We start from the raw sequence: 44498 nt of genomic DNA on the forward strand, positions 1-44498 counted from the left end.
GAAACTCACTTAGATATTCTAAGTGAGTTTTTTTATCAGCTAAACTAAATAGCTTTTTCGTCTTGTCCTAATTTACGTTGGATAAATTTAACAATTTCCGTTAACACTACCATCAATAAACTTCCGATAACTACAGTTAACCATTGTGTTGAACTTAAATGAGTTACATGGAAAAGTTTATTAAATCCAGGAACAACAATAGTCACCATCAAAAGAATGAAAGCTACTGGAATAGACCAGTTAAAGGTTCTATTTTTAAAAGCTCCAACTGTAAAGATTGATTGGTAAACTGATTTAACGTTAAATGCATGTACCAATTGGATTAAACCAAGCGTTGCAAAGGCCATCGTAAGGGCATCTGCGTGAATCATGCGATAACCAGCATGTTCTGGATACATCAATGCCCAACCATAGACACCAAGTACTAAGATAGTTTGTAAAATACCTTGATAGATAATAGCTCCCATAACACCACCATCAAAGAAGTTTGACTGGCGACCACGAGGTTTATGTGTCATAACTCCTGGTTCAGCTGGCTCAACTCCAAGAGCGATAGCTGGAAGAGTATCTGTTACCAAGTTAATCCAAAGAAGGTGAACCGGTGCAAGTACATCCCATCCTAATAAAGTTGCAAAGAAAATTGTAAATACCTCTGCCATGTTGGCTGAAAGAAGATATTGAATAGATTTTTGGATATTTGAGAAGACTTTACGTCCTTCCTCAACAGCCACAATAATAGTTGCAAAATTATCATCAGCAAGAACCATATCAGAAGCACCTTTGGAAACTTCTGTACCAGTTATTCCCATACCAATACCAATATCTGCTGTTTTTAGCGATGGAGCATCATTAACACCATCACCAGTCATGGCAACGACTTTGCCATCGTTTTGCCAAGCTTTCACGATACGCACTTTATGTTCAGGAGAAACACGTGCATAGACAGAATATTGTTTAAATACTTTTTGAAACTCTTCGTCACTTAATTCATTAAGTTCAGCACCCGTAAAGACATGATCTTCTGTGTCATTTGCATCAATAATACCTAGACGCTTTGCAATAGCTTCTGCAGTATCTTGATGGTCCCCGGTAATCATAATCGGACGAATTCCTGCTTCTTTAGCAACTCGAACAGCTTCTGCCGCTTCTGGACGCTCAGGGTCAATCATTCCCACTAAACCTGAGAATACTAAATCTGACTCAACAATATCAGTCTCTAAAGTTGGAATTTGTGTTTCATATTTATAAGCCATCATCAAGACACGAAGAGCTTGTTTTGCGAGTTCTTTATTGGTATTTAGGATAGCCTCTTTATCTTCAGCCGTGATATCACGAACCAAGCCATTATCTTCAATTTTAGTAACTCGTTTTAATAATTGATCAGGAGCACCCTTGACTGCGATAAAGTAGCGACCATCTGATTCTTTATGAATCGTAGACATTAACTTACGATCTGAATCAAATGGTAACTCAGCGACACGTGGTTCATTTTTCAAAACTTCACGGACATCAAAATTCTTATCTAAACCAAATTGTACCAGTGCAGTCTCTGTTGGGTCACCGATTAATTTTCCTGAAGGATCAATCTTAGTATCGTTGGAGAAATTCATAATACGTAAAGTGTTATTATCAACTGAAATTTCTTCCGAAGATGATTGGAGAACGCCATTAGTATACACTTTTTCGACAGTCATTTGATTCATTGTCAGAGTACCAGTCTTATCCGATGCAATGATTTCTGTAGAACCTAAAGTTTCAACTGCAGGGAGTTTACGAACGATAGAATTACGTTTAGCAAGAGTTTTTGTTCCCATTGATAAGACAATCGTAACAATTGCAGGAAGCCCTTCTGGAATAGCTGCAACTGCTAAAGCAACTGAAGTCATCAATCCTTCAATCCAACCTTCTTTACGGACAAATATCCCCACTAAGAAAGTAATAACCGCAATAATCACGATTAAGTAAGTCAATAATTTAGAAAGTTGAACTAAACTTTGTTTCAATGGTGTTTCAGATTCATCAGCATTTGCCAACATATCAGCAATTTTACCAACTTCAGTATACATCCCTGTGTTAGTAACAACACCATATCCTCGACCATACGTGACATTTGAATTTTGATACGCCATATTCACACGATCACCAATACCTGCATCCTCTGCTACTACTTGAGATATGTCTTTCTCAACAGGTACTGACTCACCAGTTAGAGCTGCTTCTTCAATTTTTAAAGACGCGGCTTCTAAAAGTCGTAAATCTGCGGGAACAACATCTCCTGCTTCTAACATAACGAGGTCACCAGGAACTAGTTCTTTAGAATCCACCTCAATAGTATGACCATCACGACGAACACGCGCAATTGGGCTTGACATATCTTTGAGGGCTTCAATAGCTGCTTCGGCTTGCCCCTCTTGATAAACACCAAAAGCTGCATTTAAGATAACAACTGCCAAGATAATCAATGCATCCGTTAAGCCATGCATACCTTCCGTAATAACAGAGAGAGCTGCAGCAACCAGTAAGATAATAATCATTAAATCTTTGAATTGGTCAAAAAACTTAGCTATTAGACTACGTTTTTTCCCTTCTTCAAGCTCATTGCGACCATACATCTCTAAGCGATTTTTCGCTTCTGTTGTTGATAATCCTTCACGAGAAGATTCTAAAGACGTTAGAACCTCTTCTTGACCTTGTGTGTAAAACAAGGATTTTTTCTGTTCTTTTAACAAAACCTTTCCTCCTTTGGTCTCTCCACAAACAAAAAGAGACCTGTTTTTATGAAAACAAGTCTCGCTGTTTAAGACAACGCCGGAAATTTCTTTCGTAATGACGACATTGCCACGGTAAACCGTCTGCTACTCCCTTGATATGTTAATCATTGTAACAGAAAAAAATCCATTTTTCAATTAATTATCCTTGCTATCACTAATAATCTCAAGGGAAAAAACGAAGTTCATCTAGTCGAAATAAACCATACTGCAGTTTATCAAATAAATGGCTCTCATAAAGAGATCCCAGCGTCTTCAGTAGACGAAATTCATAATGACTACTCTTTTGTTAATGGTAATTATCTCAATACCATTGAATCTTTAATTCATAATTTGCAAAACAGGCTCCTGTCTCCGTTTGCTTAAGGACATAATTGATGTGCAACCTTTGCTGTGACAAATCAAACTGATAGTGACTTGTCTCTGTAATCAAATGTTGAATACCAAGTGGAGTGGGGATATTAACCAAAGCAGGCGTTTCACGATGAAAACGCATTACAGACTTAGGATTTGAAAACCTCGTCATAAGCAATTCCTCATGATTTGCCTTAATAACTACTCTCTCGCCCTCAGCATTAATATAATTCAAATAAACGTAACTTCCTTTTTCAATAAATTGACAATCGTGAATCTCATGAATCATTTCGGTTTCGTTGTCAATTTGAATGTTATTGTTAATTTCTAGTTTCATGACTTCTCTCACTTCTTTTATCCTTCTATTCTACCAATTTCTGACTCAAGTTTCAATTTTTGCTATAATATATATATGAATGAAAAAGTATTTCGTGACCCCGTTCACACTTATATCCATGTAAATAATCAAGTCATATATGACTTGATTAACACTAAAGAATTTCAACGTTTACGACGCATTAAACAAACCTCAACGACTTCTTTTACCTTCCATGGTGCAGAGCATAGTCGTTTTTCACATTGTCTCGGAGTTTATGAACTGGCTCGTAAAGTTACAGAAATCTTTGATGAACATTATTCTGATCTTTGGAATAAAAATGAGTCCCTGCTAACGATGGCTGCCGCCCTACTACATGATATCGGACATGGCGCATATTCTCATACATTTGAGCGTCTCTTCAATACTGATCATGAAGCTTACACTCAGGAAATCATCACCAATCCTACCACAGAGATTAATGCTATTTTACGAAAGGTGGCTCCTGATTTTCCTGATAAAGTAGCTAGTGTTATTAATCATAGCTACCCCAATAAACAAGTTGTTCAATTAATTTCTAGTCAAATTGATTGTGATCGAATGGACTATCTTCTCAGAGATTCTTACTACACTGCTGCTAGCTATGGACAATTTGATTTAACACGAATTTTACGCGTTATTAGACCAACCGATTCTGGAATTGCTTTTGCTCGTAACGGGATGCACGCTGTGGAAGATTATATTGTTAGTCGCTTCCAAATGTATATGCAAGTTTATTTCCATCCAGCCAGTCGTGCTATGGAATTACTCTTACAAAATTTACTAAAACGTGCTCGCTTCTTATTTGATACCCATCGCGATTTTTTTGAACAAACTTCTCCAAATCTTATTCCTTTCTTCACGGATCAATATGATTTACAAGATTATTTAGCCCTAGATGATGGGGTAATGAATACTTACTTTCAATCTTGGATGCAAGCTGATGATAACATTTTGGCAGATTTAGCTAATCGTTTTATCAATCGAAAAGTCTTTAAATCAATTACCTTTGAAGAGGCTGACAAAGAAAATCTAGTTAAAATGAAAGAACTAGTCTCACAGGTTGGTTTTGATCCCGATTATTACACTGGTGTCCATGCTAATTTTGACTTACCTTACGATGTTTATCGGCCTGAACATTCAAATCCACGAACAGAAATTCAAATTATCCAAAAGAATGGACAACTTGCTGAATTATCAAGCTTATCACCGATTGTAAAAGCATTAACTGGATCTAATTATGGTGATCAACGTTTTTATTTTCCAAAAGAAATGTTGACATTAGATAGCTTATTTTCAAGTACAAAAGAAGAATTTCAATCTTACATCACAAATGAGCATTTGACACTCACGAAAGATGATAGCCATTCATGACAAACCCTTTATTTTTTAGTAAGATATAAGGTGAGTATTTTAGGATATTGAATAAAGAGTGGGAGATAAAATGACTTCAATTAAACTTGTTGCCGTAGATATTGACGGCACTCTATTAAATAGTAAGCGTGAAACTACACCTGAAGTGGCTAAAGCTGTTCAAGAAGCAAAATCAAAAGGCGTTAAAATTGTTATTGCTACAGGACGTCCAATCATCGGAGTCCAAGATCTTTTAGAAGAATTGAAACTCAATGAAGAGGGGGATTATGTTATCACCTTTAACGGCGGTCTAGTTCAAGACACAGCCACAGGAGATGACATCATCAAAGAAACCTTAACCTATGAAGACTATCTGGATTTCGAACTATTAGCGCGTAAATTAGGCATCCACATGCACGCCATTACAAAAGAAGGAATTTACACAGCAAATCGTGATATTGGTAAATATACAATACACGAAGCAACTTTAGTTAATATGCCGCTCTTCTATCGTACTCCTGAAGAAATGGGAGACAAAGAAATCATTAAACTAATGATGATTGATCAACCTGACATCTTAGATGCAGCAATTGCTAAAATTCCAAAAAAAGTTCTCGATAACTACACTATTGTAAAATCAACTCCTTTTTATTTAGAAATTTTACCCAAAAACGTTAATAAAGGCACTGCACTTCTCCACCTTGCAGAGAAAATGGGATTAACTGTAGATCAAACAATGGCTATTGGTGATGAAGAAAATGACCGTGCTATGCTTGAAGTTGTTGGAAATCCTGTTGTTATGCAAAACGGCAATCCTGAACTAAAAAAAATAGCAAAATATATCACCAAATCAAACGAGGAAAGTGGCGTAGCCTACGCACTACGTGAATGGGTAATAAACTGATGTATCATGTTACCGTTGGAATATCCGAAAAAGAATATGATGCCTTTGCTATTGCATCGTCTCAAACCAATCTCCTCCACTCTTCAAAGTGGGCACAAGTAAAATCAAATTGGCAAAATGAACGTTTAGGCTTTTATAAAGATGACCAATTAGTTGCTGTAGCTAGCATCTTAATTAAATCATTACCACTTGGTTTTACAATGCTTTATATTCCACGTGGACCTATTATGGACTACAGCAATAAAGAATTAGTTGGCTTTGTGTTAAAAACACTAAAAAACTTTGGACGAAAGAAAAGTGCTGTTTTTGCAAAATTCGATCCAGCACTTCTTCTACGTCAATATCACCTTAAAGAAGAGAATGTCGCCGAAGAGATAGATGAAAGTAGACAGGCAATTGATAATCTTAAGTCAGCAGGTGCCCAATGGATAGGTCCAACGAAAGCCATTTCCGAAACCATCCAACCTCGTTTTCAAGCGAACATCTATACCAAAGCAAATATAGAAGAAAACTTTCCAAAACACACTAAACGTCTGATAAAAGATGCAAAGCATCGCGGTGTTCAAATTTATCGTGCCAACATTGATGACTTACCTAAATTCGCCACGGTTGTAGCATTAACCGAGAATCGTAAAGGTGTAGCATTACGTAATGAAAACTATTTCCATCAACTAATGACAATTTATGGAGAAGATGCCTATCTCTATTTGGCTAAAGTCAATCTTCCTAAAAGATTAGCGCAATTTAAAGAACAACTTCTTCAAATCCAAAAAGATTTATCAGAGACTCCATCCCATCAAAAAAGTCGCCTGACAAGGCTAAATCAACAAGAAGCTTCTGTTAAACAATATATCCTTGAATTTCAGGAGTTTAGCAAGAAATATCCAGATGAGCCTGTCATTGCAGGAATTTTGTCCATTCGTTTTGGCAATGTCCTGGAGATGTTGTATGCTGGTATGGATGATAGCTTCCGTAAATTTTATCCACAGTATCTCTTGAATGCTAGGGTGTTCGAAGATGCTTTCAAAAATGGTATTGTATCTGCTAATCTAGGCGGTGTCGAGGGAAGTCTTAACGATGGTTTAACAAAATTTAAAAGTAACTTCAATCCAATGTTTGAAGAATATATTGGCGAGTTTAATCTAGCAATCAATCCATTATTATATAAATTGGCCAACCTAGCCTATACTATTCGAAAAAAACAAAGACACTCTCACTAAGAAAGGAAACTCATGTATAGAGAAATTACCGCTGTCGAACACGATCGCTTTGTGAGCGAATCCAACCAAACAAACCTACTTCAATCTTCTAATTGGCCCAAAGTAAAAGACAACTGGGGTAGTCAATTACTTGGCTTTTTTGACGGTGAAACCCAAATTGCCAGCGCTAGTATTCTCATCAAATCACTTCCTCTTGGCTTCTCCATGCTATATATTCCGCGTGGACCAATCATGGATTACTCCAATCTAGATATTGTAACTAAGGTCCTTAAGGACCTTAAAGCTTTTGGCAAAAAACAAAGAGCTCTCTTTATCAAGTGTGATCCTCTCATCTATTTAAAAATGGTCAATGCCAAAGATTTTGAAAATTCGCCCGATGAAAAAGAAGGGTTAATCGCCATTGATCATTTACAGCGTGCAGGTGCTGATTGGACTGGTCGGACAACAGATTTAGCTCATACTATCCAACCACGTTTTCAGGCAAACCTATATGCTAATCAATTTGGACTTGATAAAATGTCTAAAAAAACTCGTCAAGCTATTCGAACTTCCAAAAATAAGGGAGTAGATATACAATTTGGTAGCCATGAACTACTTGAAGATTTTGCAGAGTTAATGAAAAAAACGGAAGACCGTAAAGGGATAAATCTTAGAGGAATTGACTACTACCAAAAACTCCTTGATACGTATCCTAATAACTCATACATCACAATGGCTTCGCTAGATGTTGCAAAACGATTAGAAAAAATAGAAAAAGAATGTCAGATAGCTCAATCTGAAAGAATAAAATCACTTGAACTTAATCGTGAGAAAAAAGTTAAACAACACCAAGATACGATTGATCGATTAAATAAAGAAATTGATTTTCTCAAAGAAGCTCAAAAAGCCTATGACCGAGACAGTATTCCATTGGCTGCAACCCTCACTCTAGAATTTGGTAATACATCAGAAAATATTTATGCTGGTATGGACGATTACTTCAAATCTTATTCTGCTCCTATTTACACTTGGTTTGAAACAGCTCAAAGGGCTTTTGAACGTGGAAATATTTGGCAAAATATGGGGGGGATCGAGAATGACTTATCTGGTGGTTTATATCATTTTAAGTCTAAGTTCGAACCAATCATTGAGGAATTTATTGGAGAATTTAACATTCCAGTGAACAGATTGCTTTATAAAGCCTCTAATTATGTCTATGCCTTACGCAAAAAACGTAATAGCTAGTTAGGAAAGGATACTTTTATGGCGCTTAAAGAATTAACAGCTAAAGAGTTCGAAAGTTATTCAGGAAATTACGATTTACAATCGTTTATGCAAACCCCTGAGATGGCAAAGCTTCTAAAAAAACGTGGGTATGACATTACCTACATGGGCTACCAAATCGATGGGAAAATGGAAATCATCAGTATTGTTTATACCATCCCAATGACTGGTGGACTTCATATGGAAGTCAATTCTGGTCCAGCCCATTCCAATTCTAAATATCTGAAACATTTTTATAAAGAACTACAGAACTATGCCAAATCTCAGGGCACTTTAGAATTATTAATTAAACCTTATGATACCTACCAAGAGTTTACTGGTGAAGGTGAGCCTAAAGGTGCACCGAACACTTATCTTATTGATGACCTGACTAGTATAGGTTATCACCACGACGGGCTTCATATTGGTTATCCTGGCGGTGAACCTGATTGGCATTATGTTAAAAATCTAGAAGGTATCACTCCTCAAAATCTTCTTAAATCTTTCTCTAAAAAAGGACGCCCCTTGGTTAAGAAAGCCATGTCTTTTGGTATAAAAATACGTGTCCTCAAGCGGGAAGAACTACATATCTTTAAGGATATTACTTCTTCTACTTCTGATCGCCGGGACTATATGGATAAATCTCTAGATTATTATCAAGATTTTTATGATAGTTTCGGAGATAAGGCGGAATTTGTCATTGCAACTCTAAACTTTAGGGAATATGATCATAACCTACAATTAAATGCAAAGAAATTGGAAGAACAGATTACAGTCCTTGATAATCACCATCAAAATAATACAGATTCTGCCAAATACCATCGTCAACGTACTGAGCTTGTCAATCAACTAGCTAGTTTAGATAAACGTCGCAAAGAAGTCGAACCTTTTATTCAAAAATTTGGAAATCAAGATGTTGTTTTAGCTGGTAGCCTCTTTATTTATAGTCCTAAAGAAACTGTCTATCTTTTCTCTGGCTCATACACAAAATTTAATAAATTTTATGCGCCTGCAGTTCTTCAAGAATATGTTATGCAAGAGGCTTTAAAGCGTCAATCAACTTTCTATAATTTTTTAGGTATTCAAGGAAATTTTGATGGTTCAGATGGCGTACTTCGCTTTAAACAGAATTTTAATGGTTACATTGTTCGTAAAATGGGTACTTTCCGCTACTATCCAAATCCATTAAAATATAAGAGTATTCAATTACTAAAAAAAATCTTACACCGAACATAAAAAATAAGCTTACATAAGCTTATTTTTTATGCATTATAGAAAGCAACATTTATTTCTTTACTATTATTGTTTACACAAATAATAACGTTCGTTATTTAGCGAAATTTTATTACCAATATCATTATTTTCTTGCCGCTCTGTTAATCAAGTGATAAAATAGTAAAAATTTATCTTCAGGAGGATATTATGGTATCGCTAAAAACGGAAATTGCTGGTTTTAGTTTTGACAATTGTTTGATGAATGCAGCGGGTATTTATTGTATGACTATGGAAGAGTTATTAGCTATTGAAAATTCTGAAGCTGGTTCCTTTGTTACAAAAACAGGTACCCTTAAAGCTAGAGATGGAAACCCTCAACCACGTTATGCAGATACTGACTGGGGATCAATTAATTCTATGGGACTCCCTAATAAAGGCATTGACTATTATCTTGATTTCGTGACTGAATTACAAGATCAAGACAATAGCAAAAATCACGTTTTATCATTAGTAGGTTTATCACCAGAAGAGACACATATTATTCTTAAAAAGATTGAAAACAGTAGTTACAATGGCCTAATAGAGTTAAATTTATCGTGCCCAAATGTTCCTGGAAAACCTCAAATTGCTTATGATTTTGAAATGACTGACCTCATCCTTTCAGAAATCTTTAGCTATTATCAAAAGCCTTTGGGCATCAAATTACCACCTTACTTTGATATCGTTCACTTTGATCAAGCAGCTACAATTTTTAACAAATATCCTTTAGCTTTTATTAACTGTGTTAATTCTATCGGAAATGGACTTGTTATTGATGATGAAACTGTCGTTATAAAGCCTAAAAATGGCTTTGGAGGTATCGGTGGGGATTTTATCAAGCCTACCGCCTTAGCTAACGTCCATGCTTTCTACAAACGTTTAAATCCTTCAATTAAAATTATCGGAACAGGTGGTGTTAAAAACGGCCGTGATGCCTTTGAACACATTCTATGTGGAGCTAGTATGGTCCAAATCGGAACCGCTTTACAAAAAGAAGGACCAGAAATTTTTCAGCGTGTAAGCAGAGAGTTAAAAGAAATAATGGCTGATAAAGGCTATCAATCATTGGAGGATTTTCGAGGACAACTTAATTACCTTTAAAAATAATAAAAGAGCAAACCTTGTTTGCTCTTTTATATTGATTTTACCAATCTTTATCAAATTCACGTTCTTCACGTTCCTCGGGCGTTAAATCATCCTTTACAGGCTTTGTTATGATGTTTCCTTCATTATCTACTTTAGGTTTTATCGTATTCATATATAACTTTAACAGAGCTATCTTTATAATGGCAATAATAACAAAAGCAATAAGGATAATTAATATTATAGCTTTTTCTGACATTCTCTTTCGCAACCTCTCTTTTAACTTATCTTTTAGGAATTATAACATCACAATTAAGATAATTCAAGGGTATGCTCTAACACATTTGAAACTCTAAATTCCTTTGAGCTCTCTAGTCGTTTATTGAGTATTGGATATAAAAAAGAACCTTGTCGCTATCAATAAACATTGATATGACAAGGTTTTTCTAGACGAATTATTTAACAGCGTCTTTAAGAGCTTTACCAGCTTTAAATGCTGGAACTTTTGATGCTGCAATTTCGATTTCTGCACCAGTTTGTGGGTTACGACCTTTACGAGCTGCACGTTCACGAACTTCAAAGTTACCAAAACCGATTAATTGTACTTTTTCACCTTCAGCAAGGTAATCTGCTACAGCTGCAAAAACTGCATCTACTGCTGCTGCTGAATCTTTTTTAGTTAATTCTGTAGCTTCTGCTACTTTTGCAATTAAATCTTGTTTGTTAGCCATGTTAACAAATCCTCCAAATAAATTCTAAACTTATACAACATAAGTTTTAACAGATTATATGATATCTAAAAAAAGGCTTAAGGTCAAGTATTTAAAGTCATTTTAGGGCTTTTTCTTAAAAATATCGAAACTAAAATTATCGTTTACTAAATCAATTGCAGTCGCTTTCAAATAAATACCTTCTTTATTTTTTAAATCTTGCAAATTAATATTAATAACCGATTTTTTAGGTTTTATATCTACAAAGTTTGGCAATTTATAAGATGATTTTATATATTGTAACACATCTTTTTCTGGAAGCGGAAGAGTTCCTACTGAAAATGAGGTCACTTTAAGTTGAACAGCGCCATTTGTTAAACGATAAGGTTCAAAATAGATGTATAAAGGCACTTCATAACCTAATAATTGATAAGAGCCTTTAAATAGTATAGAAGATGAAGCAGCATAAATCTTATAATTCATCTTCTTAGTTTGATATTGTTTTAAATAAAGTGCAATTGTCTTATTCAGTTGCGACTTATTGGTCGTAAAAGTACCTACTTTTACTTTATCTTGTACCCCAGTCGAAATTTTTCCTGTATTAGGCTCACGTACTTGAATTAAGCGACTTGCAATCACTGCTGTGAAGGAAAGGTTAATTGCCAACAATAAGAGAAATGCCCATTTCCAGAAATTTAAATTACGGCCAGTTTTTTCTTGTTTCATTTATTTTCTCCATAACGGCGTTAGACATGATTTGATAGCCAATATTATTGGGATGAAAATGGTCTCCAGTAAAGAGAGCATCATTAGTGATGCTTGCCTGACTATTTGATGACTCTGTAATACCCTCTTTACCATTTATTCCCTTATAAAGGCGGTCATTAATTGGGACAAAATAAACATTTTCTGAAGCATCAACTACTTCTTTTGTAGCTTTATTCCAATTATCAATAACGGTTTGCATTTTAGTTAATTGTGGAAAGTTTAGGTAAAAAGGATTATAAATGCCTAAAACATAAATAGGCAATTTAGGATTATCTTGTCTTGCTTTTGCAAGGATTTCTTTCAAACGTTCCTTATATGCTTCTGCTGGTTTCTCAAAGGAATTTAGTGATAAATGACTGAGCTCTTTACGAATAACAGCCAAGACATCATTACCACCAACAGTTAGCGTCAATAAATCAGCTTTCTCTAAATCTTTTTCGATTTGAGGATCTGTCGTCATACGTTTTAAAATTTGTTGACTAGTATTCCCAGACACACCATAATTAACAGAAGTCACTTGGTAAGAGTATCGATTATGGAGTGATTCTGATAGCAGTGGGACAAAACCACCTTGAGAGGTTGTATCGCCCACACCTTCGGTCAGAGAATCTCCAAGAGCAACATAGTTAAGTGGGATAACTTTCTTTGTTAGGAAGTCTTTTTTTGTTAATTTAGGATTTGATTTTGGAATGATCAAGGAAAAAATCCCAAAAGATAAAAGAAGACTTACCAGAAAAAAAGAAAGTCCGGTAAGTATTTTTTTCTTATTCATAACGAACCATAACAGCAAATGCATCCTCACCAGTATGAGTTTGGATGATTGAGCCAGTTTCTAATACGGATATAGGAGCACCTAGAACAGCTAGTTTTTCTTTAAAGTTATTAGCCATATCAGCTTTACCACAGTAGGAGATGCCAATTTCAGCAATTTTTCGTGTTTGGGCACTTTCAACAAAATTATCTAACCATTTGCTGAAGGTCTTTAGACCACGACCTTTAACAATCGGTACTAATTCATGGTTTGTTAGCTCCATAATTACTTTTATGTTAAGCAATGAACTTAGGAGACCTGTTACACGTCCAATACGACCACCTTTTACTAAATTTTCAAGGGTCGATACGCCAATAAATAATTCTGACTTCTGGCGTACTTCTTCCACACGAGCCAAAATTGTATCTAAATCAGCTCCCTCTTTAGCTAATTTCGCGGCTTCTACAACCTGGAATTTTTGACACTGGTCTGTAAAAGTAGAATCAATAACTGTAACATCTGCACCAGCAATATTAGCTCCCTGGCGTGATGCTTCAATAGTTCCTGATAGTGTATGCGTTAAATGAATTGCAATGATATGTTCCGCACCTTCATTCATTAATTTTTCATAAATTTCTGCAAAAACACCTACAGGCGGTTGACTTGTTTTTGGCAATTCCTTACTTCCACGCATTAGGTTCAAGAATTCCCCTTGTGCTTTTAAGTCATTGTCTGAATACAAGGTACCATCTATCATAACTGACAAGGGAACAACTGTAATGTCAAGCTCTTTAATAAGTTCTGGTTCAATGGTAATGGAAGAATCCGTTACAATTTTGATTTTACTCATATCCTATCCTATTCTATACTATACTTTAATATTTCAATACCCTTATTATAACAAAATTTAAGTGTATCAACATTAATTTCTCCTAACAATGTTAGCTTTTTAAAGACGTTACCAAAGCTAACTACCAAGTAATTCTTTAGCTTGAGTACGTGCAGTGTCTGTTACATTGTTTCCTGCCAACATTTTAGCGATTTCTTCTACACGTTCTTCATAGCTTAAAAGCCTTACCGTTGAAACTGTTGAAGAGTCACTGGAAATTTTTTCAATAAAATATTGGTAATCCGCTATTGCAATAACCTGAGCTAAATGAGAAATTGCTAAAACTTGTCCATGACTACCAATCTTGTGAATTTTTTGAGCAATAGCCTGGGCCACGCGACCAGAAACTCCTGTATCCACCTCATCAAATACAATGGAAGTTTTATCTTCCTTACGTGAAAAAGTAGATTTAATAGCTAACATCAATCGAGATAACTCTCCTCCTGAAGCCACTTTTACCAATGGCTTAAAGCCCTCTCCGGGATTCGTTGAAATATAAAATTCAACGATTTCGTTCCCTTCTTTATTAAATTTTCCTTTTGTAAATTGAACTTGGAAATCAGCTTTCTCCATATAAAGCTCTGTTAATTCTTGTTTGATTTCATTTTCCAATTGTTTAGCTAGCTTATGACGCTCTAAACTTAATTGATTTGCTGATTCAATCAAATCGTGTTCTAAAATCTTTAATTCTTTTTCTAAAGCATCTGAGGACTCTTCACTACCTGTCAATAGACTATATTCTTTAGTAATGTTATCAAAATAGTCTAAAACATCATTCACATCACCGCCATATTTTCGCGTTATTGTGTTAATAACATCTAGTCTATTTTCAATTTCTTGTAGTAAACCAGCGTCAAAATCTAAATCATCGATAACGTCACCTAAACGTTTAGTAACTTCTTCAATAACGTAGTAAGCTTCTGAAAGATTGGTGGAAAGATCTTTATATTCTCGATCAAATTCTTCTAAAGCCATAAGGTCATTCATTGCAGAACGAACATTCAATAAACTTGAAAACTCTTCGTTATCTAACATAAGATATGCATTTGTCAAAGTATCTGCAATATTCTTATGATTCATTAATTTATCACGTTGCTTGAGTAGCGTTTGATCTTCATCTAATTTAAGGGCTACAGACTCAATTTCTGCTATTTGAAATTCTAGCATTTCAATACGTGATTTATTCTCTTGTTCATTTTTTTGCTTATCCAATACGCGTTTACGAAGCTGACGATAAGCATCAAAAAGACTTTGATAACGTTCTTTTATGACATTAAATTCTGTATTACCAAATTCATCTAACATCAGAATGTGCATGTTAGGTTTCATTAGTTCCTCTTGGTCATGTTGACCATGAATGTCTACCAAATAATGCCCCACAGCTTTTAGTGTTGACAAATTCACCATTTGCCCATTAATTCGACTAACGCTGCGCCCATTTTGAAAGATTTCTCGGCGAATAATTAATTCATCTGCTAATTCAATGCCATTTTCTTCCAATAATTGGACTAATGATTGATTTTTTTCAACAGAGAAAAATCCTTCAATTTCTGCTTTGTTAGCACCATGGCGAATCACTTCAACGCTAGCACGGGCTCCTAACATCATATTCATAGCATCAATAATGATAGATTTCCCTGCACCAGTCTCACCAGTTAAAACAGTCATTCCTGTTTCAAAATTAAGTGAAATTTCTTCGATAATAGCGAAATTCTTAATAGAAATTTCTAAAAGCATAAGGTCCTCTACTAATCTTTTTTCTCCAACATTGCAATCATTGATTGACGAATGTAATCAGCATCTGCTTCTGATTTTGCAATCAAAAGGAGACTATTATCGTCAGCTGTCAAACTAAAAATATGTTCTTGACAATGTGACATTATGAAGGTTTTAATTAATTGACTGTTACCTGGTATAACATTCATATTGATAAATTGCTCTAAACCTAGTAGCTTATCTGATATTGATAAAATACTTGTTTTAATAGGCTTTGCCACAGCAGTTGTAAAGATAGGGTCGTTTTCATTTGACAAACCGTAAATATAGCGACCTTTTGCTGATGGCACTTTTATAATGCCAATTTCATTCATATCACGTGAAATAGTTGCTTGAGTTAGAGTTACCCCATAAGCTTCCAATCTGCGTAACAACTCATGTTGTGTTTCAACAGCATGGTTAAGAACAATTTGCTTAATTAAATTTAAACGTTCACTCTTCTTCATTTTTCTTAAATTCCTTATGTGCTTTTTCTATAACATCTTGTATTTGGTCAAACACAAGATTTTGTGGATCTTGACACTTTTGCAAATGCATTAAAAACTCAATATTTCCATGTCCACCTTGAATGGGCGAAAAATCAAGATGTTTAACCGTATATCCATAATCTTTCGTGAAATTGGTCACTGTTGTCAAAACCTTTTCATGAACCAACTTGTCTTTGACAATACCATTTTTACCAATTTGCTCACGACCTGCTTCAAATTGTGGTTTAATTAATGCCACTACTTGTCCACCATCCACTAAAATTTCTTTTAGAGCTGGCAAAATCAAATTAAGAGAGATAAATGAGACATCTATCGATGCAAATTCAGGCAGTCCCTCCTTGAAATCTTCTTTTTGGGCATACCTAAAATTATATTGTTCCATAGAACGAACACGATGATCCTGACGTAACTTCCAAACTAATTGATTTGTTCCTACATCTACTGCGTAAACTAAACGCGCTCCTGATTGTAGCATAACATCAGTAAACCCACCCGTAGAGGCGCCAATATCTATAGTTAGCTTATCTGCAACTGAAATTTCAAAAACTTGTAAAGCTTTTTCTAATTTCAATCCACCTCTACTAACATATTTTAGTTTTTCACCTTTTAGTTTTAATTCAGTATCGTCTGCAACCTTTTCGCCTGGTTTATCATAACGTTCTCCATTGATAACGTTAATCACCAGTCCTGCCATAACACCACGTTTCGCTTGCTCTCGTGTATCAAAAAGTCCCTGTTTATAGGCAAGAACATCTACCCTCTCTTTAGCCATTCAACCGTAATCCCTCTATTATATCTATTATTTTTCTAGCATTAAAGTTAGCTTTTTTCTCTAGATTTTGAAAAATTGCCTGAGCTTTTTTCAAAGTATCGTCAAGTATTTCCTGTGACTTATCCAAACCCAATAAATTTGGATAAGTTGTCTTTTCTGCTACAATGTCTTTATTTGGTGTCTTACCCAATTCTTCAAAACTAGCAGTCACATCTAAAATATCATCACGTACTTGAAAAGCATGACCGATTAAAAGGCCAGCTTGATGCAGTTTTCCTTTTACTTCTTCCGACTTCTCAGCTAAAATACCTGCTGCAACAAAGGGATAAGCTAACAGGCGTCCCGTTTTATTAATATGAATCAAGCTTAAATCGTCAATAGATAAAACTTTGTTTTCTCCCTTCATATCTAACATTTGTCCACCAACCATGCCAAAACTACCCGCAGACATAGACAATAACTCTATTAACCTAACAGTAACATCAGCTTTAAAACCAGCTTTTACAACTAAATCAAATGGGTCTAAAAAAAGGGAATCTCCAGCTAAAACCGCTGTAGCTTCATCAAACTTTTTATGGTTTGTTAAGCGGCCACGACGAAAATCATCATTATCCATCGCCGGTAAATCATCATGAATTAAAGAGCCAGTGTGAATCATCTCCAAAGCAGCAGCCACATCATAATGACCATCTATTAGTTCAACTCCAAATCCCTCTAAAATTTCTAAAAGGATGCGTGGACGAATACGTTTCCCACCTCCATCAACTGAGTAGAGGATAGCCTTAATTAAATCAGGAGAAACGACACTATGTGTCTGTTTGTAATAACGATGAATAGCTTCATCAATTTTTTCAATAGTAACCATCAAGTATCCATTTCTACTTCCGTTCCGTCAGCTTGCATCACTTTTACAAGCGTCTCTTCAGCTTCTTTTAAAGTTTTTTGTAACTCTTTTGAAATAAGCATTCCTTTTTGAAATTCAGCAATGGCATCTTCTAAGGCAACATCACCTGTTTCTAAACGTGAGACAATTGTCTCTAATTCCTGCAAATTTTCTTCAAATGTTTTCTTGTCTGACATCCTTCACCTCAACTTCTAAAAGACCATCTTGCATCTTAACTTGCAAATGATCTCCTTCATTTATTCCATTAGTAGTAGATACTAAAGTATGGTTTTTTTCGATAATAGCGTAACCACGCGCTACAATTCTAGAACTATCCAATGATATAAGCGCATCTTGAGCCTTTTCAAAACGTGCTAGCTTGCTGTCATATTGACTAGTCATTGTACTTGATAATAGTCGTCTACTTTGCACAACACGCTCTTGGTAAGTATGAAGCCGCTGTTTTAAATCTATGCCTTGCAGTTTTTGATGAAGCAAACCTTGCTTTTGTCTTACTGTTTGTAGTTTATCACGCATAGAATATGTTAACTGCTGATTTAGGTTATCTAATTTTTGAAGGAAACCATCATATAGACGCTCTGGTTGCCTAAAAATAACTGATTGCTTTGATTTTTGCAACCTCTCCTCTTTTGTCCTGATAAGACGAAGGCTAGACTGATACATTCTATTTTCACGTTCAGTAATCCAAGACAAGATATCAATTTTAGTAACCGTTGTAGCAAGCTCAGCTGCTGCAGTTGGAGTTGCTGCTCTGCGATCGGCTACAAAATCTGCTAAAGTTGTATCAGTTTCATGTCCGACACTAGAAATAACGGGAAGACGAGATTCAAAAATAGCTTCTACAACACATTCTTCATTAAATGCCCATAAGTCCTCAATAGAACCTCCCCCACGGCCAACAATTAATAGATCCAAATCCTTTTTCTCGTTAGCTAAAGCAATAGTTTGTGCTATCTCCTGAGCTGCGCCCTCTCCTTGAACTTTTGTGGGGAAAAGTAATATTTCCACTCCTGGGAATCGACGAGATACTGTTGTAATAATATCCCGAATAACAGCTCCACTTGGACTAGTCACAACTCCTATTTTTCTAACAAATTGAGGAAGTAATTGCTTATGACGATCATCAAAGTAACCTGCTTGAGAGAGTTTCTTCTTTAGTTGTTCAAATTGGATAGCAAGAGCTCCTATACCATCCGGTTCTGCTTTTTCAACAATAATAGAGTAGGAGCCGCTTGGTTCATAAAGTTGAACACGGCCAACTACATTAACCTTCATCCCTTCCTCTAATTCAAAACCCAGTTTTTTGAATTGACCTGACCACATTGTCGCCTGAATGACTGATTTATCATCTTTTAAAGAGAAGTATTGATGGTTTGGGCGACGACGAAAATTAGACACTTGCCCAGTTAAATAAACCCTCTCTAAATAAGGGTCTTTGTCAAATTTTAATTTTAAATACTTAGTCAGTGTCGACACGGATAAATAGTCTGACATAGCACCTCCTCATGAGAGTTTTATTAACTTCATTATACCAAAAAAACTTAAAAAATACCTATTTGCTCTACAAATAGCTCGATAAAGCAAAAGAAGTGTCATGCTAACACCTCTCTACTTATTTTTTATTTAGATAGTCTAGCCATTTCTTTTGGAATCTCATCACTAATCGTTGTCGGTAGAACAACGTAGGCTTCTTTAGATAATTCTTGAGCAATTGCCGAATGTAGATAAACTCCCACTGATACCTTATCTAGAGGAGAGGCTTCTTTAAATTGCGCTAACATACCTGCAATCATACCACACAAAGTATCCCCCATCCCTCCAGTCGCCTGGTAAGGACCTCCTACTATAATTTCTTTTTCGTCTAAATCTTGAAAAATACGCGTATGCGAACTCTTAGCGACTAAGATCGTCCCTTTGGGAAAAGATTTAAGAGCGGTTTGGGTATTTTCTTTTGTCTGTTGCGATACAGCAATACCTGACAATCGCTCCCATTCTTTTTGATGAGGTGTCAACACTAAATTCTTAGCCTTTGTTTGCGGAAACGCACCTTCTGATAACAGAGTCAAGGCTGATCCGTCAATGATGACACTTTGATGTGATTGAATCTTCTCCATGGTCCGGTTCAAAATTTTTCGAGATGATTCTGATACTCCTAATCCAGGACCAATTACAATAACATCACTTTGAACAATTGATTTTTCCAACCATTTGTAATCATCACTATCAAACGCCATTACCTCTGGTAGTTGACTATGCAAAGAGGGGATATTGCAACTTTGGGTTGCTACAGTAACTAATCCTGCACCAGTTTTGACACAGGCCAAAGCTGCCATTATAATAGCACCTCCATAGGGATAAAAACCTCCTATCAGAAGAACACTACCATAATCACCTTTATGGCTTGATTTAGGGCGTGGCTTAATTAACGCCCTCGCTTCTTGTTCACCAACAATCATAGACTCACACTTCTAAGAGCTGCTTGATAAGTTTGTTCCAAAAGCATTGTAATCGTCATAGGTCCTACGCCCCCAGGAACAGGTGTTATCATACTAGCAACTTCTGCCACTTGTTCAAATACAACGTCTCCAATCAATTTACCATTTTCATCGCGATTCATACCAACATCAATCACAACAGCACCTTCTTTAACGAAGTCTTTTGTAACAAAGTGCCCCTGACCAATCGCAACAATAAGGATATCAGCCTCCTTTGTTACCTCAGAAAGGTTTCGAGTTCTTGAATGTGTCAAAGTAACTGTTGCGTTTTTATCAAGGAGAAGTTGTGCCATTGGCTTACCAACAATATTGGACCTTCCGATGATAACAGCATGTTTTCCCTCTAAATCCACATGGTACTCTCTAAACATCTCCATAATACCAGCTGGCGTACAAGGTACCATCATCGGTCGTCCTGACCAAAGATGACCCGTATTCATTGGGTGGAAACCATCAACATCTTTCTTAGGATCTATTGCTAAAATAATTTTTTTATCGTTAATATGTTGTGGTAACGGAAGTTGAACTAAAATACCATGGATACTTTTATCTTCATTGTATTGATGGATAATATCAATCAGTTCTTCTTGAGAAATGGATTCAGATAATCGTAAAGTCTCACTTTTAAAACCAGCTTCTAATGCAGAGCGTTCTTTATTTCGAACGTACACTTGGCTAGCTGGATTATCCCCAACAAGGATTACAGCTAAACCAGGTATGATACCATGCTGTTCCTTTAACCTTTCAACTTTTCGCCCTAACTCAGCCTGCATTTTTTGTGATAAGGCTTTACCATCTATTAATTCAGTCATTGATACTCCTTCTTCATCCGTTTTTTCTATATTATATCAAAAAATAGCGATTATGCTATTTTATATCGCTATTCATTTTGTATCAATTTTAATCAATAGAAAAGGCAATGAATCCCTCATCGCCTTTTTACATATGACTTATTTAGTACTATTCATTTTAGCACGACAAGCCGACTCAATTGCATTAAGTTTCGATAAACTATCTGCTTCTGTACAACCAATCGTATAAAGGTAACATTTTATCTTAGGTTCTGTCCCTGACGGCCTTAAAGCATACCATGAACCCTCATTAAAATAATATTTTAAACAATTTTGCTTTGGAAAATCCTTATAACCATCCTTGAAATCAATAGAATTCTCCAATGTCATCTCACCTACTTGTAATATTGGGTCCTGTCTAAAATCCTCCATAATACGACTAATACGTTCTTGCCCCTCAGCACCCTCTAACTCAAGAGAAAATTGGCGCTCGTTGTAATAGCCAAATTCATCGTAAATGGTTTGCAAAACGTCTAAAAGTGTTTGCCCTCGTTCTTTATAATAGGCAGTCATTTCTACTACCATCATTGAAGCACTCACAGCATCTTTATCACGTACAAAAGTGTCATAGCAAAAACCAATACTTTCTTCATAGCCAAAGAGATAAGTTTTATCCTTTGAGATATCATATTCATTAGCTTTTCCACAAATATTTTTAAATCCTGTTAAAGTTTCAACAGTTTCAATATTATATTTATCTGCAATAACTTTTGATAGATCACCAGTTACAATGGATTTTACCAATACAGGATGATGTGGCAAATTCCCTAAGGCACATCGTTGTGAAAAAATATAATAGGAAAGAAGTGCCCCTATCTTATTACCATTTAAGAAAATATATTCTCCCTTACTATCTTTGACTTCCAATGCTACTCGGTCACAATCTGGATCTGTGGCAAGTAAGACATCTGCATCAACTGACTTTCCTAGAGATTCTGAATAGGCAAATGCTTTAGGAACTTCAGGGTTTGGATAGCCAACTGTTGTAAAATCAGGATCGGGCATTTCCTGCTCAGGTACTACATAAATATTTTCAAAACCACGGCGTCTTAAAACTTCGCGCACAGGTAAATTTCCTACGCCATTTAAAGGAGTATAAACTACTCGGACTGACTTATCAATGTTAGTATCATTAATAGTTAAACCAAGCACTTCTTTTTTATATGCTTCTTCAATACTCTCATCAATATAACTTGCCAAACCACTTGCCAGAGCCTCTTCAAAGGGTATTTGCTTAATTTGCTGATAATCGGTTATAGCATCCATATGATTGGCAATTTGGTCAGCAATATCATCTAAAATCTGAGATCCTTCTTTCCAATATGCCTTATAACCATTATAAGCTTGAGGATTATGACTAGCAGTAACCATCACACCCGAAACACATCCTAGAGCACGAATAGCATATGAGCACATTGGTGTTGGGCGAATCCCTTTATAAATATAAGACTTAATACCATTTGCTGCCATAATGGAACAAGTTAATTCTGCAAATTCCTTAGATTGATAACGGACATCATAACTAACTGCAATTCCACGTGCAATAGCTTCAGGGCCATGATCAATAATCGTATTAGCTAATGCTTGTGCTGCTTTCCCCACCATATAAGTATTCATACGATTGGTTCCTGCTCCAAGTTTACCTCTCAATCCCGCCGTTCCAAATTCTAATGTTTTGTAAAAACGATCCTGAATTTCAGATTCATCTCCTTTAATAGCTTCTAAATCTGACTTAATATCTTTACCGAGTGAGTCGTTTTCTAACCACTCTTGATAAATCTCTTTATAATTCATATGAGACATCCTATTCTAAGACCAAAATGGTAAAAATCAGCTCCATGATAAGAGATTTTAGTTCTTCAGGAGCTAACTGAATAGTATCAAATTAACCTTATAAAGTCAACTTATTTTATAAATTAACTACACTTAATATATTTAAAGCATCTAAATTTTTTTCATCACCCTATCATTCTTAATCTACATTATATATAGACTTACCAACTTCCAAACAATACAGTAACAATTTACTCATAACAATGGAATAATAAAAGTCTAAAACAAGTTGTTTTAGACAATGAAATTATAATACTTTACTTAAGAAGTCTCTTGTGCGGATTTCTTTTGTCTGCTCAAATACTTTCTTAGGGGTCCCTTGCTCAACAATAATCCCTGCATCCATAAAAATGACACGATCCGCTACTTCACGTGCAAAACCCATTTCATGAGTGACAATAACCATCGTCATACCAGATTTAGCTAAATCTTGCATAACAGTCAAGACTTCACCTACCATTTCAGGATCAAGAGCTGAAGTAGGTTCATCAAAAAGAAGGACATCAGGATTCATTGCAAGACCTCTTGCAATAGCAATCCGTTGTTGTTGTCCTCCAGATAAGCTTGCTGGATAAGCATTAGCCTTCTCTTTGAGTCCAACTTTTTCAAGTAGCTCGTATGCTTTTGTCTGAGCATCAAGCTTAGAAAGTCCCTTTGTCTTAATAGGTGATAAAGTAATATTTTCTAGTACAGTCATATTGGGAAATAGATTGAACTGTTGAAAAACCATGCCCATTTTTTCGCGCATTTTAAAAATATCATTCTTTTTGTCTGTTATATCAATCCCTTCAAAAGTCACTGTTCCCTTTGTTGGTACTTCCAAGAGATTCATTGTTCTTAAAAATGTTGACTTACCAGAGCCAGAAGGGCCAATAATAACCACCACTTCTCCTTGATGAATATCCAAGTCAATGCCTTTTAAAACCTCATTTTTCCCAAAACTTTTATGAAGTCCTTGTATTGAAATAATTGGCTCAACCATCTATTTTTACCCCTTTCCCAAGATATTTCTCCATTTGTTTTAACAAAGCTGAGAGAATCGTTGTCAACATTAAATAGTAAAATGCTGCAAATAATAACGGTGCAACTGGTGAGTAAGTAGCCGTTACAACTGATTGTGCTCCGTTCCATAATTCCATGACACCAATAGTTTGAAGGAGAGCACTATCTTTAATAATTGTAATAAATTCATTCCCTAGAGCAGGTAAAATATTTTTAAAAGCTTGGGGTAAGATAACATAGCGAAGTGTATTTTTAGGTCGAATCCCCAACGAGTAAGCTGCTTCTATTTGTCCAGATGGTACAGCCTCAATCCCTGCACGTACAATTTCCGAAATATAGGCACCACTATTTAAGGAAATGATAATGATACCAGGTAAAAGTCGTGTAAAATCTAAATCTAAAACACCAAAGCTAATTGTTGGTAAATTGTTAAAATGCATCCATGCGAAAGCAATCATAATTTGAACTACCATCGGTGTCCCACGAAATACCCATACATAGAAATTAGCTAATATTGTGAGAAAATGTAAATTAGTACGCTTTACTAAAGCAATTAACACGCCTATAATAGTTCCAAAAAAAACAACACATGTTGAAATCATAATGGTTACCATCACACCATAATTAAAATAGGACCAATATTGTGGTAAAAATGAAAAATTCATTGACATCTCCTAAAAAAGTAATTGCCAATAGTCTATCACACAAAGAATAAAAATACAAGTTTAAATAAATATTTTTGTTTTTATTCTATTTTAATGTATATTTAGATATAAAAAAAGACCTTCAAGGTCTTTTATAATTATCAGTATAATAAATCGTAAATTTCCATTGCGATAAGGTCAATGCTGTCAAATGAATATGATTCACGCGCTTCTACATCACGTAATGTGAAAACAGGACCGTTTTCAGGGTCATTACTAAAAGATACTTCTGCTACAACAACACCTTCACGTTCAAAATTACGTTTTAAATTACCACCATCAGTCGCCATTAATTCGAGGCGATTGATGATTCTCACTAAATGTGATTCCATCTTACTTACTCCTATATATTTTCTAGTCTTTTCTATTTTAACACAAAAGTGACCAAAGCAACATGAAAAGCAACATTTTTACTAACTTTTTAACGATTTTATCGTCTAAAATCCGCAAATAACGATTTTTCTCAGTAGTCATCTATTTTTCAATTTAGCACTCTAATATATTCAGTGCTAAAAACAGAACTTTTTTCTTGATTTCTATGCTTTAGGTGCTATAATAAAAGCATAAAGTTTGACTATATTTGACTATATACACATCAATAGTTAAATGTCATAAGAAAGGGGTAGCCTATGCTCTGTCAAAACTGCAAACTAAACGAATCAACTATTCATTTGTATACAAATGTTAATGGAAAACAAAAGCAAGTTGATCTTTGTCAAAATTGCTACCAAATTATTAAAACTGACCCTAATAATCCACTTTTTTCAGGTTTAAATCATGTTTCACATGCGCCTGGTGGCATCAATCCTTTCTTTGATGATTTCTTTGGAGATTTAAATAATTTCAGAGCCTTTAATGGCCAAGATTTACCAAACACTCCTCCTACACAAGCAGGAGGAAACCGAGGTGGAGGAAACGGTAATGGACGAAATAATAATCGCAACCAAACTGCAACTCCTCCTCAAGCCAAAGGGATTCTAGAAGAATTTGGTATCAATGTCACTGAAATAGCCCGCCATGGTGATATTGACCCTGTTATTGGACGTGACTCAGAAATTATTCGTGTTATCGAAATCCTTAATCGTCGTACAAAAAATAATCCTGTACTTATTGGCGAACCCGGCGTAGGGAAAACTGCCGTTGTTGAAGGACTTGCTCAGAAAATTGTTGATGGTAATGTGCCTCATAAACTTCAAGGCAAACAAGTTATTCGTTTGGATGTTGTGAGTCTAGTACAAGGAACGGGCATTCGTGGTCAATTTGAAGAACGCATGCAAAAGTTGATGGAAGAAATTCGTCAACGTCAAGATGTTATTCTATTCATAGATGAAATTCACGAAATAGTTGGAGCTGGTACAGCTGGCGAAGGTAGTATGGATGCAGGTAATATTTTAAAACCTGCCCTTGCACGTGGAGAATTACAACTAGTAGGTGCCACTACTCTCAATGAATATCGTATTATCGAAAAGGACGCTGCCTTAGAACGCCGTATGCAACCTGTAAAAGTCGATGAACCTTCTGTTGAAGAAACCATTACTATTTTGAAAGGTATCCAAAAAAAATACGAAGATTATCATCACGTAAAATATAATAATGATGCCATAGAAGCAGCTGCAGTACTATCTAATCGTTATATCCAAGACCGCTTTTTACCTGATAAAGCAATAGACTTATTAGATGAAGCTGGTTCTAAAATGAACCTAACACTAAATTTTGTTGATCCAAAAGAAATTGATCAACGTCTCATTGAAGCAGAAAATTTAAAAGCGCAAGCGACTCGTGAAGAAGATTACGAACGTGCAGCTTACTTCCGTGACCAGATTGCAAAATATAAAGAAATGCAGCAACAAAAGGTCGACGATCAAGATACACCTATTATTACCGAAAAAACAATTGAGCACATCATTGAAGAAAAAACGAATATCCCTGTTGGTGATTTAAAAGAAAAAGAACAATCTCAATTAATTAATCTCGCAGATGACTTGAAACAGCATGTGATCGGCCAGGATGACGCTGTCATTAAGATTGCAAAAGCTATTCGTCGTAATCGAGTTGGTCTTGGTAGCCCAAACCGTCCTATTGGTTCCTTTTTATTTGTAGGACCAACCGGTGTTGGTAAAACTGAACTTTCTAAACAACTAGCAATTGAGCTCTTTGGTTCAGCTGATAGTATGATTCGTTTTGATATGTCAGAGTACATGGAAAAGCATGCTGTTGCTAAATTAGTCGGAGCGCCTCCAGGATACGTGGGATACGAGGAAGCTGGACAACTAACTGAAAAGGTTCGTCGAAATCCTTACTCGCTCATCCTTCTAGATGAAATTGAAAAAGCTCATCCCGATGTCATGCATATGTTCTTGCAGGTCCTTGATGACGGTCGATTAACAGATGGACAAGGAAGAACTGTTAGTTTTAAAGATACCATTATCATCATGACCTCAAATGCTGGTTCTGGTAAAACTGAAGCAAGTGTTGGCTTTGGTGCCTCACGAGAAGGTAGGACGAATTCCGTACTAGGTCAACTAGGTAACTTCTTCAGCCCTGAATTTATGAACCGCTTTGACGGTATTATTGAATTCAAGGCTTTAGATAAAGAGAATCTCCTCAATATCGTTGATATTATGTTATCTGACGTTAATGCACGTCTCGCCATCAATGGTATTCATCTAGATGTCACTGATAAAGTGAAAGAAAAATTGGTTGATTTAGGTTACGATCCCAAAATGGGAGCACGTCCATTACGTCGTACCATTCAAGAACATATTGAAGATGCTATCACAGATTACTATCTTGAGAATCCAAGCGAAAAAGAACTTCGTGCTATTATGACTAGCAATGGAAATATCATAATAAAATCTTCTAAAAAAACTGAGGAAAGTACAAAAGGTTGAGTAAGAAACTCAACCTTTTTTCACACTCTTCTCAAAAAATAATAGCCTCTATAAAGCTGTTTCTCTCCTATCTCGTCTTTAAATTTTAATACAATTATTAAGGAAATATTCCAAAAATTTTAGTATAATAAATAAAAAATAATTAAAGCTTTTAAAATCATAAAACACAATCAGGAGAGAGAACTATGACTAATCCTACTTTCGGTGAAAAAATAGATAATGTAGACTATAGGTCACGATTTGGTGTCTATGCTATTATTCCAAATCCAACTCATGATAAAATTATTTTAGTACAGGCACCTAATGGTGCTTGGTTTCTTCCAGGTGGGGAAATTGAAGAAAATGAAAATCACCTAGAAGCTTTAACTCGTGAGTTAATTGAAGAATTAGGTTATTCTGCAACAATTGGCCATTACTATGGTCAAGCTGATGAATATTTTTACTCTAGACACCGTGATACTTACTACTATAATCCCGCCTATATTTATGAAGTTACTGCCTATCATAAGGAGCAAGCGCCACTAGAAGATTTCAACCATCTAGCCTGGTTTCCTATCCAAGAAGCTAAAGAAAAGCTAAAACGAGGAAGCCATAGATGGGGTGTCCAAGCTTGGGAAAAAAATCACCATTCTAGGAAATAATTCATACCTTTCTTCCTAAATAGTGTTATAATAAACCTAATAAGAATCAGGGGGAAAATAGTTATGAGACTAATTAATACAACCAGTAGTCATCCTGAACTAGTTCGAAATCAACTCCAAAATACAGATGCAAAATTAGTGGAAGTCTATTCAGCTGGCAACACCGATGTCGTTTTTACAACAGCACCTAAACATTATGAATTATTAATTTCAAACAAATATCGTGCTATCAAAGATGAAGAATTAGAAGCTATTCGTGAGTTCTTCTTAAAGCGTAAAATAGATCAATCTATTATTATTCAAGAGCAGATGAAATCACTCCATACTGCCAAGTTAATTGAAATTTCATATCCAACAACAGCATAATTAAAAGAAGCCTAATCAAGGCTTCTTTTTTGATGACTACTAAACAAATATAGCATTAAATAATTTTTATTAAGCTTCAAAACCTTGAGCTACTGCTTCAGGATAATATTGCTCAATAATTGCTGCACTAGCATCACAAACAGCTACACCATACGAACGCATCCTTGTGGTTGGATCAATACGGCGTGAGCGTTCGCAGACTTCACCTTCAGCGTGTTCAACAGTAAATGCAACACCTTCAAATGATACTGAGTCAGCTGGTTTGTCTGCTTCATCAGCAATTGTTAATTGTGAGACAATCATCAAGAGTGCAATATCGCTATTTAACGCTGTTAATAACGTTTTCACTTCTTGACTAGCATAAATTGTTAAATGTGCTTCTAGAGATTTACCAATGACTTTAGCGTTACGTGCTTCTTCGAGAGCTTTTTGAGCTTGTGTTCGTAACGTCATGAATGCTGACCACTCTTCAAGAATTTCTTCTTGACCAGAGAATGTCTGTGCAACAGGCATTTCTGCTAATTGAACAAATTCCTCCTCCTCATGTTCAAGGTATGACCAAATTTCTTCAGCAGTATGTGGTAGAATCGGAGTCAAAAGTTTTGTAAGTTTAACTAAAATATCGTAGAAAACAGTTTGCATACGACGTCGTTCTGGACTGTTAGCCGCTTCAATGTAAACCACATCTTTTGCAAAATCAAGGTAAAATGCTGATAAATCAACTGTTACGAAGTTAACGACAGCTTTATAAATTGCCATAAAATCATAAGCAGCATAAGCTTTGTTGATTGTATCCACAACTTGATTAAATTTAATAGTCATATAACGATCAACGACACCTAAATTTTCATAGGCTACTGCATCTTGTTTAGGATTAAAATCGGAAGTATTTGCAATCAAGAAACGCAATGTATTTCTGATCTTACGATAAGTTTCTGATGTTTGTTTTAAGATATCCATTGAAATACGAACATCATTACTTGAATCAACAGAAGTTACCCACAGACGCAAGATTTCCGCACCAAATTGTTTTTCAACATCACTCGGAAGAATTGTATTTCCTAGAGATTTAGACATTTTCTCACCTTTACCATCAAGTACAAAACCTTGAGATAAGACTGCTTTGTATGGAGCGTGACCATTAACAGCAACTGATGTAATTAGTGATGAGTTGAACCAACCACGGTATTGATCAGAACCTTCAAGATAAAGATCTGCTGGATAGGAAAGGTTTTCACGAGCATTCATTACTCCATTCCATGATGAACCAGAATCAAACCAAACATCCATGATGTCTGTTTCTTTCTCAAAGAGACCATTAGGTGAACCTGGATGAGTATAACCTGCTGGTAGAAGGTCCTTAGCATCACGTTGCCACCAAACGATTGAGCCGTATTCAGCAAATAAATCTGCAACGTGATCAGTCACTTCTTTTGTCATGATAGCTGTACCATCTTCTGCATAAAAAATTGGAAGTGGAACACCCCAAGCACGTTGACGTGAGATTACCCAGTCGCCACGGTCACGGATCATGTTATAAAGACGTTTTTTACCCCACTCAGGTTGGAAATTTGTCTTTTCAATTTCATCGAGGATTTCTTGACGGAATTTCGAAACAGAGGCAAACCATTGTGGAACCGCACGCCAAATGATTGGCTTTTTCGTACGCCAGTCAAATGGATATGAGTGGTTGATAACTTCGCTGGCTAAAAGAAGATCTCCCAATTTTTCTTTTACAAGTGGTGTCACTTTGTCATAGAATTGACCTTCAAAATCAGGACCAGCATTTTCCATCATCAAACCACGACTATCTACGGTAACTACAACATCAAGTCCATTAGCAATACCAACGTTATAGTCATCTTCACCAAAACCAGGAGCCGTGTGGACAATACCTGTACCAGAATCTGTTGTAACATGGTCTCCAAGGATAACCAACTCTTCTACTTCTGTATCCCATGGATGTTCTGTAACAATGTGATTAAGTTCTTTACCAGTGTGATGAGTCACAATTTCAAAGTTTTCCCAGCCAAACTTAGCAGCGAGACTATCTACAAGAACCTCTGCAAGAAGGTATTTACGCTCACTACCTACTGGTGCAACTACAACATACTCCATATCTGGTCCTACTGTTAAACCGCGTGAAGCTGTTACAGTAAATGGTGTTGTCGTCCAAACGACGATATAGGTATCTGTATCAAGAATTCCCTTACCATCTTTAACTTTATTGGCATAGTAGAGTGATGTCGAATCAATATCATGATATTCGATTTCAGCCTCAGCAAGGGCAGACTCTGATGACCATGACCAATACACTGGTTTAGCACCACGATAGATATATCCTTTATCTGCCATAGCACCGAAAACACGTACTTGATCTGCTTCATAATCTGGTGTCAGTGTAATATAAGGATTTTCCCAATCAGCAGAAACGCCCAGACGTTTAAAATCATCACGTTGTTTGTCAACTTGGCTGAGAGCATAATCACGACACATTTCAAGGTATTCAGCCAAGTCCATTTCTTTACGTTTAACCCCTTTTTTAGCTAATACTTGCTCAATTGGGAGTCCATGAGTATCCCAACCAGGCACATAAGGAGCTCGAAAACCTGACATTGATTTTGAACGTACAATAATGTCTTTAGAAATTTTATTTAGTGCATGTCCTACATGAATATTCCCATTAGCATAGGGAGGTCCGTCATGAAGGTGAAAGGCTGGTTTTCCTTCATTCAATGCTTGACGTTTTTTATAAATATCAGCTTGATCCCATGCTTCTTGCCATTGAGGTTCCTTATTTGGAAGCCCTGCACGCATTGGAAAAGCTGTTTGTCCTAAATTCAAGGTTTCTTTTAATTTCATACTAACTCCTTATCTCATAGTAATAGTTATCACAATTTTTTAAATTGCTAAATAAAAAAGCTTTCATCACATAAAGGACGAAAGCTCGTGGTACCACCTTAATTCAGAGCAGAAAATAGCTATTTCTTACTCCCTCAACAACCCGTAAGGTGGGTTAAGCCTTCTACCTTACTTAAATAATAGTTCAGGTAGAATGATTGAAAATGATAATTTCAATATTAGGGATTGTAGGGCTCTCACCATCTCCTACTCGCTGATAATATAATATTAAAACCTTGTTTTTCTTAATCTTCAATATTTAATTTAAAAGTTTGAGTTTCACCTAAATTGATCGGTTCTTCCATTTGGAAATTATTAGTATCTAATAAACCTGACTCTTCAAGTTGTTTGTTACTTTCTTCAACACGACGCTGTAATTCTTCCATTTCATCTGGTGAGAATTGACGAGTAGCATCAAATGACTCAGTGTCATCCACCACTGGTAAAGCATCATCTTCATCAAGAACTTTTTCAACAACTTCTTTGAAAGAAGCATCAGAATTTTGAAGATAAATAGCTGTTGGTTTCAACAATTCTTCCCAAGCAGATGAGTTAGCTAATTTTAACTGACCTTCTAATTCAGAAAGTAAGCGTTGGTGGAAAACACGTGATTGACGTTTCAAATCTTCTGTTTCTATAGCGACACGCTTAGCATCATCTGTCGCATCACGAAGGATTTGATTTGCTTTTAATTTAGCCTCATCAATTAAATGTTGAGCATCAAATGTAGCTTTCCCCATTAGGTTAGATGCTTCATCCTGTGCTGAAATTTTCACACGTTCAGCAGTTTCTTGAGCTAAAATAACTGATTGACTTAACGATTCCTTCATTTCGTTGAAGTAAGCGATTTTCTCTTCTAAATCTTTAATGTATTGCTCTTGCTCACGATTACGTCTAATCAAGTCTTCGTAATCGTCAACAACAATCTCTAAAAATTCATTAACTTCTTCTTCGCTATAACCGCGAAATTTTGATGAAAATGTTTTATCTTTAATTTCAAGTGCTGTAAGTGGCATGTTTTCTCCTTAGTTATGTATCATTTTGTCTACTTCTAACTTATATTTTTGATTTTTAGTTAACCCTAGGTTATGATTCAACGTAAATCGACCATATCCTCTAACACTAATCAAATCCCCCTCTACTAATTGTTCAGAAACTCGATTGACGATTGCATAATTGACCTTGACTTTATCTGCCTCAATCAATTTCGTCGACTGTGTTCGTGAAATCTTTAAAATCGTTGCTAAAATTTTATCAAGACGTAAACTGGAAGCAATAACAGTTAGTTTTTGAATATCTTGTTTGGGAGTTAGAAATTTGGACAAGGGAACTTCAGCTAATTGTACACTAGCAGTTCCAATTTTTGTAACTGAATGAACAAGGTGATTTGTCATTTGACTATCGACCAAAACCTGAGCACAGCCTTCTTCAACTAGGATATCCCCTAAAATTGATCGTTTTACACCTAAGTAATTCAGTAAAGTTCCCATAATTTTAGCATGGGTAAGGTGATTAAATTTAGCATTATACTTTATTTCAATTAGGCTAAGGTTAAAATCAACCATATCTAACTGATAGTATTCCGGTGCTATTATTACTTTAACATATTCTGTTTGAAAATACTGACCAGAAGTGTAATAATGACTACCTCGCCTCTCTAGAACACTTTCGAGTATTTTAAATTCCCTAGGATTTAGAAATTCAGTGGTAATAAACGAATAGGTGTTTTCGACATATTGAGCTAAATGGTCTATTTTATTGATAAACGCATACTCTTCTGGTCGAAAATGCTGATAAATATCATCTAACGTCATCTTATGTAAAAAGCAAGATTAAAAATCTACTCAACATATTTAGTAAAAAGAATGCTACTATTACTGTAAAATCTAGACCTAAAAATTGTAGATTAAATCTTCTGAGTGGGCGAATAATCGGATCAACAATCTGTACCACTAGTCTACCAATCCATGAATCGTATGCTCCCGGAAACCAAGATAACAAGGCATAGGCTAGTAAGATATAAGAATAGACCCTAATTGTTTTTAATAATATTAATAGTACTAATATCATATTTATCGTCTCTTCATATCAAAATCAAAACTCGTCTCTTGACCAGTCTTTGGAATATTCATCTCCTCAATATCGACCATAACATTGGCTGGTGTTAATAGAAACATTGAACTCCCAACCTTTTGTAATGAACCATATAATACTCTACTTGCACCATCAATATAATCCAAGCAACGTCGTGCTTGCGCATCAAGCATATATTGAAAATCAATCAAGACACATTCATTAACGATAAGTAAATCAACAATTTCTTGTGCATCCTCATACTTACGGGGATACTTCAGAGCAATTGTTACTTGTTCTCTCTGTTGTCGAACTGAGTCTTTATTTTGAATCCTAGGAGTAGCTTGCTGATAAGCATTGTCTCTCTGTACCCTTTGTCTCTCCTGACGATTAGGATTATAGGTAGAAGTTCTCGGACGACTACCAATCATCTCTTCCTCTGCGGAGTTAGTCATATGACTACGCTGAGAAGCTTCCTGTGCTGTAGCTGCTCTGGAATCTCTTTGCACTGAAGTTCTCTCTTGTACTTCGTGTACTTCATTTTCACTTACATCGTCAGTGTCAAAATAAGAAATAATTTTGTCAAATCTATCTTTTAATGCCATATTCCCCTCCATTATTTAAAGAATGAAGTTCCTATCCTTACAAATGTTGATCCATTTTGAATAGCAATATCATAATCTCTACTCATGCCCATGCTTAATTCTGTAAACGGCATTCGTTCTATGTTCCTAGCTTGAAGCCTTTTCCTAAGACTCTCAGTCTCTTCAAAAATTGATGATATTTCCTCTTTAGTTGCTTTTAAGGGAGCCATAGTCATGATGCCGATAAGTTCAATTTTATCGTACCGAGAAATTAAGTTCAGTGCATCATCTATTTGCTCAATAGTAAAACCATGCTTACTGTCTTCTCGTGATATATTAACTTGTAGAAAACATTTAACTGGTTTTTGAGCACGTTTTTGAATCTCAGCTGCTAACTTAACAGAATCTAAAGCATGAAAATAATCAACATAATTAATGACATCTTTAACTTTTCGACGTTGTAAACTACCAATGAGATGCCATGTAAGCTTTTCATCTTTTAATGCTTGATATTTTTCAAGAAATTTATCAACACGATTTTCACCGATATGATTAACACCTGTTCTAATAAGCGCTTCTGTTGTTTGACAGTTAACATATTTTGTTACAGCTACGATATGAACTGATTCAGGAGCGCGACCTGCTTTTAGTGCTAATTTACTAACATTGTCAAAAATCGCTGTTTTATTTTCTTGTAAATTCATCATTTTAATTAACGGTTTTTAAAGAATGGAGGTGTTTCAAGTTCATCATCCATATCATCATTTTCTGAAAACGTTGACATAGACAACTTGCTATCAAGTTCACCTTCTGTCGGACGTGAAATATTATCACGACGAAGGTCCCAATTACCAAAAGCAGAACTTTGTTGCTGATTTTGTGCATGAGGCTGATTTTGTTGAGTTGGCATTTCGCGAGACTCTGTCATATCAAAGTTGCCACGACGATCAAAGTTTGAATTTGAAGTACTTTGACGTTCTGAAGGTGCTTGATTAGTTGGAGCTGATGTTGTAAAACCAGATACTTGATTAGTTTTATCTTTACGCACACCTGTTGCAACAACTGTTACGCGGATTTCGTCTTTCATATCCATGTCAATTGAAGTGCCTAACCAAATATTGACACCTTTACCTGCTGCTTGGCTAACAATCTCTGATGCTTCCTCTGCTTCAGTAAGTGTCATATCCATACCGCCGGTAACATTGACAATAACGTCTTCTGCTCCATCAATCGTTGTTTCAAGAAGTGGTGAATAAATTGCTTTTCGAGCAGCTTCAGTAATACGTTCCTCACCAGAACCGATACCAATTCCCATCAGTGCATTACCTTTATTTGCCATAACTGTTTTAACATCTGCAAAGTCAAGGTTAATTAAACCTGGGTTAGTAATCAAATCTGTAATACCTTGAACACCTTGACGTAAAACATTATCTGCTTCACTAAGAGCTTCAAGCAATGGTGTCTTCTTATCTACAATTTCAAGAAGATTATTATTTGAAATGATAAGCAGTGTATCAACTTGTTCTCTTAATTCTTGAATACCTTCGATAGCGAAGTTAGAACGTTTATTACCCTCAAAGCCAAAAGGACGTGTGATAACCGCTACTGTAAGTGCTCCTAAACTCTTTGCAATACGTGCAATAACTGGAGCCGCACCTGTACCAGATCCGCCCCCCATACCTGCTGTGATAAATACCATATCAGCGCCAGTAAGTGCTTCTGTTAAAACTTCTTCACTTTCTTCAGCTGCTTTACGACCAACTTCAGGTTGTCCTCCTGCACCAAGTCCGCGAGTTAATTTTGGACCAAGTTGAATGACAGTTTCAGCTTTTGAGCTACTTAAGGCTTGAATATCAGTATTTGCTGCAATAAACTCAACGCCAGCGACACCTTCGTCAATCATGCGGTTAATAGCGTTACCGCCACCGCCTCCAACACCAATAACTTTAATAACTGCACCTTGTACTGATGCTGTATCAAATGAAAATACCATTTTTATTCCTCACTTATTGTTTTAGTCAAACATACTTCCAAAAATTCCTCTGATGCGCTCACCAATATTAGCTTTAGGCTCAGTAGGCTCTTGAGCGTTTTCTCTTGCTCGGATTGGTTCTAAATTAGAATCTTCCATAGAAGAGGTTAACGGCTCAGAATAAGGCATTGTCGACATTGTATTTGTTTTTTCTTTATAATCAAAGTCGACTGGTTTATGTCTTAGCATTTCGTCGCCAGTTACAGCATGTTGTGCGATAATGTCAACTTCTGACATCATTCCTACATAATCAACGATACTAATAACATTAGCGAACATTGGATTGCGAATACCTACTTGGTTTGGAACGTGCAATTTAACTCTAGTTCCAAAAATTTGTTGAGCAACCTCGACAACTCCTGGCATAATTGCACCACCTCCAACAAGAATAATACCACCAGGTAAATCAAGTAAACGACCTCTACCCAAGTCTTGTTTGACATGTTCTAAAATTTGACGAATACGTCCTGAAATAATTTGCGAAAGATAGCTTTCTGTAATTTCAACAGGTTCCTCGTTACCAACAACATTAACTTGAACTGTATCAGAAGTACTTGCTTCTTCAACATTAGCTTGTCCAAAGTTGAATTTCAATGCTTCGGCAATTTCTACTGTTGTACGTAACACTTTAGAAATATCTTTGGTGACATAATCGCTACCTTCAGAATAAATATTAGTATATTGCAATTCTTGATTACGCATAGAAGCGACTGTTGTTTGTCCGCCTCCCATATCAATCACAGTTGCACCAAACTCACGTTCACCTTCGTTTAGAACTGATTTTGCTAAGGCTAGAGGGGCAATCACAACATGCTCTACTTTTATACCTGCTCGTTCAACAGTTTTACGAAGATTATGAAGGATAGTTGTTGGTCCAGTATAGATAAGACCACGCATCTCAAGGCGAATCCCCATCATCCCTCTAGGGTCTCTAATCCCTTGGAAACCATCTACAATGAATTCAAGCGGAATCAATGAAATAACTTCTCTTTCAGGAGTAATGCTTTTAGTCAATGCTGATTTAACAACACTTTCGACATCTTCATCCTTAATTTCTTTTGATTCATTGGGAACAGGAATCATTCCTTGAGTTGGTTCAATTTGGAGAAGATTTGCTGGTAATCCAACATTGATTTTGTCAATGGTGATGCCTGCTTTCTCCTCAGCTTGTTTTACCGCCTCTTTGATTGCAGTTGCTGCTGCCTCAATATCAATAATTATACCATCTTTTACACCGGAACTAGGGACGTTGCTAACCCCAATTACATTCATTTCATTTGCAATAAATTCTGCAACTAAAACTTTAATCGAGCTTGTTCCTATATCCAAACCAGTAAAAAAGCCATTTCTAGCCATTCACTCGACCTCGCTATCTTTCCATTCTTTTCTATTCTACATCTGCCAAAAACAGAATTATTCAGAAAATATTATACCATAAAAAAAGCAGAATTGTTACCAAATTACGTTTTTTTATTAAGCAACATCAAATTGAAATATTTCTAACTTATTTAAACCATTCGCAACTTATAACAAACTTAAATTTTTTTCAAGAAATCAATTTTTACTAGCAATCTATGACTGACTTGATATGTATAAAAAAGACTGATAAATCCAGTCTTTTTTTTATCGCTAATTAACATTTTGAGGGTTGGGTGCCTGCTCTGTTGCTATCTGTTGTCCTTGTTGATTAGTATTTGAGTTATTTGTTTGTCCTTGACTATTTTCCGCAACCTGACCATTTTGTGTTTGTGTTTTATCAGTTGATTTATTTTTTGTATCTTCCGCTTTCACAGGGGTTGATTCAATAGTACTTGTTGTTGTGTAAACTCCCACTTCCATATCAACAATAGAAGGTTCCTTAAGGTTCTTCTTAATTTGTTTGTAAAAAGGAAGTCTTTCTTTAAATTTAGATAATGGTATTCTAATACTATTTCCATCATGCATATCTAACAGCAGGAGGTCAGGTGTCGTTTTAGAATCAGCTAAACTTATCACCTGAATCTCACTTATTAAATCAGGGTCTAAAGCCTTTAAATCTTTAATTAATAGCTTAATACTATCTTCCTTATCAAGGTTAATTGTTAAGAAGTGCTTTGGTAGCTCTGAACTATTTACAGGATCAGCCTTTTTTCCAGTTTCCAAGACAGGCTGATATCCTTGCTTTGTATGTGCATATGCAATAATCTTATTTTCTTGAACTTGAATATGAAACTTATTGGGAAATTGATAAGTCATCTGAGCTGTTTTTACCCATACATCTTCTGCAGCTAAACGTTGTTCAATAGCTTTATGTTTAAAAATTAAAGAAAAGAAATAATCGTTTTTTTGAATATTCGTTTTTTCTATCAAAATATCATCAGGTGTATGCTGATTTCCACTAACTGTTATTGTTTTTTGCTTACTAAAAGGAGTTAGTAGGAAAACGGAAACTAAAATGACTAGGAATGCTACTACAAATATAGGTGCAGTTCTAATGCGATTAGTTTTGGCTAAGCTGTTGACTATTTTTTCTTTTTTCTGTTTCTTTTCAATCTTAGGTTTTGAAATCTTTGGAAAATGAAGCTTCTTAATTTTAGTAGTATTTTGAGGTTCTTCAGGAGAAGAAATATTTAATTTACTTCTTTTATCTAAGCGTAATTTTTCGTTAATACGTTTTTGTTCTTCTTCATCTTCTTTGCGTTTTTTTAAAAATTCAAGGTTACGCTTTTGCCATTCCGTTAAGACAACTTCTTCTTTTTCTGGGGTATCTGATTTCTTCTTAGGCATGTTTTATCCTTTTGTTACTTTTGCCATATCATCAATTAATAATTGATAAAATTCATCTTGAGATTTTATTTCAGATGATTGTGACATGTTTTTTTCGTAACTCTCACTGTTAGAAATTAATAAATTTATCTGTTTCTCAAGTGTATTTATGTTTAATTCAGATTCTGGTAACTGCAATGCGTAGCCCTTTTCTTCAAAATAAGCAGCATTCTCTAATTGGTCACCTCGGCTCGCTTCACGTCCAAGAGGGATAATAAGATGAAGTTTTTTCATAGCTACTAATTCAAAAATAGTATTAGAGCCACCTCGTGTAACAACCACATCTGCTAAATTCATTAAAGGCTGATAAAGGTCTGTAACATAATCCACGCGATAAAGGTTCTTCTTCAATCGATTGAGAGAAGAATCGCCTGAAATATTGATAACATTATATTTTTCTTCCAGCTCAGGTGTTTGAGTAATAAAATCATTGAATACTTTTGCACCTGCTGATCCTCCAATAAATAGTAAGATCTTTAGGTTTGGATCGAAGGCTTCTTTTATACTAGTTAAGTCAGTATTTTCAAACGACTTTTTACAATCCATGACTTTTGTTACAGCACCAATATGCTTAGTTTTGATTAAATCTTTAGATTGTTCAAAAGTCGTATACATAATAGTCGCAAATTTATAAGCAATCTTATTTGCTAACCCCATTGATAAATCTGATTCATGAACAAAAACAGGAACTTTTAATAGGCGTGCAGCTACTACAGGAGGTACTGAAACAAATCCCCCTTTTGAAAATAAGGCTTGGGGTCTAAGTTTAGCAATAATAGCAATCGATTGAAGAACGCCAACCCCTACTTTAAAGACATCTAACATATTTTGCCATGAAAAATAGCGACGTAGTTTCCCAGTAGCTATAGAGTGAAATGTGATATCAAGTCCAGACTGATTAATTTGTTCATGTTCTATGCCATTTTTATCACCAATATAATGTACTTCCCAACCATCTTTGATAAATTTGGGGATTAATATTAGGTTTAGTGTTACATGACCTACCGTACCACCACCTGTAAAAACAATTTTTTTCCCCATAGTTACTCTCCTCTAAGACTTTCGAAAGTATCAATGAATTCATCACCACGGACTTCGAAATTCTTATACATGTCCCATGATGCATTTGCAGGACTTAGCAAGATAACATCGCCCTGTTGTGCCACCTCATAAGCTTTATGTACCGCATCTCTAACATCTAAAGCATCGCTATAAGTTACTCCTGCTTTTTGTGCAGCACGTTTTACTCGAGATGCCGATTCCCCTAAAACAACCATATGTTTAAGTCCAGTGATATCTGGTATCAATTCATCAAACTCATTACCGCGATCAAGACCTCCTGCAATTAGGATAACTTTAGTATTATCAAAGCCAGATAATGCTTTTTGAGTTGCCAATATATTAGTTGACTTGCTGTCGTTATAGAAACTAATACCATGAACCTTACCGAGTGATTGCAAGCGGTGTTTAACACCTCCAAAATTGCTTAAAGTTTCTCTAATAACTTGATTACTGATACCAGCTAGTTTAGCAACCGCAATAGTTGCTAGAGCATTCTCTACGTTATGGCTTCCTGGGACACCAATGTCATCTACTGACATAATATTCTCCCCTTTATAGAAAAGTTGCTTGTCTTGTACGTAAGCACCATCAACTTTTTCCGTAGTAGAGAAAGGAACGATTGTTGCTTTAGTAGTTTTAGCTAACTCTTTAGAAATACCTTGATTAAAATTAAGTACCAAAAAATCAGATGAAGACATTTGATTTTGGATATTCCATTTTGCAGCAACATAATCTTCAAAAGACCCATGATAATCTAAATGAGTTGGCATTAAATTAGTAATTACTGCAATATGAGGACGAAATTCCTTAACTCCCATTAGCTGAAAACTTGATAATTCCATAACTAGAATATCTTTATCATCCGCAGCCTGAACAACTTCACTAGCAGGAAAGCCGATATTCCCAGCTAACAAACCTCTCTGACCTCCAGCATTTAAGACTTCTGCAATCATCGTTGTCGTTGTCGTTTTCCCGTTAGAGCCTGTAATACCTATTAGCTGAGATTCTGAAACTAAGTATGCTAATTCCACTTCAGTCAAAACAGGGATTTGTTTTTCTAATGCTTTTTTGACCATAGGATTGTTATAAGGTATTCCTGGATTTTTAATCATGTAACAAAAATCCTCATCTAACAATTCTAAAGGATGACTACCACAAACCACTTTAATACCCTCTTCCAACAAAGACTGTGCTGTTGGATTTTCATCAAATGGTTTGCCATCATTAACTGTCACTATTGCTCCTAACTTAGCTAACAAACGTGCAGCGGCTTCTCCAGATCGTGCTAAACCAAGGACTAAAACTTTTTTATTTTCAAATGTTGTTATTGTTTTCATTACTCGTCCCATTCTATCATTATTATCCCTATTATTTTACCTTTAATCAGTGGCTTTTTCAAGGTAAAGGATATGTCTCTAATTTCTCAAAACAAAAGAACTTAGGAGACAAAATCCTAAGTTCATAAGCTATTTCTTCTTTTCTGACAAATTCAATGTTTCTTTAAATGCTGTATATCCTAGAGGAATCATTATAAGCCCAATATACAATTCACCTGGCAATTGAAGGATTTTAATAAAACTCATAACTGCCAAGACAAGTAATAAGGCTACCAAACCTACTAAACCAATAGCGTTCAAAGTATTACGTACTGTTTTTGGTGCCATAAAAAAGTAATATAAGGCAATCAAAAGGGCAACAATTAAGTAAAACATAGAACTCCTTTCTTATTAATCATAAATAAGAAATACTTTGGATATTATTCAGCTGATTTTTTCTTTTTATTAGCTTTGTCACGTGCTGCTTTATTTAAAATTTGTTTACGAAGACGAATAGACTCAGGAGTTACTTCCATGTACTCATCATCTGCTAAAAATTCAAGTGACTCTTCTAAAGTAAGGATACGAGGCGTCTTGATGACTGCAGTTTGATCTTTAGTTGCTGAACGGACATTTGTCATTTGTTTAGCAGTTGTAATATTGACTCCGAGATCATTATCACGAGAATTCTCACCAACAATCATTCCTTCATAAACTTCTGTACCTGGATTTACAAAGATAGTCCCACGTTCTTCAATACGCATAATTGAATATGTAGTTGCTTTACCATTTTCAATAGAAACCAAGACACCACGATGACGACCACCAATTTCTCCTTGAACAACCGGTAGATACTGGTCAAAAGTATGATTCATGATACCATATCCACGTGTCATTGAAAGAAACTCTGTTGAATAACCAATCAAACCACGTGCAGGAATCAAGAAAATCAAACGCGTTTGACCATTACCAACCATCTGCATATCAAGCATATCACCTTTACGCTCTGACAAACTTTGGATAATAGCACCCTGATATTCTTCTGGAGTATCAATTTGAACACGCTCAAACGGCTCGCATTGAACACCATCAATTTCTTTGATGATAACTTCTGGACGTGATACTTGAAGTTCATATCCCTCACGACGCATTGTTTCAATGAGGATAGATAAATGTAATTCTCCACGCCCTGAAACCGTCCATTTATCTGGCGAATCTGTTGGGTCAACACGCAAAGAAACGTCTGTTTGTAATTCTGCTAAAAGACGTTCTTCAACCTTACGTGACGTAATCCATTTACCTTCGCGACCTGCAAATGGTGAATTATTCACCAAGAAAGTCATTTGAAGTGTTGGCTCGTCAATACGTAAAACTGGTAGTGGTTCAATAGCATCTGTCGGAGTTACTGTCTCACCAACGAAGATATCTTCCATACCAGAAACAGCGATTAAATCACCCGCTTTAGCCTCTTGGATTTCTTTACGTTCAAGTCCAAAGAAACCAAAAAGTTTTGTTACGCGGAAGTTTTTAGTTGTACCATCAAGTTTTGAAAGAGTAACTTGATCTCCAACTTTGACAGTCCCGCGGAAAACACGTCCAATACCAATACGTCCTACAAAATCATTGTAATCAAGAAGAGAAACTTGGAATTGAAGTGGTTCTTCCGAGTTGTCAACTGGGGCTGGAATGTGATCAATGATAGTATCAAAAATCGGTGCCATTGTTTTTTCTTGATCTGAAGGATCATCTGACATTGAAGATGTTCCATTGATGGCTGAAGCATAAACAACAGGGAAATCTAGTTGGTCATCATCAGCACCGAGCTCAATGAAGAGTTCAAGAACTTCATCAACAACCTCTGATGGACGAGCTGATGGCTTATCAATTTTATTTACAACAACGATTGGAATTAAGTTTTGTTCAAGAGCTTTCTTCAAAACAAAACGTGTTTGTGGCATTGTTCCTTCGTAAGCATCAACGACTAAAACAACACCATCAACCATTTTCATAATACGCTCAACTTCACCACCAAAGTCCGCGTGACCAGGTGTGTCCATAATATTGATACGAACATCGTTGTATGCTACGGCTGTATTTTTTGCAAGAATGGTGATACCACGTTCTTTCTCGATATCATTTGAATCCATTGCACGTTCTTCAAGCTCTTTACGCTCATCAAGAGTATGTGATTGTTTTAATAATTCATCAACGAGAGTTGTTTTACCGTGGTCAACGTGGGCAATGATCGCAACGTTACGGATATCTGTTCTTAAATTTGTCATGTTTTCCTCTATTTTATAATGTAATTCTGTTAACTTATGAATTATAACACAATTTTTCTTAAAAAACAGAATTTACACAAGTGTAAATGTTTTCATATTAACTGCCTATTTGTGATAGGAAAACTTTTCATCATTTCATTATTTATGTCATTTATTTTCTACTTTTTTCAATTTAATTCATTTCTACAAAAAGAGAAGAGAGTTATTAATAGTAACTCTCTCCTTAGTATATTACTTAACTCTACCCGTCCAGTAATTGAAACCGTCCTTTAACACGTAAAGTTGATTAAAACCTTCTTTTCTGAGTAACAAAACAATCCTTGGAATAGACTGACCACGGCTTGCGTCATATAAGAGGACAGGTTTATCTTTGCGTAAAGCCGATAAGGCAACTTTAAATTGACTTGCTGGAATGTTACGTGCTCCGAGAATATGCTTTCTATGAAAAGCACCAGCTTCTCGGATATCAATTAACTGTCCTCGTGACATTTCTTTTTGAAAAGACTCGTTATCTAAAAATTTAGCTGCCCTACGAACCCTCCAATAATTCCAAGATGCCCAAGCAACAAAAGCCAGAAGAATAACGATAATTAAAATAACAGACATATCCATATCTTATCTCCTTAACTTGCTTGTTGATTGGCTAAGCTTGCTGCACCAATAATACCAGCATCATTACCTAGTTCAGCAATCTTAATTTTAGTTGACTTTTTAACTTGTGGGAAAGCAAATGTGACAAAGTATTTCTCAACGCGACTACGTAAAAATTCACCTGCTGCTGAGACACCGCCACCAATAACCACAGAATCAGGGTTTAAAATATTTGAAATATTAGCTGCTGCCAGTCCAAGGTAACGTGATACACGTTCAACAACAGAATTAGCAAATTTATCCCCATCTTCTGCTGCTATAAAAATATCTTTACTTGTAACAGTATCACCGTTGTCAATCGCTGCTTTAATGGCAGACGAACCTTCATATTGTTCTGCGAGTTGACGTGCTACTCTAACAACACCTGTCGCTGATGCAACTGTCTCAAGACAGCCTTTGTTACCACATGTGCACGTAA

The 44498-nt window shown here is 35.7% G+C and carries 43 protein-coding genes and 1 pseudogene; 9 read left to right on the plus strand and 35 right to left on the minus strand.

The window, feature by feature from the left end; translation table 11 throughout:
• Window positions 1–44: 44 nt before the first annotated feature.
• Window positions 45–2729 (minus strand): calcium-translocating P-type ATPase, PMCA-type, encoded by a 2685-nt coding sequence (locus tag HMPREF9171_RS105815; RefSeq protein ID WP_000910750.1) that lies wholly within the window; start codon window positions 2727–2729, stop codon window positions 45–47.
• A gap of 343 nt (window positions 2730–3072) precedes the next feature.
• Entirely contained in the window at window positions 3073–3459 is a 387-nt protein-coding gene (locus HMPREF9171_RS105810; RefSeq protein ID WP_000764119.1) for a YwiB family protein, read from the minus strand.
• Between the two features lie 75 nt (window positions 3460–3534).
• Between HMPREF9171_RS105810 and HMPREF9171_RS105805 the strand changes: the two genes are divergently transcribed.
• From HMPREF9171_RS105805 to HMPREF9171_RS105780, 6 genes are all read left to right on the plus strand, one after another.
• On the plus strand, window positions 3535–4851 hold the full coding sequence (locus HMPREF9171_RS105805) for an HD domain-containing protein (protein ID WP_001003541.1): 1317 nt from the start codon (window positions 3535–3537) through the stop codon (window positions 4849–4851).
• Window positions 4852–4921: 70 nt separating this feature from the next.
• The gene (gene yidA, locus HMPREF9171_RS105800; RefSeq protein ID WP_000200672.1) at window positions 4922–5734 is read left to right on the plus strand and encodes a sugar-phosphatase; all 813 of its coding nucleotides are present in this window, start codon (window positions 4922–4924) and stop codon (window positions 5732–5734) included.
• Window positions 5734–6954 carry an aminoacyltransferase gene (locus tag HMPREF9171_RS105795; protein ID WP_079255234.1) on the plus strand — a complete coding sequence of 407 codons (1221 nt, stop codon included), beginning with the start codon at window positions 5734–5736 and terminating at the stop codon, window positions 6952–6954. The genes yidA and HMPREF9171_RS105795 overlap by 1 nt, the downstream gene beginning before the upstream one ends.
• Window positions 6955–6966: 12 nt before the next feature.
• Complete coding sequence (locus HMPREF9171_RS105790; protein ID WP_000285512.1) at window positions 6967–8178, plus strand: aminoacyltransferase; 1212 nt, start codon at window positions 6967–6969, stop codon at window positions 8176–8178.
• 18 nt (window positions 8179–8196) lie between these two features.
• Window positions 8197–9432: an aminoacyltransferase gene (locus HMPREF9171_RS105785; protein WP_001185394.1), complete on the plus strand. Its 1236-nt coding sequence runs from the start codon at window positions 8197–8199 to the stop codon at window positions 9430–9432.
• 186 nt (window positions 9433–9618) lie between these two features.
• Window positions 9619–10551, plus strand: coding sequence for a dihydroorotate oxidase (locus tag HMPREF9171_RS105780; protein WP_000254070.1), 933 nt, complete (start codon window positions 9619–9621; stop codon window positions 10549–10551).
• A gap of 43 nt (window positions 10552–10594) precedes the next feature.
• Here HMPREF9171_RS105780 and HMPREF9171_RS105775 read toward each other — a convergent pair whose 3' ends face one another.
• The 17 genes from HMPREF9171_RS105775 to HMPREF9171_RS105695 form a co-directional block, all read right to left on the minus strand.
• Window positions 10595–10792, minus strand: a complete 198-nt coding sequence (locus HMPREF9171_RS105775; protein WP_001290369.1) for a hypothetical protein — start codon at window positions 10790–10792, stop codon at window positions 10595–10597.
• 196 nt (window positions 10793–10988) lie between these two features.
• Complete coding sequence (hbs, locus tag HMPREF9171_RS105770) at window positions 10989–11264, minus strand: non-specific DNA-binding protein Hbs (RefSeq protein ID WP_001284634.1); 276 nt, start codon at window positions 11262–11264, stop codon at window positions 10989–10991.
• Window positions 11265–11366: 102 nt separating this feature from the next.
• Window positions 11367–11969 (minus strand): YpmS family protein, encoded by a 603-nt coding sequence (locus HMPREF9171_RS105765; protein ID WP_000806955.1) that lies wholly within the window; start codon window positions 11967–11969, stop codon window positions 11367–11369.
• Window positions 11944–12783: an SGNH/GDSL hydrolase family protein gene (locus HMPREF9171_RS105760; protein ID WP_001035227.1), complete on the minus strand. Its 840-nt coding sequence runs from the start codon at window positions 12781–12783 to the stop codon at window positions 11944–11946. The genes HMPREF9171_RS105765 and HMPREF9171_RS105760 overlap by 26 nt, the downstream gene beginning before the upstream one ends.
• Window positions 12776–13612, minus strand: a complete 837-nt coding sequence (gene fakB / locus HMPREF9171_RS105755) for a fatty acid kinase binding subunit FakB (RefSeq protein ID WP_000034835.1) — start codon at window positions 13610–13612, stop codon at window positions 12776–12778. Before fakB ends, HMPREF9171_RS105760 begins: the two co-directional genes overlap by 8 nt.
• A 117-nt stretch (window positions 13613–13729) precedes the next feature.
• The gene (recN, locus tag HMPREF9171_RS105750) at window positions 13730–15388 is read right to left on the minus strand and encodes a DNA repair protein RecN (protein ID WP_000923612.1); all 1659 of its coding nucleotides are present in this window, start codon (window positions 15386–15388) and stop codon (window positions 13730–13732) included.
• 11 nt (window positions 15389–15399) lie between these two features.
• Window positions 15400–15873 (minus strand): arginine repressor, encoded by a 474-nt coding sequence (locus tag HMPREF9171_RS105745; RefSeq protein WP_000747941.1) that lies wholly within the window; start codon window positions 15871–15873, stop codon window positions 15400–15402.
• Entirely contained in the window at window positions 15860–16687 is an 828-nt protein-coding gene (locus tag HMPREF9171_RS105740; RefSeq protein WP_001041036.1) for a TlyA family RNA methyltransferase, read from the minus strand. The genes HMPREF9171_RS105745 and HMPREF9171_RS105740 overlap by 14 nt, the downstream gene beginning before the upstream one ends.
• Window positions 16680–17552 (minus strand): polyprenyl synthetase family protein, encoded by an 873-nt coding sequence (locus HMPREF9171_RS105735; protein ID WP_000256279.1) that lies wholly within the window; start codon window positions 17550–17552, stop codon window positions 16680–16682. The genes HMPREF9171_RS105740 and HMPREF9171_RS105735 overlap by 8 nt, the downstream gene beginning before the upstream one ends.
• On the minus strand, window positions 17552–17767 hold the full coding sequence (locus HMPREF9171_RS105730; protein ID WP_001280898.1) for an exodeoxyribonuclease VII small subunit: 216 nt from the start codon (window positions 17765–17767) through the stop codon (window positions 17552–17554). The genes HMPREF9171_RS105735 and HMPREF9171_RS105730 overlap by 1 nt, the downstream gene beginning before the upstream one ends.
• Window positions 17745–19085 (minus strand): exodeoxyribonuclease VII large subunit, encoded by a 1341-nt coding sequence (gene xseA / locus HMPREF9171_RS105725; RefSeq protein WP_001286946.1) that lies wholly within the window; start codon window positions 19083–19085, stop codon window positions 17745–17747. The genes HMPREF9171_RS105730 and xseA overlap by 23 nt, the downstream gene beginning before the upstream one ends.
• 125 nt (window positions 19086–19210) lie before the next feature.
• Window positions 19211–20047 (minus strand): NAD(P)H-hydrate dehydratase, encoded by an 837-nt coding sequence (locus HMPREF9171_RS105720; protein WP_000634982.1) that lies wholly within the window; start codon window positions 20045–20047, stop codon window positions 19211–19213.
• Window positions 20044–20898, minus strand: a complete 855-nt coding sequence (locus HMPREF9171_RS105715; RefSeq protein ID WP_000137498.1) for a bifunctional methylenetetrahydrofolate dehydrogenase/methenyltetrahydrofolate cyclohydrolase — start codon at window positions 20896–20898, stop codon at window positions 20044–20046. The genes HMPREF9171_RS105720 and HMPREF9171_RS105715 overlap by 4 nt, the downstream gene beginning before the upstream one ends.
• 138 nt (window positions 20899–21036) lie before the next feature.
• Window positions 21037–22731 (minus strand): phospho-sugar mutase, encoded by a 1695-nt coding sequence (locus HMPREF9171_RS105710; RefSeq protein WP_001106847.1) that lies wholly within the window; start codon window positions 22729–22731, stop codon window positions 21037–21039.
• Window positions 22732–23017: 286 nt separating this feature from the next.
• Entirely contained in the window at window positions 23018–23752 is a 735-nt protein-coding gene (locus tag HMPREF9171_RS105705) for an amino acid ABC transporter ATP-binding protein (RefSeq protein WP_000230129.1), read from the minus strand.
• Window positions 23745–24437: an amino acid ABC transporter permease gene (locus HMPREF9171_RS105700; RefSeq protein WP_001011647.1), complete on the minus strand. Its 693-nt coding sequence runs from the start codon at window positions 24435–24437 to the stop codon at window positions 23745–23747. Before HMPREF9171_RS105700 ends, HMPREF9171_RS105705 begins: the two co-directional genes overlap by 8 nt.
• Before the next feature lie 140 nt (window positions 24438–24577).
• Entirely contained in the window at window positions 24578–24808 is a 231-nt protein-coding gene (locus HMPREF9171_RS105695; RefSeq protein ID WP_000443582.1) for a DUF1797 family protein, read from the minus strand.
• Window positions 24809–25105: 297 nt separating this feature from the next.
• On the opposite strand from HMPREF9171_RS105695, the gene HMPREF9171_RS105690 reads away from it, so the two are divergent.
• The 3 genes from HMPREF9171_RS105690 (at window position 25106) to HMPREF9171_RS105680 (ending at window position 28374) form a co-directional block, all read left to right on the plus strand.
• The gene (locus tag HMPREF9171_RS105690) at window positions 25106–27367 is read left to right on the plus strand and encodes an ATP-dependent Clp protease ATP-binding subunit (RefSeq protein ID WP_000882544.1); all 2262 of its coding nucleotides are present in this window, start codon (window positions 25106–25108) and stop codon (window positions 27365–27367) included.
• Window positions 27368–27552: 185 nt separating this feature from the next.
• The gene (locus tag HMPREF9171_RS105685; protein WP_000184290.1) at window positions 27553–28008 is read left to right on the plus strand and encodes an NUDIX hydrolase; all 456 of its coding nucleotides are present in this window, start codon (window positions 27553–27555) and stop codon (window positions 28006–28008) included.
• 63 nt (window positions 28009–28071) lie between these two features.
• On the plus strand, window positions 28072–28374 hold the full coding sequence (locus HMPREF9171_RS105680) for a DUF1827 family protein (protein WP_001237037.1): 303 nt from the start codon (window positions 28072–28074) through the stop codon (window positions 28372–28374).
• Between the two features lie 69 nt (window positions 28375–28443).
• Here the strand turns inward: HMPREF9171_RS105680 and ileS are convergent, their stop codons facing one another.
• The 16 genes and pseudogenes from ileS to HMPREF9171_RS105605 form a co-directional block, all read right to left on the minus strand.
• Window positions 28444–31236: an isoleucine--tRNA ligase gene (gene ileS / locus HMPREF9171_RS105675; protein WP_000768158.1), complete on the minus strand. Its 2793-nt coding sequence runs from the start codon at window positions 31234–31236 to the stop codon at window positions 28444–28446.
• Between the two features lie 284 nt (window positions 31237–31520).
• Entirely contained in the window at window positions 31521–32291 is a 771-nt protein-coding gene (locus HMPREF9171_RS105670) for a DivIVA domain-containing protein (RefSeq protein ID WP_001131467.1), read from the minus strand.
• A 9-nt stretch (window positions 32292–32300) separates the two neighbouring features.
• Entirely contained in the window at window positions 32301–33089 is a 789-nt protein-coding gene (locus HMPREF9171_RS105665; protein ID WP_000171114.1) for a YlmH family RNA-binding protein, read from the minus strand.
• A 1-nt stretch (window position 33090) separates the two neighbouring features.
• Window positions 33091–33345, minus strand: coding sequence for a YggT family protein (locus HMPREF9171_RS105660; protein ID WP_000604717.1), 255 nt, complete (start codon window positions 33343–33345; stop codon window positions 33091–33093).
• 2 nt (window positions 33346–33347) lie between these two features.
• The gene (locus HMPREF9171_RS105655; protein ID WP_001185362.1) at window positions 33348–33953 is read right to left on the minus strand and encodes a cell division protein SepF; all 606 of its coding nucleotides are present in this window, start codon (window positions 33951–33953) and stop codon (window positions 33348–33350) included.
• Window positions 33954–33964: 11 nt separating this feature from the next.
• Complete coding sequence (locus HMPREF9171_RS105650; protein ID WP_000981488.1) at window positions 33965–34639, minus strand: YggS family pyridoxal phosphate-dependent enzyme; 675 nt, start codon at window positions 34637–34639, stop codon at window positions 33965–33967.
• A gap of 5 nt (window positions 34640–34644) precedes the next feature.
• Complete coding sequence (gene ftsZ / locus HMPREF9171_RS105645; protein ID WP_000232007.1) at window positions 34645–35925, minus strand: cell division protein FtsZ; 1281 nt, start codon at window positions 35923–35925, stop codon at window positions 34645–34647.
• Window positions 35926–35946: 21 nt separating this feature from the next.
• Window positions 35947–36153, minus strand: a complete 207-nt coding sequence (locus HMPREF9171_RS1000000114275) for a cell division protein FtsA C-terminal domain-containing protein (protein WP_370443801.1) — start codon at window positions 36151–36153, stop codon at window positions 35947–35949.
• Window positions 36127–37320, minus strand: a pseudogene (ftsA, locus tag HMPREF9171_RS105640) (cell division protein FtsA); the annotation flags it as partial. The gene HMPREF9171_RS1000000114275 and the pseudogene ftsA, both read right to left, overlap by 27 nt.
• 273 nt (window positions 37321–37593) lie before the next feature.
• Complete coding sequence (locus HMPREF9171_RS105635; protein ID WP_001124855.1) at window positions 37594–38730, minus strand: cell division protein FtsQ/DivIB; 1137 nt, start codon at window positions 38728–38730, stop codon at window positions 37594–37596.
• Window positions 38731–38733: 3 nt separating this feature from the next.
• The gene (locus HMPREF9171_RS105630; protein ID WP_000516696.1) at window positions 38734–39810 is read right to left on the minus strand and encodes a UDP-N-acetylglucosamine--N-acetylmuramyl-(pentapeptide) pyrophosphoryl-undecaprenol N-acetylglucosamine transferase; all 1077 of its coding nucleotides are present in this window, start codon (window positions 39808–39810) and stop codon (window positions 38734–38736) included.
• A 2-nt stretch (window positions 39811–39812) separates the two neighbouring features.
• Window positions 39813–41168, minus strand: coding sequence for a UDP-N-acetylmuramoyl-L-alanine--D-glutamate ligase (murD, locus tag HMPREF9171_RS105625; protein WP_000849678.1), 1356 nt, complete (start codon window positions 41166–41168; stop codon window positions 39813–39815).
• Between the two features lie 129 nt (window positions 41169–41297).
• Complete coding sequence (locus HMPREF9171_RS105620; RefSeq protein ID WP_000499533.1) at window positions 41298–41543, minus strand: DUF3165 family protein; 246 nt, start codon at window positions 41541–41543, stop codon at window positions 41298–41300.
• Window positions 41544–41587: 44 nt separating this feature from the next.
• A complete protein-coding gene (typA, locus tag HMPREF9171_RS105615; RefSeq protein WP_000183434.1) occupies window positions 41588–43429 on the minus strand; it encodes a translational GTPase TypA in 1842 nt (613 codons plus the stop codon).
• A gap of 231 nt (window positions 43430–43660) precedes the next feature.
• Window positions 43661–44041, minus strand: coding sequence for a rhodanese-like domain-containing protein (locus tag HMPREF9171_RS105610; protein WP_000367664.1), 381 nt, complete (start codon window positions 44039–44041; stop codon window positions 43661–43663).
• An 11-nt stretch (window positions 44042–44052) separates the two neighbouring features.
• Window positions 44053–44498, minus strand: a 446-nt coding sequence (locus tag HMPREF9171_RS105605) for an ROK family protein (protein ID WP_000315799.1), incomplete at its 5' end; no start/stop codon positions are given.

Source organism: Streptococcus agalactiae ATCC 13813, from assembly GCF_000186445.1.
Classification (GTDB): Bacteria; Bacillota; Bacilli; order Lactobacillales; family Streptococcaceae; genus Streptococcus; species Streptococcus agalactiae.

What these genes read in the sequence shown, in the direction of transcription:
- HMPREF9171_RS105810 (WP_000764119.1), bottom strand. Translation starts at nt 3,459, where the DNA reads ATGAAACTAGAAATTAACAATAACATTCAAATTGACAACGAAACCGAA.
- HMPREF9171_RS105805 (WP_001003541.1), top strand. Translation starts at nt 3,535, where the DNA reads ATGAATGAAAAAGTATTTCGTGACCCCGTTCACACTTATATCCATGTA.
- yidA (WP_000200672.1), top strand. Translation starts at nt 4,922, where the DNA reads ATGACTTCAATTAAACTTGTTGCCGTAGATATTGACGGCACTCTATTA.
- HMPREF9171_RS105795 (WP_079255234.1), top strand. Translation starts at nt 5,734, where the DNA reads ATGTATCATGTTACCGTTGGAATATCCGAAAAAGAATATGATGCCTTT.
- HMPREF9171_RS105790 (WP_000285512.1), top strand. Translation starts at nt 6,967, where the DNA reads ATGTATAGAGAAATTACCGCTGTCGAACACGATCGCTTTGTGAGCGAA.
- HMPREF9171_RS105785 (WP_001185394.1), top strand. Translation starts at nt 8,197, where the DNA reads ATGGCGCTTAAAGAATTAACAGCTAAAGAGTTCGAAAGTTATTCAGGA.
- HMPREF9171_RS105780 (WP_000254070.1), top strand. Translation starts at nt 9,619, where the DNA reads ATGGTATCGCTAAAAACGGAAATTGCTGGTTTTAGTTTTGACAATTGT.
- HMPREF9171_RS105775 (WP_001290369.1), bottom strand. Translation starts at nt 10,792, where the DNA reads ATGTCAGAAAAAGCTATAATATTAATTATCCTTATTGCTTTTGTTATT.
- hbs (WP_001284634.1), bottom strand. Translation starts at nt 11,264, where the DNA reads ATGGCTAACAAACAAGATTTAATTGCAAAAGTAGCAGAAGCTACAGAA.
- HMPREF9171_RS105765 (WP_000806955.1), bottom strand. Translation starts at nt 11,969, where the DNA reads ATGAAACAAGAAAAAACTGGCCGTAATTTAAATTTCTGGAAATGGGCA.
- HMPREF9171_RS105760 (WP_001035227.1), bottom strand. Translation starts at nt 12,783, where the DNA reads ATGAATAAGAAAAAAATACTTACCGGACTTTCTTTTTTTCTGGTAAGT.
- fakB (WP_000034835.1), bottom strand. Translation starts at nt 13,612, where the DNA reads ATGAGTAAAATCAAAATTGTAACGGATTCTTCCATTACCATTGAACCA.
- recN (WP_000923612.1), bottom strand. Translation starts at nt 15,388, where the DNA reads ATGCTTTTAGAAATTTCTATTAAGAATTTCGCTATTATCGAAGAAATT.
- HMPREF9171_RS105745 (WP_000747941.1), bottom strand. Translation starts at nt 15,873, where the DNA reads ATGAAGAAGAGTGAACGTTTAAATTTAATTAAGCAAATTGTTCTTAAC.
- HMPREF9171_RS105740 (WP_001041036.1), bottom strand. Translation starts at nt 16,687, where the DNA reads ATGGCTAAAGAGAGGGTAGATGTTCTTGCCTATAAACAGGGACTTTTT.
- HMPREF9171_RS105735 (WP_000256279.1), bottom strand. Translation starts at nt 17,552, where the DNA reads ATGGTTACTATTGAAAAAATTGATGAAGCTATTCATCGTTATTACAAA.
- HMPREF9171_RS105730 (WP_001280898.1), bottom strand. Translation starts at nt 17,767, where the DNA reads ATGTCAGACAAGAAAACATTTGAAGAAAATTTGCAGGAATTAGAGACA.
- xseA (WP_001286946.1), bottom strand. Translation starts at nt 19,085, where the DNA reads ATGTCAGACTATTTATCCGTGTCGACACTGACTAAGTATTTAAAATTA.
- HMPREF9171_RS105720 (WP_000634982.1), bottom strand. Translation starts at nt 20,047, where the DNA reads ATGATTGTTGGTGAACAAGAAGCGAGGGCGTTAATTAAGCCACGCCCT.
- HMPREF9171_RS105715 (WP_000137498.1), bottom strand. Translation starts at nt 20,898, where the DNA reads ATGACTGAATTAATAGATGGTAAAGCCTTATCACAAAAAATGCAGGCT.
- HMPREF9171_RS105710 (WP_001106847.1), bottom strand. Translation starts at nt 22,731, where the DNA reads ATGAATTATAAAGAGATTTATCAAGAGTGGTTAGAAAACGACTCACTC.
- HMPREF9171_RS105705 (WP_000230129.1), bottom strand. Translation starts at nt 23,752, where the DNA reads ATGGTTGAGCCAATTATTTCAATACAAGGACTTCATAAAAGTTTTGGG.
- HMPREF9171_RS105700 (WP_001011647.1), bottom strand. Translation starts at nt 24,437, where the DNA reads ATGAATTTTTCATTTTTACCACAATATTGGTCCTATTTTAATTATGGT.
- HMPREF9171_RS105695 (WP_000443582.1), bottom strand. Translation starts at nt 24,808, where the DNA reads ATGGAATCACATTTAGTGAGAATCATCAATCGCCTCGAATTAATGGCG.
- HMPREF9171_RS105690 (WP_000882544.1), top strand. Translation starts at nt 25,106, where the DNA reads ATGCTCTGTCAAAACTGCAAACTAAACGAATCAACTATTCATTTGTAT.
- HMPREF9171_RS105685 (WP_000184290.1), top strand. Translation starts at nt 27,553, where the DNA reads ATGACTAATCCTACTTTCGGTGAAAAAATAGATAATGTAGACTATAGG.
- HMPREF9171_RS105680 (WP_001237037.1), top strand. Translation starts at nt 28,072, where the DNA reads ATGAGACTAATTAATACAACCAGTAGTCATCCTGAACTAGTTCGAAAT.
- ileS (WP_000768158.1), bottom strand. Translation starts at nt 31,236, where the DNA reads ATGAAATTAAAAGAAACCTTGAATTTAGGACAAACAGCTTTTCCAATG.
- HMPREF9171_RS105670 (WP_001131467.1), bottom strand. Translation starts at nt 32,291, where the DNA reads ATGCCACTTACAGCACTTGAAATTAAAGATAAAACATTTTCATCAAAA.
- HMPREF9171_RS105665 (WP_000171114.1), bottom strand. Translation starts at nt 33,089, where the DNA reads ATGACGTTAGATGATATTTATCAGCATTTTCGACCAGAAGAGTATGCG.
- HMPREF9171_RS105660 (WP_000604717.1), bottom strand. Translation starts at nt 33,345, where the DNA reads ATGATATTAGTACTATTAATATTATTAAAAACAATTAGGGTCTATTCT.
- HMPREF9171_RS105655 (WP_001185362.1), bottom strand. Translation starts at nt 33,953, where the DNA reads ATGGCATTAAAAGATAGATTTGACAAAATTATTTCTTATTTTGACACT.
- HMPREF9171_RS105650 (WP_000981488.1), bottom strand. Translation starts at nt 34,639, where the DNA reads ATGATGAATTTACAAGAAAATAAAACAGCGATTTTTGACAATGTTAGT.
- ftsZ (WP_000232007.1), bottom strand. Translation starts at nt 35,925, where the DNA reads ATGGTATTTTCATTTGATACAGCATCAGTACAAGGTGCAGTTATTAAA.
- HMPREF9171_RS1000000114275 (WP_370443801.1), bottom strand. Translation starts at nt 36,153, where the DNA reads ATGCTAAGACATAAACCAGTCGACTTTGATTATAAAGAAAAAACAAAT.
- HMPREF9171_RS105635 (WP_001124855.1), bottom strand. Translation starts at nt 38,730, where the DNA reads ATGCCTAAGAAGAAATCAGATACCCCAGAAAAAGAAGAAGTTGTCTTA.
- HMPREF9171_RS105630 (WP_000516696.1), bottom strand. Translation starts at nt 39,810, where the DNA reads ATGGGGAAAAAAATTGTTTTTACAGGTGGTGGTACGGTAGGTCATGTA.
- murD (WP_000849678.1), bottom strand. Translation starts at nt 41,168, where the DNA reads ATGAAAACAATAACAACATTTGAAAATAAAAAAGTTTTAGTCCTTGGT.
- HMPREF9171_RS105620 (WP_000499533.1), bottom strand. Translation starts at nt 41,543, where the DNA reads ATGTTTTACTTAATTGTTGCCCTTTTGATTGCCTTATATTACTTTTTT.
- typA (WP_000183434.1), bottom strand. Translation starts at nt 43,429, where the DNA reads ATGACAAATTTAAGAACAGATATCCGTAACGTTGCGATCATTGCCCAC.
- HMPREF9171_RS105610 (WP_000367664.1), bottom strand. Translation starts at nt 44,041, where the DNA reads ATGGATATGTCTGTTATTTTAATTATCGTTATTCTTCTGGCTTTTGTT.